Origin of the sequence: Allobosea lupini, from assembly GCF_900109525.1 — a bacterium.
In the GTDB taxonomy this organism is placed as follows: Bacteria; Pseudomonadota; Alphaproteobacteria; order Rhizobiales; family Beijerinckiaceae; genus Allobosea; species Allobosea lupini.
The window spans coordinates 111,632-166,274 of sequence record NZ_FOAN01000006.1 but is presented as its reverse complement, the minus strand read 5'-3'; the positions used below and the strand labels follow the sequence as shown (position 1 = coordinate 166,274).

The 54,643-nt window shown below is 67.1% G+C and carries 52 protein-coding genes (2 of these 52 cut by a window edge); 17 read left to right on the top strand and 35 right to left on the bottom strand.

Translation table 11 applies throughout. From position 1 onward, the window contains the following. The 4 genes from BMZ21_RS18620 to BMZ21_RS18605 form a co-directional block, all read right to left on the bottom strand. Positions 1 to 693, bottom strand: partial view of an ABC transporter ATP-binding protein gene (locus BMZ21_RS18620; RefSeq protein ID WP_091837521.1) — the 5' portion only. Its footprint begins 54 nt before the window's first position; only the first 693 of its 747 coding nucleotides appear in the window; it begins with the start codon at positions 691 to 693; its stop codon lies off the left edge, out of view. Beyond that, a complete protein-coding gene (locus BMZ21_RS18615; protein ID WP_091837519.1) occupies positions 690 to 1,613 on the bottom strand; it encodes a branched-chain amino acid ABC transporter permease in 924 nt (307 codons plus the stop codon). Before BMZ21_RS18615 ends, BMZ21_RS18620 begins: the two co-directional genes overlap by 4 nt. Positions 1,614 to 1,618: 5 nt before the next feature. Next, complete coding sequence (locus tag BMZ21_RS18610) at positions 1,619 to 2,518, bottom strand: branched-chain amino acid ABC transporter permease (protein WP_091837516.1); 900 nt, start codon at positions 2,516 to 2,518, stop codon at positions 1,619 to 1,621. 70 nt (positions 2,519 to 2,588) lie between these two features. Then, a complete protein-coding gene (locus tag BMZ21_RS18605; RefSeq protein ID WP_244543902.1) occupies positions 2,589 to 3,881 on the bottom strand; it encodes an ABC transporter substrate-binding protein in 1,293 nt (430 codons plus the stop codon). A gap of 190 nt (positions 3,882 to 4,071) precedes the next feature. Here BMZ21_RS18605 and BMZ21_RS18600 point away from each other — a divergent pair, with 190 nt between their 5' ends. Both BMZ21_RS18600 and BMZ21_RS18595 read left to right on the top strand, forming a co-directional pair. Then, positions 4,072 to 4,758, top strand: a complete 687-nt coding sequence (locus tag BMZ21_RS18600; protein WP_091837511.1) for a DUF2848 domain-containing protein — start codon at positions 4,072 to 4,074, stop codon at positions 4,756 to 4,758. 58 nt (positions 4,759 to 4,816) lie between these two features. Continuing rightward, positions 4,817 to 5,482, top strand: a complete 666-nt coding sequence (locus tag BMZ21_RS18595; RefSeq protein WP_167561675.1) for a GntR family transcriptional regulator — start codon at positions 4,817 to 4,819, stop codon at positions 5,480 to 5,482. A 199-nt stretch (positions 5,483 to 5,681) separates the two neighbouring features. Here the strand turns inward: BMZ21_RS18595 and BMZ21_RS18590 are convergent, their stop codons facing one another. The 4 genes from BMZ21_RS18590 to BMZ21_RS18575 are packed head-to-tail and all read right to left on the bottom strand — an operon-like array spanning position 5,682 to position 9,447. Then, positions 5,682 to 7,031, bottom strand: a complete 1,350-nt coding sequence (locus tag BMZ21_RS18590; protein ID WP_091837506.1) for an amidase — start codon at positions 7,029 to 7,031, stop codon at positions 5,682 to 5,684. Positions 7,032 to 7,038: 7 nt separating this feature from the next. Beyond that, positions 7,039 to 7,419, bottom strand: coding sequence for a cupin domain-containing protein (locus BMZ21_RS18585; protein WP_091837504.1), 381 nt, complete (start codon positions 7,417 to 7,419; stop codon positions 7,039 to 7,041). A 20-nt stretch (positions 7,420 to 7,439) separates the two neighbouring features. Then, the gene (locus tag BMZ21_RS18580) at positions 7,440 to 8,903 is read right to left on the bottom strand and encodes a 4-hydroxyphenylacetate 3-hydroxylase family protein (protein WP_091837501.1); all 1,464 of its coding nucleotides are present in this window, start codon (positions 8,901 to 8,903) and stop codon (positions 7,440 to 7,442) included. A 25-nt stretch (positions 8,904 to 8,928) separates the two neighbouring features. Beyond that, positions 8,929 to 9,447: a flavin reductase family protein gene (locus tag BMZ21_RS18575; protein WP_091837499.1), complete on the bottom strand. Its 519-nt coding sequence runs from the start codon at positions 9,445 to 9,447 to the stop codon at positions 8,929 to 8,931. A 100-nt stretch (positions 9,448 to 9,547) separates the two neighbouring features. Here BMZ21_RS18575 and BMZ21_RS18570 point away from each other — a divergent pair, with 100 nt between their 5' ends. Both BMZ21_RS18570 and BMZ21_RS18565 read left to right on the top strand, forming a co-directional pair. Beyond that, positions 9,548 to 10,093, top strand: a complete 546-nt coding sequence (locus BMZ21_RS18570) for a MarR family winged helix-turn-helix transcriptional regulator (RefSeq protein ID WP_091837497.1) — start codon at positions 9,548 to 9,550, stop codon at positions 10,091 to 10,093. 359 nt (positions 10,094 to 10,452) lie between these two features. After that, positions 10,453 to 12,303: an ABC transporter ATP-binding protein gene (locus BMZ21_RS18565; protein WP_091837494.1), complete on the top strand. Its 1,851-nt coding sequence runs from the start codon at positions 10,453 to 10,455 to the stop codon at positions 12,301 to 12,303. A 281-nt stretch (positions 12,304 to 12,584) separates the two neighbouring features. On the opposite strand, the gene BMZ21_RS18560 is transcribed toward BMZ21_RS18565, so the two are convergent. The 5 genes from BMZ21_RS18560 to BMZ21_RS18540 form a co-directional block, all read right to left on the bottom strand. Then, positions 12,585 to 13,568 (bottom strand): peptide ABC transporter ATP-binding protein, encoded by a 984-nt coding sequence (locus BMZ21_RS18560; RefSeq protein ID WP_091837491.1) that lies wholly within the window; start codon positions 13,566 to 13,568, stop codon positions 12,585 to 12,587. Next, on the bottom strand, positions 13,565 to 14,587 hold the full coding sequence (locus tag BMZ21_RS18555; RefSeq protein WP_091837488.1) for an ABC transporter ATP-binding protein: 1,023 nt from the start codon (positions 14,585 to 14,587) through the stop codon (positions 13,565 to 13,567). Before BMZ21_RS18555 ends, BMZ21_RS18560 begins: the two co-directional genes overlap by 4 nt. Before the next feature lie 4 nt (positions 14,588 to 14,591). Then, the gene (locus BMZ21_RS18550) at positions 14,592 to 15,497 is read right to left on the bottom strand and encodes an ABC transporter permease subunit (protein WP_091837486.1); all 906 of its coding nucleotides are present in this window, start codon (positions 15,495 to 15,497) and stop codon (positions 14,592 to 14,594) included. 40 nt (positions 15,498 to 15,537) lie between these two features. Next, entirely contained in the window at positions 15,538 to 16,548 is a 1,011-nt protein-coding gene (locus BMZ21_RS18545; protein ID WP_091837484.1) for an ABC transporter permease subunit, read from the bottom strand. Between the two features lie 282 nt (positions 16,549 to 16,830). Further along, positions 16,831 to 18,423 (bottom strand): ABC transporter substrate-binding protein, encoded by a 1,593-nt coding sequence (locus BMZ21_RS18540; protein ID WP_091837482.1) that lies wholly within the window; start codon positions 18,421 to 18,423, stop codon positions 16,831 to 16,833. 269 nt (positions 18,424 to 18,692) lie between these two features. Here BMZ21_RS18540 and BMZ21_RS18535 point away from each other — a divergent pair, with 269 nt between their 5' ends. Further along, positions 18,693 to 20,027 (top strand): 8-oxoguanine deaminase, encoded by a 1,335-nt coding sequence (locus tag BMZ21_RS18535; protein ID WP_091837480.1) that lies wholly within the window; start codon positions 18,693 to 18,695, stop codon positions 20,025 to 20,027. Here the strand turns inward: BMZ21_RS18535 and BMZ21_RS18530 are convergent. From BMZ21_RS18530 to BMZ21_RS18515, 4 genes are all read right to left on the bottom strand, one after another. Further along, positions 20,018 to 20,779, bottom strand: coding sequence for a pyrimidine 5'-nucleotidase (locus tag BMZ21_RS18530; protein ID WP_091837478.1), 762 nt, complete (start codon positions 20,777 to 20,779; stop codon positions 20,018 to 20,020). The genes BMZ21_RS18535 and BMZ21_RS18530 overlap by 10 nt on opposite strands. A gap of 193 nt (positions 20,780 to 20,972) precedes the next feature. Then, positions 20,973 to 21,869, bottom strand: coding sequence for an acetylglutamate kinase (gene argB, locus BMZ21_RS18525; RefSeq protein ID WP_091837476.1), 897 nt, complete (start codon positions 21,867 to 21,869; stop codon positions 20,973 to 20,975). 89 nt (positions 21,870 to 21,958) lie between these two features. Beyond that, the gene (locus BMZ21_RS18520) at positions 21,959 to 22,330 is read right to left on the bottom strand and encodes a DUF423 domain-containing protein (RefSeq protein WP_091837474.1); all 372 of its coding nucleotides are present in this window, start codon (positions 22,328 to 22,330) and stop codon (positions 21,959 to 21,961) included. A 113-nt stretch (positions 22,331 to 22,443) separates the two neighbouring features. After that, positions 22,444 to 23,469 carry a YihY/virulence factor BrkB family protein gene (locus BMZ21_RS18515; protein WP_091837471.1) on the bottom strand — a complete coding sequence of 342 codons (1,026 nt, stop codon included), beginning with the start codon at positions 23,467 to 23,469 and terminating at the stop codon, positions 22,444 to 22,446. 206 nt (positions 23,470 to 23,675) lie between these two features. Between BMZ21_RS18515 and BMZ21_RS18510 the strand changes: the two genes are divergently transcribed. Beyond that, positions 23,676 to 24,386, top strand: coding sequence for an outer membrane protein (locus BMZ21_RS18510; RefSeq protein ID WP_091837469.1), 711 nt, complete (start codon positions 23,676 to 23,678; stop codon positions 24,384 to 24,386). Positions 24,387 to 24,399: 13 nt separating this feature from the next. Here BMZ21_RS18510 and BMZ21_RS18505 read toward each other — a convergent pair whose 3' ends face one another. Continuing rightward, positions 24,400 to 25,224, bottom strand: a complete 825-nt coding sequence (locus tag BMZ21_RS18505; protein WP_091837467.1) for an AraC family ligand binding domain-containing protein — start codon at positions 25,222 to 25,224, stop codon at positions 24,400 to 24,402. Between the two features lie 68 nt (positions 25,225 to 25,292). Here BMZ21_RS18505 and BMZ21_RS18500 point away from each other — a divergent pair, with 68 nt between their 5' ends. Together BMZ21_RS18500 and BMZ21_RS18495 are read left to right on the top strand one after the other, a co-directional pair. After that, complete coding sequence (locus BMZ21_RS18500; protein WP_091837464.1) at positions 25,293 to 26,468, top strand: amidohydrolase; 1,176 nt, start codon at positions 25,293 to 25,295, stop codon at positions 26,466 to 26,468. Continuing rightward, complete coding sequence (locus BMZ21_RS18495; RefSeq protein ID WP_091837462.1) at positions 26,465 to 27,595, top strand: aminotransferase class I/II-fold pyridoxal phosphate-dependent enzyme; 1,131 nt, start codon at positions 26,465 to 26,467, stop codon at positions 27,593 to 27,595. Before BMZ21_RS18500 ends, BMZ21_RS18495 begins: the two co-directional genes overlap by 4 nt. A 2-nt stretch (positions 27,596 to 27,597) precedes the next feature. Here the strand turns inward: BMZ21_RS18495 and BMZ21_RS18490 are convergent, their stop codons facing one another. From BMZ21_RS18490 to BMZ21_RS18475, 4 genes are read right to left on the bottom strand one after another with little or no spacing between them, the layout of a single operon-like run. Then, entirely contained in the window at positions 27,598 to 27,900 is a 303-nt protein-coding gene (locus BMZ21_RS18490) for a DUF6958 family protein (RefSeq protein WP_091837460.1), read from the bottom strand. Further along, positions 27,893 to 28,429, bottom strand: a complete 537-nt coding sequence (locus tag BMZ21_RS18485; protein ID WP_091837458.1) for a GFA family protein — start codon at positions 28,427 to 28,429, stop codon at positions 27,893 to 27,895. Before BMZ21_RS18485 ends, BMZ21_RS18490 begins: the two co-directional genes overlap by 8 nt. Next, a complete protein-coding gene (locus BMZ21_RS18480) occupies positions 28,426 to 29,064 on the bottom strand; it encodes a TetR/AcrR family transcriptional regulator (RefSeq protein ID WP_091837456.1) in 639 nt (212 codons plus the stop codon). Before BMZ21_RS18480 ends, BMZ21_RS18485 begins: the two co-directional genes overlap by 4 nt. Before the next feature lie 47 nt (positions 29,065 to 29,111). Then, positions 29,112 to 29,981, bottom strand: a complete 870-nt coding sequence (locus tag BMZ21_RS18475; protein WP_091837453.1) for a LysR substrate-binding domain-containing protein — start codon at positions 29,979 to 29,981, stop codon at positions 29,112 to 29,114. A 130-nt stretch (positions 29,982 to 30,111) separates the two neighbouring features. Between BMZ21_RS18475 and BMZ21_RS18470 the strand changes: the two genes are divergently transcribed. After that, positions 30,112 to 30,816 (top strand): SDR family oxidoreductase, encoded by a 705-nt coding sequence (locus tag BMZ21_RS18470; RefSeq protein WP_091837451.1) that lies wholly within the window; start codon positions 30,112 to 30,114, stop codon positions 30,814 to 30,816. A 43-nt stretch (positions 30,817 to 30,859) separates the two neighbouring features. Beyond that, complete coding sequence (tam, locus tag BMZ21_RS18465) at positions 30,860 to 31,642, top strand: trans-aconitate 2-methyltransferase (RefSeq protein WP_091837449.1); 783 nt, start codon at positions 30,860 to 30,862, stop codon at positions 31,640 to 31,642. A gap of 9 nt (positions 31,643 to 31,651) precedes the next feature. On the opposite strand, the gene BMZ21_RS18460 is transcribed toward tam, so the two are convergent. From BMZ21_RS18460 to BMZ21_RS18435, 6 genes are all read right to left on the bottom strand, one after another. Further along, a complete protein-coding gene (locus BMZ21_RS18460) occupies positions 31,652 to 33,295 on the bottom strand; it encodes a Na+/H+ antiporter (RefSeq protein ID WP_091837447.1) in 1,644 nt (547 codons plus the stop codon). 98 nt (positions 33,296 to 33,393) lie between these two features. Next, a complete protein-coding gene (gene kce, locus BMZ21_RS18455; protein WP_091837445.1) occupies positions 33,394 to 34,326 on the bottom strand; it encodes a 3,5-dioxohexanoate:acetyl-CoA acetone transferase in 933 nt (310 codons plus the stop codon). 37 nt (positions 34,327 to 34,363) lie between these two features. Next, on the bottom strand, positions 34,364 to 35,305 hold the full coding sequence (locus BMZ21_RS18450) for a 3-hydroxyacyl-CoA dehydrogenase (protein WP_091837442.1): 942 nt from the start codon (positions 35,303 to 35,305) through the stop codon (positions 34,364 to 34,366). A gap of 37 nt (positions 35,306 to 35,342) precedes the next feature. Continuing rightward, positions 35,343 to 37,868, bottom strand: coding sequence for a branched-chain amino acid ABC transporter ATP-binding protein/permease (locus BMZ21_RS18445; RefSeq protein WP_091837440.1), 2,526 nt, complete (start codon positions 37,866 to 37,868; stop codon positions 35,343 to 35,345). A 7-nt stretch (positions 37,869 to 37,875) separates the two neighbouring features. Beyond that, complete coding sequence (locus tag BMZ21_RS18440; protein ID WP_091837438.1) at positions 37,876 to 38,751, bottom strand: branched-chain amino acid ABC transporter permease; 876 nt, start codon at positions 38,749 to 38,751, stop codon at positions 37,876 to 37,878. A 159-nt stretch (positions 38,752 to 38,910) separates the two neighbouring features. Further along, complete coding sequence (locus BMZ21_RS18435) at positions 38,911 to 40,170, bottom strand: ABC transporter substrate-binding protein (protein WP_091837435.1); 1,260 nt, start codon at positions 40,168 to 40,170, stop codon at positions 38,911 to 38,913. A gap of 192 nt (positions 40,171 to 40,362) precedes the next feature. Here BMZ21_RS18435 and BMZ21_RS18430 point away from each other — a divergent pair, with 192 nt between their 5' ends. From BMZ21_RS18430 to BMZ21_RS18420, 3 genes are all read left to right on the top strand, one after another. Further along, a complete protein-coding gene (locus BMZ21_RS18430; RefSeq protein WP_244543901.1) occupies positions 40,363 to 41,052 on the top strand; it encodes a GntR family transcriptional regulator in 690 nt (229 codons plus the stop codon). A 38-nt stretch (positions 41,053 to 41,090) separates the two neighbouring features. Further along, positions 41,091 to 41,867 carry an SDR family oxidoreductase gene (locus BMZ21_RS18425; protein WP_091837431.1) on the top strand — a complete coding sequence of 259 codons (777 nt, stop codon included), beginning with the start codon at positions 41,091 to 41,093 and terminating at the stop codon, positions 41,865 to 41,867. A 139-nt stretch (positions 41,868 to 42,006) separates the two neighbouring features. Further along, positions 42,007 to 43,410, top strand: a complete 1,404-nt coding sequence (locus tag BMZ21_RS18420; protein WP_167561674.1) for a DUF2793 domain-containing protein — start codon at positions 42,007 to 42,009, stop codon at positions 43,408 to 43,410. 24 nt (positions 43,411 to 43,434) lie between these two features. On the opposite strand, the gene BMZ21_RS18415 is transcribed toward BMZ21_RS18420, so the two are convergent. The 5 genes from BMZ21_RS18415 to BMZ21_RS18395 form a co-directional block, all read right to left on the bottom strand. Next, entirely contained in the window at positions 43,435 to 44,775 is a 1,341-nt protein-coding gene (locus BMZ21_RS18415; protein ID WP_208862317.1) for a nucleotide sugar dehydrogenase, read from the bottom strand. Positions 44,776 to 44,932: 157 nt separating this feature from the next. Next, positions 44,933 to 45,676, bottom strand: coding sequence for an FkbM family methyltransferase (locus BMZ21_RS18410; RefSeq protein ID WP_091837426.1), 744 nt, complete (start codon positions 45,674 to 45,676; stop codon positions 44,933 to 44,935). A 74-nt stretch (positions 45,677 to 45,750) separates the two neighbouring features. Then, a complete protein-coding gene (gene araD, locus BMZ21_RS18405; RefSeq protein WP_091837424.1) occupies positions 45,751 to 47,481 on the bottom strand; it encodes an L-arabinonate dehydratase in 1,731 nt (576 codons plus the stop codon). A gap of 170 nt (positions 47,482 to 47,651) precedes the next feature. Then, the gene (locus BMZ21_RS18400) at positions 47,652 to 48,566 is read right to left on the bottom strand and encodes a dihydrodipicolinate synthase family protein (RefSeq protein ID WP_091837421.1); all 915 of its coding nucleotides are present in this window, start codon (positions 48,564 to 48,566) and stop codon (positions 47,652 to 47,654) included. Then, positions 48,559 to 49,263, bottom strand: coding sequence for a GntR family transcriptional regulator (locus BMZ21_RS18395; protein ID WP_091837419.1), 705 nt, complete (start codon positions 49,261 to 49,263; stop codon positions 48,559 to 48,561). Before BMZ21_RS18395 ends, BMZ21_RS18400 begins: the two co-directional genes overlap by 8 nt. Before the next feature lie 204 nt (positions 49,264 to 49,467). On the opposite strand from BMZ21_RS18395, the gene BMZ21_RS18390 reads away from it, so the two are divergent. From BMZ21_RS18390 to BMZ21_RS18380, 3 genes are all read left to right on the top strand, one after another. Next, a complete protein-coding gene (locus BMZ21_RS18390) occupies positions 49,468 to 50,442 on the top strand; it encodes a Bug family tripartite tricarboxylate transporter substrate binding protein (protein ID WP_091838288.1) in 975 nt (324 codons plus the stop codon). A 161-nt stretch (positions 50,443 to 50,603) separates the two neighbouring features. Next, positions 50,604 to 51,320 (top strand): ribonuclease activity regulator RraA, encoded by a 717-nt coding sequence (locus BMZ21_RS18385; RefSeq protein WP_199777417.1) that lies wholly within the window; start codon positions 50,604 to 50,606, stop codon positions 51,318 to 51,320. A 124-nt stretch (positions 51,321 to 51,444) separates the two neighbouring features. Beyond that, positions 51,445 to 52,539, top strand: coding sequence for an SMP-30/gluconolactonase/LRE family protein (locus BMZ21_RS18380; protein WP_425285450.1), 1,095 nt, complete (start codon positions 51,445 to 51,447; stop codon positions 52,537 to 52,539). Positions 52,540 to 52,553: 14 nt separating this feature from the next. On the opposite strand, the gene BMZ21_RS18375 is transcribed toward BMZ21_RS18380, so the two are convergent. Continuing rightward, positions 52,554 to 53,588, bottom strand: a complete 1,035-nt coding sequence (locus BMZ21_RS18375) for an LLM class flavin-dependent oxidoreductase (protein ID WP_091837416.1) — start codon at positions 53,586 to 53,588, stop codon at positions 52,554 to 52,556. Between the two features lie 246 nt (positions 53,589 to 53,834). Here BMZ21_RS18375 and BMZ21_RS18370 point away from each other — a divergent pair, with 246 nt between their 5' ends. Next, on the top strand, positions 53,835 to 54,032 hold the full coding sequence (locus BMZ21_RS18370) for a hypothetical protein (protein WP_091837413.1): 198 nt from the start codon (positions 53,835 to 53,837) through the stop codon (positions 54,030 to 54,032). Positions 54,033 to 54,233: 201 nt separating this feature from the next. On the opposite strand, the gene BMZ21_RS18365 is transcribed toward BMZ21_RS18370, so the two are convergent. Continuing rightward, positions 54,234 to 54,643, bottom strand: partial view of a hypothetical protein gene (locus BMZ21_RS18365; RefSeq protein WP_091837410.1) — the 3' portion only. It continues 55 nt past the right edge of the window; only the last 410 of its 465 coding nucleotides appear in the window; its start codon lies off the right edge, out of view; its stop codon occupies positions 54,234 to 54,236.

The window sequence follows — 54,643 nt, the reverse complement described above, 5'->3', positions numbered from 1 at the left end:
GGGCGGCCCTTCCGCCATCACCGAGCCGGAATCCCAGACGACGACGCGGTCGGCATAGCGCTGCACCACATCCATGTCGTGCTCGACGAACAGCGCCGTGACCTTGGCGCGGCGCAGCGCGGCCATCAGCGTCTCCATCAGGGTGAAGCGCTCGATCGTGCTGACGCCGCTGGTCGGCTCGTCGAGCAGGACGAGGCGCGGCTTCAGCGCCAGAGCGATGACGATGTCGAGGAGCTTGCGCCGCCCCTCCGGCAGCGCGCCGGCCAGCTGCTGCGCCTCGCCGTCGAGCCCGACAAGCGCCAGCAGCTCTTCGGCCTCGCGCCGGCGGCCATCGGCGTCGAGCGCCTTGAACGGCACCCAGATGCCGCGCTTGGCCGCGACCGCGATCATCAGGTTGTCGAGAACCGTCTGGTCGAGGAAGAGCTGCGGGATCTGGAAGGCGCGGGCGATGCCGCGCCGCGCGATGGTGCGCGGCGCCATGGCGGTGATCGGCTTGCCGTCGAGATAGACCTCGCCCGAGCTCGGCCGGAGATAGCCGGTGCAGAGATTGAGGAAGGTCGTCTTGCCGGAGCCGTTCGGGCCGATGATGGCGAGGAATTCGCCCTCGCGGATCTCGAGGTTGACGCCGTCGGCCGCCTGCACGCCGTAGAAGGCAATGCGCAGGTCCTTGGCCTGGAGGAGGGGCGTCGTCATGCCGGTTCTCCGCTGCGGCGCCGGAGCAGGCCGTAGAGCCCGCTCGGCAGGAAGAAGATGACGCCGATCAGCGCGACGCCGATGATCAGGTTCCAGGCATCGGTGACGCCGACCGCCAGGGTGTGCAGCACTTCGAGGAAGAGCGAGCCGATGAAGGGGCCGGCGACGCCGCCGATGCCGCCGAGCACCGCGACCAGGACGAGATGGCCGGACGCCGTCCAGAAGGCGAACTCGGGCAGGATATGGCCGATCGCCATCGCCGCGATCGCCCCGCCGATGCCGGCGAGCGCGGCCGAGACGGTGTAGGCGATCAGGAGCACGATCCGGACGGGAACGCCGAGATATTCGAGCCGGAGCTCGTTAGTGTGCACGGCGGCGAGCGCATGGCCGAGCGGGCTCGCCAGATAGCGCTGCACGCCGTAGCCGACGCCGAGCATCAGCACGAGACCGGCATAGTAGAGCGCGGTGTCGAAGCTCGCCTTGTCGAGCGTCATACCGAAAAAGCGCGGCACCGCCAGGCGCAGGCCGTCCGTGCCGCCGGTGATGCCGTAGAGCTTGGAGAGCAGCGCGTAGAGCACCATCGACATGGCGAGGTTGAGCATGGCGAAGAAGATCGCGCGGTAGCGCACCAGGAAGGCGCCGACGATCAGGCCAGTCACGGCCGAGGCGAGCGTGCCGAGCACGAGCAGCACCACGAACTCGTTGAGGCCGGCCCGCGCCAGGAAGGCGATGGCATAGGCGCTGACGGCGTAGAACATGGCGTGGCCGATCGAGATCAGCCCGCCGCGCAGCAGCACGGCGACGCCGAGCGCGGCGAAACCCTTGGCGACGGCGAGCGTCAGCACGAATTGCAGCCAGGGCGCGGCGATCGGCGCGAGCGCCAGCGCGGCGAGGGCGACGAGGAAGAGGGCGGCGCGCATGGCGGTCAGATCCTCCGGGTCGCCGCCTGGCCGAACAGTCCGTAGGGGCGGACCAGCAGCACGACGAGCATGACGATGTAGGGGGCGACCGCATCGAGCGACGGCGCGAAATAGATGGCGAGCACGCGGGCGAGGCCGACGATGATCGCCGCCAGCGCCGCGCCCTCGATCTGGCCGAGCCCGCCGATAGCGGCGACGGCGAAGGCGAGCACCATGGTCTCGGCGCCGAGGCCGGGTGCTGCGCCCGCGGTCGGTGTCGCCAGCGCCCCGCCCAGTGCCGCCAGGAAGACGCCGAGCGTGAAGGAGAGGATGAAGACGCGGTTGGTGTTGATGCCGATGCTCTGTGCCATCTCGCGATCGGCCACGACGGCGGTGACCAGCCTGCCGATCCGAGTCTTCGTGAGCATGATGCGCAGGCCGACGACCACGATGACGGCGAGGCCGATCAGCAGGAGCTGGTAGTTGAGATAGACGACGTCGCCGATCTGCGTCGAGCCGAGCAACTGCATCGGCGTGTCTTCTGCGAGCGAGCGCACGCCGAAGACGATGCGCTGCAGGTCCTCCAGGATCAGGAACAGGCCGAAGGTGACGAGGATCTGGATCGCTTCCGACTTGCCATAGGTCCAGCGCATCAGGCAGCGCTCGACCAGCGGGCCGAACAGCGCGGCGACGATCGCGGCGCTGAAGACGAGGGCCGGGAAGGAGAGCCAGGGGTTCAGGCCCGCGCTGGCGATCCACAGGCCGATCGAGGCGGCGACATAGGCGCCGATCGCGTAGAAGCTGCCATGCGCGACGTTGAGCACGCGCAGCACGCTGAAGACGAGGGTCAGCCCGACGGCGACGAAGAAGATCAGCGCCGCGCTGGCGAGGCCGTCGACGGCAAGCGGAATCAGGGTGTCGAGCATTGGCGGCACCTGGGATTGATGATGTGGGAATCAGGCGGGAGCGCGTGGAGGCGCCTCCCGCCTGCGGGGATTACTGGTAGCTGCCGGGCTTGGGCTGGGTGGCGAGGAAGGCCGGGGTCAGCGTTCCCACCCATTTGATCGCATCGTCGCCCTGGGGCGGCATCAGCGTGTCGCCCTTGTAGCGGACCATGCCGCCGATCACCGGGAACTTGTAGTCGGGCGACTTGGCGGTGACGCCGACGACCTGGTCGACGAGGCCGTCATTGTCCTTGCGGGTCACGGTGGTGCCGGTCAGCGTCTTGACCGTGCTGCCGCGCATGGCATCGGCGAGTTCGTTGCGGCTCGGCCATTTGCCTCCGGTCTTCTTCAGCGCGGCCTCATAGGCGGCCTTCATGTAGATGATCGCGTTGGCCATCTTGACCGACGGGAAGACCGGGTACTCGCCATAACGCTTTTCATAGGCCTCGACGAAGGCCTTGGTCACAGGATTGGCCCTGGCGTCGGGCGACATCCACCAGCCGTCACCGAGCACGCCGACGATGACGCCTTCGGGCAGGTTGGCGCGCTGGAGTACGGTCTCGCCCAGCGCCAGCACGACCTGGCTCGAGGTGAATAGCCCGCGCGGCTGGGCCTGGCGCACGAAGTTCTCGAGATCGGCGCCCCAGAGATTGGAGAACACCACATCCGGCCGCGAGGCCGAGAGCTTCGAGATCTCGGTCTGGAAATTGGCCGAGCCGAGCTTGGGGAACAGCTCCGCCACGACCTCGACATCCGGCTTCAGCGCCTTCATCGCGGTCTTGAAGATCAGCGCCGCGTCATGGCCGAAGGCGTAGTCGGGATTGACGATGGCGATCCGCTTCACGTCCGGCTTGCGCTGCAGGAGATAGAGCGCATAGGCGACGAATTCCGGGATCGTGTTGCCGTTCGGGCGGAAATAATACTTGCTCTTGCCGTCGAGCAGGAGCTGGTGCGTGTCGCAGTTCCAGCCGATCGTCGGGGCCTGCATCTGCTCGGCGAGCGGGGCCAGCGCCAGGCAGTTGGCGCTCGACAGCGCCGCGATCATCACCTGGTTGGACTTGTCTTCGGCGAGGCGGCGGTATTCGGCGATGACGCCCTGCGTGCCCTGCGCCTCGTCGACATAGGTCGCCTTCAGCGGCACGCCGCCGATCCCGCCGCGGGCGTTGATCATGTCGATCATCAGCTCGGCGGCGTTCTTGCCGGGGACGCCATAGGCGGCTGCCGGGCCCGAGGTGAAGGTCATGACGCCGACACCAAGGGATGCCGGCTTCTCCTGCGCGACGGCCGGAGCCGCAACGGCGCCGAACGAGACCGCCAGAGCGGCCATCCAAGCTGATCTGATCATGGTTTTCCTCTCCGTTTCCGATCGGCGTCCTGTCCGGGCGCCGTCGCCGTCCCCGCGCAGCTGCGGCGCTTGGAAATCTCTATAAAAATCCTTGTGAAATTTCACAAGGATTTTTATAGAGGCATCTCGAAGTTTTTTTGGGCAGGCTGCCCGGCGAAGGGGCAGCGCGATTTCGGGAAGGCGAGAGGCGATGAAGACCCTGGCACTGACGGTGGAGAGCCGGACCGGCTCCAGCCCGCTGACCGCGGCGATCGACGAACTGGTGATCGGCGGCTGGGCCGGGCGCGACAAGGCGGCGATGGAGCACCACATGGTCGAGCTGGAAGCGCTTGGCGTGAAGCGGCCGACCTCGACGCCGGTCTACTATCGCGTCGCCGCCGCCAGGCTGACCACCGACCCGGTCATCGAGGATGTCGGCGCCAACAGCAGCGGCGAGGTCGAGGCCGTGCTGCTCTCCTGCGGCGGCCAGACTTATGTCGGCGTCGGCTCCGACCATACCGACCGCCAGGTCGAGACCTATGGCATCAGCGTCTCCAAGCAGGTCTGCGACAAGCCGGTCGCTGCGACCGTCTGGCCCTATCAGGAGGTCGCCGGCCATTGGGACGAGCTGATCCTGCGCAGCTTCGCGGTGATCGACGGCGAGCGCCGGCTCTACCAGGAGGGGCCGATCTCGGGCCTGCTCGCTCCGGAGGACCTGATCCGCGGCTTCAACGGCACGGGCGCGCTGCCTGACGGCACGGCGATCTTCGGCGGCACCATGCCAGCGATCGGCGGCATCCAGATGGCCAGCCGTTTTGAGGGCGAACTGGAGGACCCGGTCCTGCGCCGCAGCATCCGCTTCGGCTACGACCTCAAGATTCTGCCGATCCGGGGTTGACGCCGCTGTCTCCGGAAGGACGATGGCGGCAACCTCAAACCGCGCGGTGCGACGTAACGTGACGCTTCTGGAAACGCCCAAGGACGCGCAGCGGCATGTCTCGCTGCGCGACCAAGCCTATCATGCGATCAAGCGCCTGATCATCACCACCGGCCTGCGTCCGGGCGAGATCCTGAGCGAGCCGGCGCTGAGCACGCAGCTCGATATCGGCCGCACGCCGATCCGCCAGGCGATCGACCGGCTGCTCAATGACGGGCTGGTCGAGGTGATGCCGCGCAAGGGCACGATCGTGAAGCCGGTCAGCCTGGACGAGATCCTCAACATCATCGATGCGCGCATCGTCAACGAGACCTTCTGCGTGCGCGTCGCCGCCGAGCGGGCCAGTACCGAGGTGCCGGCCCAGCTCCGGCGCAATCTCGAGGCGATGCGCGAGGCGGCGCAGGCGCGCGACATCGAGACGATCGCCGATCTCGACCAGGCGTTTCACGCGATCATCGCCGGCTCGGCCCGCAACCCGGTGATGAGCGACCTGCTGCGGAACCTGCACGAGCGCTCGGCGCGGATGTGGTTCATCTCGCTCAGCACCAACGAGCAGCATTCGCGCATCTGCGACGAGCATGCCGCCATCGTCGAAGGCATCGCCCGGCAGGATCCGGACGCGGCCGAGCGGGCGATGCGAGCCCATATCGAATCCTTCCGCGCCAACATCACCCGCCAGGGCTGAGGGGGCATTAGACGCTGCGCGTCGTCATCCAGAACATGCGCGGGTCGTCCCGGGCGGAGCGCAGCGTGGACCCGGGACCCATTCCTGAACCTCTCTCGGAAAGGCGCCGGAATGGATCCCGGATCGGCGCCGCTGCGCGGCTTGTCCGGGATGACAGCAGGGTGGATGTGGAAGCCCAAACTTGTGAAAAGCTGTGCGGTCAGCGGTCGCCCGCCAGCGCCGCTTCGGCTGCCGCTGCGATCCCGAACAATGCCGAATCCTCGCCGCCGGCCCGCGCCAGCATCAGTCCGGTAGGCGCCTCGCCCGCCCGATGCATCGGCAGCGAGATGGCGCAGCCGTCCATCATGTTGATCAGGGTCGGATTGCGCAGCATCAAGAGGTTGAGGCGGGTGAAGGCCTCGTCGTCGGCATCGCATTCGGCGATGGTCGGCGCCATCGTCGGCACGGTCGGCAGCGCCAGCACGTCGAAAGCGCCGGTCTCCTCGCGCAGTGCGGCGACGAAGGCGGCGCGGGCGCGCAGCAGCTCGATATCGTCGGCGCAGTCCTGGTTGGCGCCGCGCAGGATGCGCAGGCGCACGCGCGGATCGTAGCCCTCGCCCTTCGCAGCGATCAGAGCGCGGTGATGCGCGTAGGACTCGGCCGCCGCAAAGCCGCCCTTGGCGTTGATGCGGGCGACCTCGGCGAAGCGCGCGAAAGGCTGCTCGACGATCTGCGCGCCGGCCTTGGACAGGGTGGTGAGCGCCCGGGCGAAGTCGGCCGCGACGGTCGCATCGAGGCCGTCGAGCGCGACCGTCTGCGGCACGGCGATGCGCAGGCCGGCAAGGCCGATCGCGTGCCTGGGCAGCTCGGTTCCGCTCATGATCTCATGCAAGGCGCGGCAGCAGGCGACGCTGCGGGCGAGAGGGCCGATCGAATCGAGGCTCTGGGAGAGCGGGAAGGCGCCGTCCAGCGGTACGCTCGCCGCAGTCGGCTTGTAGCCGGTGATGCCGCAGAGCGCGGCGGGGATGCGACAGGAGCCGCCGGTGTCGGAGCCGATGCCGGCCGCCGCCATCCCGTCCGCGACCGATACCGCTGCGCCCGAAGACGAGCCGCCGGGGATGCGGCGGCTCGCACGGTCATAGGGCGAGGCCGGCGTGCCGTGATGTGGATTGAGGCCGAGCCCGGAAAAGGCGAACTCGCTCATATTGGTGCGGCCCACGACAATGAGCCCGGCACGGCGCAGGCGCGCGATCGCGGGGGCATCGCGCTCGGCCGGCGCTGTATCGGCGAGCACGACCGAGCCTGCCGGCGTCGGTTCGCCGGCGAGGTCGAACAGGTCCTTCACCGAGATCGGAATGCCGGCGAAGGGCGAGGGCGCGAGCCCGGCAGCCCGCAGGCGGTCCATCGCTTCGGCGGCGGCGAGCGCAGCCTCGCGATGGACCTTGATGAAGGCGAGCCGGCCCTCGCCGTCCGGCGCCTCGATCCGGTCGAGCGCTTCGCTGACGAGGGTGAGCGAGCGCGTCCGTCCCGAGGCGAGATCGTCGGCGAGGCTGGCAAGGGTCGGCATCATGACGGGGTCAGACCGGGTCGAAATAATGGATTTCGAGCAGGATGCAGCCCTTCTCGGACTTGAACGGCCCGTGCGGAGCGTGCGGCGGGCGCACCGCATAGGTGTGCGGCGGAAAACGCTCGCCGCCCTCGCCATTGGCATCATTGCCGACGGTCAGGTCGCCCTCCATCAGATAGACCTCCTCCCAATAGTCATGGGAAAACGGCGCGGTGGTGTAGACGCCCGGCTGGAAGCGCAGCAGACGGGTGCGGGTGCCGCGATTGTTCACCTCGTCGAGGGCGCCCGACAGGATCTTCTGCTGGATGCCGGCGGGATAGCCGGCCGGCACTTCCCAGCCCTTGGACATGTCGAGGGTGTAGAATTCGTCATGGCTCTTGTTGACGGGCATGATGCGATCCTTTCGCCGGCTCAGGCGGCTGATTTCGTATTGAGGTCGTAGGAGTCGAGCATCGACTGGACGATGCCGCCGGCCTTGCCCCAGTCGTAGGTGCGGAAGGAGTGGCCCTTCGTCACGAAGGTCGCCCCGGCATAGAACATCTCGTACTGGTGATGGCGCGAACCGAACTCGGAGCCGACGGCGTCCCAGGCGAGCTTGTAGAACTTGACCCGGTCATGCGAGTTCGCGGCCGGCGACTGCTGGGTCTTCTCGATCATCGCCGCGATCTCGGGATTGGCGAAGTCGGCGATCGAGGAGGGCAGCATGATCATGCCGCCGCCGGCGAGCTCGCGCAGCGAGTTCAGGATCTTCGGATACATCTGCTGGGTCAGCACCTGCGCCGAATAGAGCATGTGCCGGTCGGGCACGAAGTAGGGGCCGGCCCGCGTGCCCTTGGCTTCCATGGCGTTGACGAAGGCGTCGACCATCGCCGCTTCCGCCGCGAGCTGGCCGAGGGTCTCGCGCACCTGCGGGAACTGCGTGATGCCGTTGGTCTGGGTGGTGCGATGGGCGATGCCCATCAGGAACTGCAGCTTCACCTTGAGGCGGATCATCGCCTGGTAGTTCTGGTAGACATGCGCCGGTGTCGCGTGGAACTGCTTCTGGCACATCTCGACGCTGCCATCGATGAAGACGCGGTCCCACGGAACCTTGACGTCGTCGAAGAACAGCACCGCGTCGTTCTCGTCGTAGCGGCTGGCCAGCGGGTTGTCGAAGATCGAGTCCGCCTGCGCCTCGTAGGATTTGCGCGAGAGCATCTTCAGGCCCTTGCTGTTCATCGGGATGGCGAAGGAGACGGCATAGCGCTCCTCGCCCGGCTGCATCGGCTGGATCGTGGTCACGAAGACCTCGTTGGCGACGACGCCGCCGGTCGCCAGCATCTTGGCGCCGCGGATGGTGATGCCCTGCGCATCGCGATCGACCACGCCGGCGGTCAGGAACGGGTCGGCCTGCTCGGCCGCGTTCTTGGAGCGGTCGGCCTGCGGGTTGATGATGACGTAGGTGAGGTAGAGGTCGTTGTCGCGGGCGTAGCGGTAATAGGCTTCGAGCGCCGCGGCGCGGGCGGGATCGTAGCCTTCGAATACCGGCAGGCCCATGCGCATGCCGGAGATGCAGGAGGCGACATGGTCGGGGGCACGGCCGAGGAAGCCGCCATGGATCGCGGTCCAGGCTTCCAGCGCCCGGCGGCGCTCGACCAAGTCGGCATAGGAGGTCGGCAATTGCCAGATCCGGTTGGCGCGGCCCCCGGTCTCGGTCTCGAAGGTCATGAGATCGCGGCGCGAGGCATCGCCGGCGAAGTCGAACAGGCCGGCGACCGACTGCGCCACGTTGCGGAAGGCGCGGTGGCTGGTGACGTCTTCGACCTTGGCACCGTCGATATAGATCGAGCGGTCGTCGCGCAGGCTGGCCAGATGCTGCTGTCCGGTCTTGGTCATGGGTCTGTCCTCGCTGTTTCGGCTGTCAGTAGTGGATGGGCAGCGGCCAGGACGGCTCGCGCTGGGTCTCGTCGACGAGGTCGCGATAGCGGCCGCGGAAGAAGATCAGGGGCGCCGGAGTGCCGGGGCGCACGGTGTGGCGCAGCACCCGCACCAGGAAGATGACGTGGTCGCCGCCGTCGTGATTGGCGTAGGGCTCGCATTCGAAATGGGCGAGCGATCCGGTGATCAGCGGCGCCTGGGCATGGCCGACGCTGCGCCTGGTCTCCGACCATTTATCGCCTAGCGCGCGGGCGAAACGGTTGGATATGTGCTCCTGTTCGCGCGCCAGCACGTTGACCGCGAAGCCCTTGGCCTCAAGCATGGCCGGCAGGCTGTTCGCCCGCCTGTCGACGCTGAACAGGACGAGCGGCGGATCGATCGAAACGGAGTTGAACGAACTCATGGTCATGCCGATGAGCTCCTCGCCGCTGCCCTGCGCGGTGATCACCGCGACGCCGGTGGCGAACTCGCCCAGGGATTGCCTGAAGGCCTTGGCATCCATCGCCGCCTCCTCTCCGGTTGCTCTTCCGATGTCTCTTTGCTAGATAGCTTTGTAACAAAGCTATCTAAGGCAGTCAACGGCCCTTGAGGACGAGCAAACCATGTCGAGCGAGAACCGGCGCATGACCGTGGCAAAGCCGGATTTGCTGGATGACGGCAGCGATACGCGCTTCCGCGACCTGCTCTACGATTTCTTCGCCTTCGGCGGCCGGCTGGAGGAGGCGAGGGCGCGTTTCGCCGCCTATATCGGGCTGACCCCGCCGCAATACCTGATCATGATCGCGATCAGCCGCGCCGCGGCCGCCGGCGAGGTCGGCGTGGCGCAGGTCGCCGAGCGGCTGCATCTCAGCGGCGCCTTCGTCACCATCGAGGTGAACAAGCTGGTGAAGAGTGGGCTCGTCGCCAAGCAGCCGCATGCCAGCGACAAGCGCCGGGTCAATCTCTCGGTAACGCCGCTCGGGTCAACGATGCTGGAGCGTCTGGCGGCGCTGCAGCGGCCGGTGAACGACGCGCTGTTCGCCTCGCTCGATCGCGCGGATTTCGAGATGCTGAGCGGCATCATGCGGCGGCTCGCCCGCGGGGCGAAGCAAGCCCTCCATCTCGCCGATCACATCGTCGCCGACGAGAAGGCGCAGGCGCGCGACTGAGATCGCGCCCGTCGGCACGCTATCGAGACCGCGAAAGCCGCGCCGGGCGAGCTCAGCCTGATCGCGATCGGCCGGCCGAGCAGCTTGTGGCGCTCCATCTCGGCTGGGGCCATGACGGCGCCGCCCGGTTTGGTCATGCAATGCAGGCGCGAGCCGTACTTAAATCAGCGCGCAATCCGTGCAGTCCGGTCTGGCGCCAGCGCAAAAAGCAGGCAGGGTGCTGAATCTTTTGTGACGCCGGCTGCTGACATCCGCCGCGCTCTGGGTATTCTGACACGACTTTCAACCCGGCCACCGGCCGCGGGCTGGGTGTTCACGCCCGCTACGCAGCCCAATCAGATCGCTAAGAAGGACCAGGCATGACCTCTCCGATCCTCTCGGTCTCGAATCTGACGACCTCGTTCCGGGTCGAAGGACTCTGGAAGCCGGTCGTGCGCAACATCTCCTTCGACATCAAGCCGCAGGAAACGCTGGCGGTCGTCGGCGAATCCGGCTCGGGCAAGAGCGTCACGGCGCTGTCGATCATGCGGCTGACGCCGCCGAGCTCCAGCAAGATCGAGGGCTCGATCAAGCTCAACGGCAAGGAGCTGCTGACCCTGCCGGATGCGCAGATGCGTCAGATCCGCGGCAACGACATCGCGATGATCTTCCAGGAGCCGATGACTTCGCTGAACCCGGTGCTGACCATCGGCTTCCAGATCGCCGAGGCGCTGATCCTGCATCGCAACATGTCGCGCTCCGAGGCCGAGGCCGAGACCATCCGCCTCTTGGAGAAGGTGAAGATCCCCTCGGCGAAGTCGCGCTTCCACGAATATCCGCACCGCTTCTCCGGCGGCATGCGCCAGCGCGTGATGATCGCGATGGCGCTGGCCTGCAAGCCCAAGCTCCTGATCGCCGACGAGCCGACCACCGCGCTCGACGTGACCATCCAGGCGCAGATCCTCGAGCTGATCAAGACGCTGCAGGAGGAGGAGGGCATGTCGGTCCTCTTCATCACGCACGACATGGGCGTCGTCGCCGAGATCGCCGACCGCACCGTCGTCATGTACAATGGCGACGAGATCGAGACCGGCGCGACCGAGGACATCTTCGCCAATCCGCAGAAGCCCTACACCAAGTCGCTGCTCTCGGCCGTGCCGCGGCTGGGCTCGATGATCGGCCGCGGGCGTCCGATGCGCTTCCCGGTCGTCGACCGCGCGACCGGCGAATCCGATGTCCCGACCGAAACTCCCGATACGGTCCAGGCAGCCGAGCGCCCGGTGCTGGAAGTCTCGGGGCTGACGACACGCTTCGAGATCCGCTCCGGCCTGCTCTCCTCGGTCAAGGGCCGGGTGCATGCGGTCGAGAACGTCTCCTTCAGCCTGAAAGCGGGCGAGACGCTGGCGCTCGTCGGCGAATCCGGCTGCGGCAAGTCGACGACGGGCCGCTCGGTGCTGCGCCTGGTCGAGCCGCTCTCGGGCTCGGTGCTGCTCGACGGCGTCGACGTGCTCAAGCTCGGCCAGACCGAGCTGCGCGAGCAGCGCAAGCGCATGCAGATGATCTTCCAGGATCCGTTCGCCTCGCTCAACCCGCGCATGAATGTCGGCGCCGCGATCGCCGAGCCCTTGCTGATCAACAACCTCGCCAGCCGCTCGGAGGCACGCGACAAGGTCGCCGACCTGCTGAAGCGGGTCGGCCTGCTGCCCGACATGGCAAGCCGCTTCCCGCACGAATTCTCGGGCGGCCAGCGCCAGCGCATCTGCATCGCCCGCGCGCTCGCGGTCGAGCCGCGCCTGATCGTGGCGGACGAGGCGGTCTCCGCGCTCGACGTCTCCGTCAAGGCGCAGGTGGTCAACCTGATGCTCGACCTGCAGGCGAGGATGGGGCTGGGCTATCTCTTCATCTCGCACGACATGGCGGTGGTCGAGCGCGTCAGCCATCGCGTCGCGGTGATGTATCTCGGCGAGATCGTCGAGATCGGCCCGCGCGAGGCGATCTTCGGCAATCCGCAGCATCCCTACACCAAGCGCCTGCTGGCGGCGGTGCCGATCGCCGATCCGGCCCGGCGCCTCCAGAAGCGCCCGGTCTCGAACGACGAGATCAAGAGCCCGATTCGCCCGGCCGACTACGTTCCGCCGGTGCGCCAGTTCCGCGAGGTCTCGCCCGGCCATGCCGTGATGATCTGGGGCGAGGAATGGGAAAAGAAGGAGCCCGCAGCCGTCGCGGCGTGAGCGGGATTTCCGCGCGATTCGGCTGAGCCGCACGGTCTTTCCGGGGCGGGCTGAAAGCCTGAGCCCGGAACCCGTGTACACGACAGGACGCGATGCAGCGCCAAAGGGTTGGGCACTACCTGCTGAGAAAAGCGCGAGTCGTCCCGGGCGAAGACCCGGGACCCATTCCGGAACCTCTTTCGGATAGGCTCAGGCATGGATCCCGGATCGGCGCCGCTGACACGGCTTGTCCGGGATGACGGCGTGATGGCTGGTGTCGAAGCCTGAGCTTGGTCCGACCCTCAAGCCGCCGCCTTGGCCAAGAACGTCTCGGCGTAGTGGCAGGCGACCTGCCGTCCGTCGATCTCGCGCTTCTGCGGGCGCTCGGTCCGGCAGCGATCGGCGACGAAGGGGCAGCGGGTCGAGAAGACGCAGCCCGCCGGCGGGTTGAGCGGCGAGGGCAGTTCGCCGCGCAGCACGATCTTCTCGCGCTTGTCGCCGCCGACGCGCGGGGTCGAAGCGAGCAGCGCCTGCGTATAGGGATGCAAGGGGCGGGCGTAAATGCGCTCCTTCGGCCCGTGCTCGATGGCATTGCCGAGATACATCACCATCACGTCGTGGGCGATGTGCCGGACAACGCTGAGATCATGCGAGATGAAGAGATAGGCGAGCTTGAGCTCGTCCTGCAGGTCGGCCAGCAGGTTGAGGACCTGCGCCTGGATCGAGATGTCGAGCGCCGAGACCGGCTCGTCCGCGACCACCACCTTCGGCGAGAGGATCAGCGCACGGGCGATCGCGATGCGCTGGCGCTGCCCCCCTGAGAACATGTGCGGGTAGCGGGCATAGTGCTCCGGCCGCAGACCGACCTTGGCCATCATGGCGCGGGCCTTTTCCGTGCGCTCGGCCTTGGAGAGGTCGGTGTTGATCAGCAGCGGCTCCTCCAGGATCGTGCCGATCTTCTTGCGCGGGTTGAGCGAGCCATAGGGGTTCTGGAAGACGAACTGGACGGTGCGGCGCAGACGGCGCTGCTCGCTCGCCGGCGGCGAGACGGCGTCGACCCCGTCGAGCGTCAGCGACCCGGAGGTCGGCTTCTCGATCAGGGTCGCCATGCGCGCCAGCGTCGACTTTCCGCAGCCGGATTCGCCGACCACGGCCAGAGTGCGCCCGGCCTCGACCGCGAAGGAGACCTTGTTCACCGCCTGCAATTGCGCCGTCGGGCGGAACAGCCCCTGCCTGACCTGATAGGTCTGGACGAGGTCGCGGGCTTCAATGACGGGATTGCTCATCGTGCCGCCTCCGTCGTCGCGCCGGCTTCGTCGCGGGCGCGCTCCGCCTCGCGCTGGAGATCGCCGAGGGGGTAATGGCAGCGCACATGCCCGTCCTGCCAGGACCTGAGCTCGGGCTGGACCGTGCGCGAATGCTCGGTGGCATAGGCGCAGCGCGGGCTGAACAGGCAGCCCTTCGGCCGGTCGTTGAGGCCGGGTACCATGCCGGGAATGGTTGCAAGGCGGTTCGCCCCTTCGCTGCGCTCGGGCAAAGCGGCGAGCAGCGCGGCGGAATAGGGGTGCTGCGGGGCAGAGAACAGCGCATCGACCTTGCGCTCTTCCATGATCTGCCCGGCATACATCACCATGATGCGCTGCGCGGTCTCGGCGACGACGCCCATATTGTGGGTGATCAGCACCAGCGCCATGTTGCGCTCGCGCTGCAGCGTCATCAGCAGGTCGAGGATCTGCGCCTGGATGGTGACGTCGAGCGCCGTGGTCGGCTCGTCGGCGATCAGCAGGCGCGGATTGCAGGCGATCGCCATGGCGATCATCACGCGCTGGTTCATGCCGCCGGAGAGCTGATGCGGATAAGCTTTGAGGCGGCTTTCCGGGGCGGGAATGCCGACCTGCTCGAGCAATTCGATCGCCCGATGCCTGGCTGCCTTGCGGTCCATGCCCTCATGCTTGCGCAGCGTCTCGGCGAGCTGGAAGCCGATGGTGAAGCAGGGGTTCAGGCTGGTGCTCGGCTCCTGGAAGATCATCGCCACGTCCTTGCCGGTGAGCTGGCGGCGCTCGCGGGCGGACATGGTCAGAAGGTCGCGGCCGTCGAAGCGCAGCTTGTCGGCGCGGACGCGGCCGGGATAGCCGACGAGGCCCATCAGCGCGAGCATGGTGACCGACTTGCCGGAGCCGGATTCGCCGACGACGCCGAGCACCTCGCCCTCGTCGAGGGTCAAGTCGATGCGGTCGACCGCGCGCAGGGTTCCCTGGGAGGTCGGGAACTCGACGCTGAGGTTTTCGATCTCGAGCAGGGGCATGGGATCAGCGCTTCAATTTGGGATCGAGAGCGTCGCGCAGCCCGTCGCCGAGCAGGTTGAAGGCGAGCACGGTGATCAGGATGGCAAGGCCCGGGAAGGTGACGACCCACCAGGCACGCAGTACGAACTCGCGGGCGTCAGCGAGCATGGTGCCCCATTCCGGTGTCGGCGGCTGGGCGCCCAACCCGAGGAAGCCGAGTGCGGCGGCGTCGAGGATCGCGGTGGAGACGCCGAGCGTCGCCTGCACGATCAGCGGCGCGGCGCAGTTCGGCAGGATCTCCGAGAACATCAGCCTTCCCGTCCGCGCGCCGCTGACCTGGGCGGCGACGACATAGTCCTTCGAGGACTCGGCGATGACGGCGGCGCGGGTGATGCGGACATAATGCGGCAGCACGACGATGGCGACGGCGAGCATCGCGTTCATCAAACCCGGCCCAAGGATGGCGACGATGACGATGGCGAGCAGCAGGCTCGGCATCGTCATCAGGATGTCCATCAGCCGCATGATCGCGATGTCGGCGATGCCCTTGAAAAAGCCGGCGACGAGGCCGAGCACGATGCCGACGACGATAGCCAGCGCAACGACGGCGATACCGATCACCAGCGAGAGCCGCGCGCCATAGAGCAGCCGCGAGAGGATGTCGCGGCCGATCGCGTCGGTGCCGAGCGGATAGGAGAGCGAGCCGCCCTCCTGCCAGAATGGCGGCTTCAGGAAGACCGTGTTGTTGGTCAGGTTCGGATCGTGCGGGGCGATCAGCGGTGCGAACAGCGCGCAGAACAGCACGAGGCCAATGACGACGAGCCCGGCGACGGCGCCGCGATTGGCGCTGAAATAGGTCCAGAACTCGCGGGCGGGATGCGGCGGCGCACCGGCGGGTGCGGCGGTAGCTTGCAAGGTCTCGGTGCTCATGGGCGAAGGCTCCGATGGGAGCTGAGGGACTGGAGCCGCATCATCGTGCGTGCCTGATGCGCGGGTTGATCACGCCGTAGAGCAGGTCGACCAGGAGGTTGACGCTCATCACCACCATTCCAAGGAGCAGGGTTCCGCCTTGCAGGACCGGATAGTCGCGCCGGCTGATCGCCTCGATCAGCCATTTGCCGACGCCCGGCCAGGAGAAGATCGTCTCGGTCAGGATCGCGCCGGTGAAGAGCGTGCCGACCTGCAGGCCGATGACGGTGACGACAGGAATCAGCGCATTGCGTAGCGCATGCAGGGCGACGACCCGAAGGGGGGCCATGCCCTTGGCCCGGGCGGTGCGGATATAATCCTCGCCGAGCACCTCCAGCATGGCCGAGCGGGTCATGCGGGCGATGACCGCGAGCGGTACGGTGCCGAGCACGATCGCGGGCAGCACCAGATGCGACAGCGCCGACCAGAAGGCATCGGTGTCGCCGGCGAGGAGGCTGTCGATGGTGAGGAAGCCGGTGACCGGCTCGATGAAGTACTGCACCGCGATGCGGCCGGAGACCGGGGTGATGCCGAGCTGGACCGAGAACAGCAGGATCAGCAGCAGGCCCCACCAGAAGATCGGCATCGAATAGCCGGTGAGCGAGATGCCCATCACGCCATGGTCGAAGATCGAATTGCGTTTCACCGCGGCGATGATGCCGGCCGGCAAGCCGACGAGCAGCGCGAGCAGGATGGCGCAGAGCGCAAGCTCGATGGTGGCAGGGAAGAGCTGGCCGAACTCGGAGAGGACGCTGTCGCGCGTCACGATCGACTTGCCGAGATCGCCCTGCACGACACGCTCGATATAGCGGCCGTACTGGACGAAGAGCGGCTGGTCGAGCCCGTATTCCTTCAGCAATTGCGCATGGCGGGCGGGGTCGATGCCGCGCTCGCCGGCCATGGTCTCGATCGGATCGCCGGGAACGAGTCGGACCAGGAAGAAGGCCAGCAGCGTGATGCCGATGAAGGTCGGGATGACGAGGCTGACCCTGGTCAGGATGAAGCGAAGCATGGTTGCGCCAGTCTTATTGGCCGGGCGTCTCGTCGCGCGGCGGCCTGTCTTGTGATCTTATTCAAGTTCGAATTCCGGCGCAGCGCAAACACCAGAACGCTGCAAAGATCAAGAACGCGGCCACAAAATCGGTGGATCAACATGATCACGCGTAGCGCGGGAACTATCTCGTGCGAAACACTCGACAAAATTCAGCGATCGAAATCGCAACAATAGAAACGATGAACGCACCGGCGAAGCAATGAATGCTCCGCCGGCGCCGGGGTTATCTGACGCAGACCGTCACTTGCCGATGTCGACGCCGTAGAAGACGTGGCGGCTGAACGGCGAGAGCTTGAAGTCGATCACTTCCTTGCGGACCGGCTTGAGCTGCACCGCATGGGCGATGGTGAACCAAGGCGCCTGCTCCTTGAAGATCACCTGCGCCTGCCGATAGAGCTTCTCGCGCTCGGCCTGGTCGGTGATCGTCTTGGCCTTCGTCACCAGCTCGTCGAAGGGCTGGTAGCAGAACTTGGCGACGTTGCCGCCATTGTTCTTGGAGGCGTCGCAGCCGAGCAGGGTGTGCAGGAAGTTGTCCGGATCGCCATTGTCGCCGGTCCAGCCGAACATGCCGGTCTGGTGCTCGCCCGCCTGCAGGCGCTTGCGGTACTCGCCCCATTCGAAGGTCTTGATCTCGGCCTTGATGCCGACCTTGGCGAGGTCGGCCTGCATCAGCTCGGCGATGCGCTTGGCGTTGGGGTTGTAGGGACGCTGCACCGGCATAGCCCAGAGGTCGATCTCCAGGCCGTTCGGATAGCCGGCATCGGCCAGCTCCTTCTTGGCGGCTTCCGGATCGAAGGGATCGTCCTTGATCGTCTCGTTATAGGACCACATGGTCGGCGGGATCGGGTTGGTCGCCGCGACGCCGCTGGTGAGATAGACCGCGTCGATGATCGCCTTCTTGTTGATCGCCTTGTTGACGGCGCGGCGGACTTTGACGTCGTCGAAGGGCTTCTTGGCGGTGTTGTAGGCGAGATAGCCGATGTTCAGGCCCGGTTGCTCGAGGATCTGGACGTTGGCGTCCTTCTTGATGGCGTCGAGATCGGCCGGGTTCGGATAGGGCATGACATGGCATTCGCCCTTCTGCAGCTTGGCCCAGCGCACCGAGGCGTCAGGCGTGATCGCGAAGATCAGGTCGTCGATCTTGGCCTTGCCGGCCCAGTACTCGGGGAAGGCCTTGTAGCGGATGATCGCGTCCTTCTGGTACTGCACCAGATAGAACGCGCCGGTGCCGACCGGCTCCTGGTCGAGCTTCTCGGGCGTGCCGGCCTTGAGCATGGCGTCGGCGTATTCCTTCGACTGCACGCCGGCATATTGCATGGCGAGGTCGGCGAGGAACGGCGCCTCAGGCTGATTCAGCGTGATCTTGACGGTGTAGTCATCGACCTTCTCGACCGACTTCAGGAGCTTGGGCATGCCCATGTCGTTGAAGTAGGAGTGGTTCGAGCTGGTCACCTTGTAATAGGGGTGCGCCTCCTTCCACTGCCGCTCAAACATGAACATCACGTCGTCGGCGTTGAAGTCGCGCGTCGGCTTGAAGTTCTTGTTCGAATGCCACTTCACGTTCTTGCGCAGGTGGAGGGTGTAGGTCAGGCCATCCGGCGAGACGTCCCACTTCTCCGCGAGGGCCGGCTGGACCTTGACCCCGCCGCGCTCGAACTGGACGATGGTGTCGTAGATCTGGGTGTTGGCGTCGAACGAGGTGCCGGTGGTGTTGACGCTCGGCGCGAAATTCTCCGGGCTGCCTTCCGAGCAATAGACGAGCGTCTTGGCGGCCAGCGGCTGCGCCGCCATCAGCGCCGAGGCCGACAGCGTCGCCAGCAACAATTTCTTCATGGGATCTCTCCTTGAGCCACGCTTCGCCTCGCGAGGCGAACGTTTTCCCCTGTTGGACCGGAAGCCTCGCGGTGAAAATTCCGCCGGCCGCCTTGCCAACAGCTTATTGAAAGATGGTGGGCGCGAACAGCCGTCCGGGTTCACCCTGGGCGTGTGTTTTTGCGCCGGAGCACGCCAACCTCATCCGGAAGACCCAGGACCGGGGGCTGGCCTTCATGACCGTCCAAGCCTATGCCATTGCTGGAGAATCACCGAGCGCCGGACCCGTCATGCGCACCTGGATCAGGAACCCGCTCGCCATCCTCGCCGAGAATGCGGGAGGCGGGATCGTGGTGGAGGACGGGGTGATCGTCGCGCTCGTCGCGAGCGGGGGCTATCCGGCGCTGCCGGTGACCGAGACCTTCGATGCCTCCGGCCATGTCGTGCTGCCCGGGCTGATCAACACCCACCACCATTTCTACCAGACGCTGACCCGCGCCCATCCCGCGGCGATCGACCGCGAGCTCTTCCCCTGGCTGAAGGCGCTCTACCCGCTCTGGGCGCGTTTGCGGCCGGAGGATCTGCGGCTGGCGGTGCGCGCCGCGCTGGTCGAGCTCATGCTGTCGGGCTGCACCACTGCCGCCGACCACCATTATCTCTATCCGGCCGGGCTGGAGAACGCGGTCGACATCGCCTTCGAGGAGGCGCGGGCTCTCGGCATCCGCGTCACCATCTCGCGCGGCTCGATGAACCTGTCGCAGAAGGATGGCGGCCTGCCGCCCGACGAGGTCGTGCAGGACGAGGACACCATTCTCGCCGATTGCGAGCGGGTGCTCGGCCTGTTCCATGATCCCACGCCCGGCAGCATGGTGCAGATCGCGCTCGCGCCCTGCTCGCCCTTCTCGGTGACGACCTCGCTGATGGCGGCTTCGGCCGAGCTGGCAACGCGCTTCGATGCGCCGCTGCATACCCATCTGGCCGAAACAGAGGACGAGGACGCCTACTGCCGGGAAGTCTACGGCAAGCGCCCGCTCGACCTGCTGGAGGAGGCCGGCTGGCTGCGGCCGAAGACCTGGCTGGCGCACGGCATCCATTTCTCCTGCGAGGAATGCGAGCGGCTCGGCAAGGCCGGCGTCGGCGTCTGCCATTGCCCGACCTCGAACGGCGTTCTCGCCTCGGGCTTCTGCAAGACGCGCGAGCTGGAGGCGGCCGGTGCGCCGCTCGGCCTCGGCGTCGACGGCTCGGCCAGCAATGACGGCTCGAACCTGATGGAGGAATTGCGCCACGCCCTGCTGGTCAACCGGCTGCACTACAAGAGCGCCAGCGCGGTGACGGCGCGCGACACGATCCGCTGGGCGACGCAGGGCTCGGCCCGCTGCCTGGGGCGTTCCGATATCGGCCGGATCGCCGTCGGCCTGCAGGCCGATCTTGCCTTCTATCGCCTCGACGAACTGCGCTTCTCGGGCGCGCATGACCCGATCGCGGCGCTGGTGCTTTGCGGGGCGAACCGGGCGGACCGCGTCATGATCGGTGGGCGCTGGCGGGTGATCGACGGCGCGATCCCGGGGCTCGATCTCACGAGTCTGCGCCGGGCGCATGGGCTCGCGGCGGAGCGTTACGCCTGAGGCGTTGCGAGCGGGATGGTCTCGCTCGCCCGCATCAGCGGCTTCAGGAAGCCGGTCAGGTCATTCGTGACGAAATGGACGTGGGCGGCCTCGACCACCGCCTGCTCCGCGGCATCGCGGAAGGGATCGGGCGTGCGCGGTACGATCAGGACCGTCTTCATGCCGAGATCGTTCGGCACGATCAGGTTCTTGTCGATGTCCTCGAACATTGCCGCGCGCGCCGGATCGATCGCATGCTTGGCAAGGAAATTCTCGTAGGTCGCGCGCTCGGGCTTGGGCAGGAAGCCGGCCTCGACGATGTCGAAGATGTCCTCGAAGTGATGGAGGATCCCAAGCTTGCCGGCGACGTTCTCAGCATGGCCACGCGAGCCATTGGTCAGGATCAGCTTGCGGCCGGGCAGGGCGGCGATCGCCGCGCCGAGATCGGGATTGGGATCGAGCATCGTCAGGTCGATGTCGTGGGCGAAGGCGAGGAAGTCGTCGGGGTCGACGCCATGCTCCGACATCAGCCCGTTCAGGGTCGTGCCGTAGCGCTCGTAGTAATAGCGGCGCAGCTCGTACGAGGAGAGGCCGTCGAGCCCGAAGAGCTGGAGCAGATACAGGCTGATCCGCTCATTGACCTGCGGCCAGACCTGCGCCTCGTGCGAATAGAGCGTGTTGTCGAGGTCGAAGATCCAGTGGTCGACATGGCCGAACGCTGCCTGCTCCGGCAGGAGCGGGACGGCGGCGGTGATTGATGCATTCTGGTTCATTGGGCCATGTCATGTGGGACGCGCCATCATGACATGCAAGATGCTTGCAAAGTCCTTGCGATAGCGAAGTACGCCGTCATGCTCGGGCTCGACCCGAGCATCTCATGCCGGAGGAAGCGCCGATCAGCGCCTTCTCGTCATAAGATTCCCGGGTCTGCGCTTCGCTCCGCCCGGGAATGACGGCCGCGACTTCTCACTTCCGGATGATCGTGCCGGAACCTGTATCGGTGAAGAGCTCGATCAGCGCCGCATGCGGGACCTTGCCGTCGAGGATGACGACGGCTTCGACGCCCTTTTCCAGCGCGTAGATGCAGGTCTCGATCTTCGGGATCATGCCGCCGGAGATGGTGCCGTCGGCGATCAGGCGCCGGCACTGCTCGATGGTGAGCTCGGGGATCAGCTTCTTGTCCTTGTCGAGGACGCCCGGCACATCGGTGAGCAGCAGCAGGCGCTTGGCGTTGAGGGCTCCGGCGATCGCGCCGGCGAAGGTGTCGGCGTTGACATTGTAGGTCTGGCCGTCGGCCGCGGCGCAGACCGGCGCCAGCACCGGGATCAGCTCTTCCTTGAGGATCGCCTTGAGCACGGTGGTGTCGACCGTCTCGGGCTCGCCGACGAAGCCGAGGTCGAGCACCTGCTCGATCTTAGAATCGGGATCGACGATGGTGCGCGTCGCCTTCCGGGCGGTCACCATGTTGCCGTCCTTGCCGCAGAGGCCGATCGCCTTGCCGCCCTCGCGTGAGATGTAGCCGACGATCTCCTTGTTGACCGAGCCGGCCAGGACCATCTCGACCACGTCGACGGTGGCGGCGTCGGTGACGCGCAGACCCTGCTTGAACTCGGACTTGATGCCGAGCTTCTCCAGCATGCGGGCGATCTGCGGGCCGCCGCCATGACAGACCACCGGCTTCAGGCCGGATTGCTCGAGCAGCACCACGTCCTCGGCGAAATCCTCGGCGGTGGCGGCGTCGCCCATGGCGTTGCCGCCATACTTGATGACGATCACCTCCTGGTCGTAGCGCTGCATGTGCGGCAGCGCCTGGACGAGCAGTTCGGCGGCTTGCGAGGGCGTGAGATTGTGAGGGGCGTTCATCGGCAGGCTCCGCGAAGGCGCAGGGAGGCAGCCGCGCCGCGCCGCGTTCTAGCGGAAGACGAAAGGCTGCGAAAGCGCGGCGATGCCGGTCAGGCTCGTTTGGCGAACACCGCCGCGATGACGAGCCCGAGCCAGCCGCCGAGCATCATGAAGCCGCCGGCCGGTGCAGCGCCGAGGAAGAGCCGCTCACCATGGAAGCCGCGCATCGCGAGGTCGGCCGAAAACAGCGCGACGCCGAGGATCAGCAGCGAGATCGCGAGCCGTGCCGGCCAATCGGCGAGCAATTCGGCGCGACGCGCGGCGCAGGCTGCGATCACCGCGGGCGCGTGAAAGAGCAGCATCTGCCCGGCGATCTGGACGTTGTCGGACGCGCCGGAATGCGTGCCGGCGGCAAGCAGGGTCACGCCGGACAGCCCCATCAGCATGGCGATGGTAAGGTGGATGCGGGTCGCGGTGATCATGGGCCTATCCGTGCGGCTGGCCGGGCAGGGGCCCTGGCGTGCCGAGGAGGAGATGCCGCGGCTGAGGTGAAGGTCAAGCGGGTGCGGCTGTGGCATCATGCTCCAGCGGAGCTTCAGCGTCCCCCGGGCGCGCTGCGGCTGAGCGGCGTCACCGGGGCCGGGGCGGAGCCATAGCGGGCCTGGTGCTCCAGTTCGGCATTGAGCTCGGCGCCCGAGAGCACGATCGTCGCCGAGAGCCAGAGCCAGGTCATGAACACGACGATGGTAGCGAGCGAGCCATAGGTCGCGGTGTAGCGGCCGAGCGTGCTGACATAGAAGGAGAAGCCGATGGAGGTCGCGACCCAGAGCAGCGCCGCGGCGATGGCGCCGGGCAGCACCCAGGCGAATCGCGGCGGCTTGCGGCTTGGGCCGATCCAATAGAGGCAGCCGATCGCGGTGATGCCGACGAGGAAGAAGGCCGGCCAGCGCAGCCAGCGGATCAGCACCTCCAGCTCGTGGCCGAAGGGGAAGAGCGCAGTGACCACGGGCAGACTCGCGATCAGGGCGAGCGCCAGGATGAGCACGAAGAGGGCGCTCAGCGTCGTGCCGAGCGAGACAAGATTCAGGCGGATGAAGCCGCGGCGCTCGCGCACGCCGTAGATGATGTTGAGGGCATCGAAGATGGCCTTCATCGCGGCATTGGCGCTCCAGACCGCGACGAGGAAGCTGATCAGGAAGGTCACGGAGAGATTGGCGGTGTCCTGGCTCGAGAGCCGGATCGCCTGCTCGCGGATCAGTTCGCGCGCCGCCAGCGGGAAGACGATGGTGACGTCGTCGAGCTGGCCGACGATCGTCGCCGGGTCGGTCAGCATGCCGTAGAGCGTCACCAGCAGCGACAGTGCCGGGACCAGCGAGAGCAGGGTGAAGAAGGCGACGGCGCCGGCGAGCGAGAGCACCCGCGCCTCCTGAACGCGGGCGCCGAAGCGCAACAGCACATCCTTCCAGCCGCGCCAGGGCAGGGTAATTGGGCTCCTGGCACCGCGTCCCTGCCTTGCCTGGCGCAAGGGTTCGCCGACCCGCCGCGAAACCAGCCCGTGGACATAACCTGCGGCCATGGCTGCCAGCCCGGCTGCGCCTGTCAGTCGCTTGAAATAGGCCATGGGCGCTCCGGTCCGAAGGCGGCCGATGTTAAACCGATCCGCCGCGCTGCCAACGCCGCGGCAAAGGTTTTCGTTCCGGGCCGGCGCGGGCGAAAAGCGGCTTAGAGGTTCGTTAACCTTAACGATTTCATAATCGGGCTCCCGTCGCCACCGCGGCGCCGGCCGGATTCTCGCTGGCCGCAGCCGTCGTTCGAGCCGAGATCTTGATGAAGACCCTGCTGAAAGCCGCCGTCGCCGCCATCGGCCTGCTGAGTGCCGGAGCCTCGCTGGCAGCCGATCTGCGCGGCAGGGGCGTCCTGCCGCCGGCGCCGGAACTGCCGACCTTCTACAACTGGAGCGGCGTCTATGTCGGCGGACAGGTCGGCTACTCCTGGGGCTCCGACCGGGCCAGCGAATTCGCGACTGCCGGCCGCGTGCCGCTCGGCCGCTCCTTCGACTACAGCCCGTCCTCCTTCATCGGCGGCGCCCGCCTCGGCTTCAACTATCAGTTCGGCGCGGTCGTCGTCGGTGTCGAGGGCGACATCGAAGGCATGAACGCCGCCGAAGGGAGGGGCGATCTCGGCGGCACAGTCCGGGTCCGGCAGGACTGGCAGGGCTCGGTGCGCGCCCGCCTCGGCTACAGCCTCGACCGCATCCTAGTCTACGCCACCGGCGGCGTCGCCTTCACCAAGCTCGAATACGCCTATGTCAGCCCGCTGGCAGGCCTGACCGAGACGATCAATTCCTCCAGGACCGGCTGGACGGTCGGCGGCGGCGTCGATTACGCCCTGACCGACAATCTCATCCTCGGTCTCGACTATCGCTATACCGATTATGGCCGCTTCGACCATGTCGGGGGGAGCGCCTATCTCGGCCGGACCGTCGAGCACGAACCCTCGGCCCATGCGGTGCGCGCCAGCCTCGCCTACAAGTTCTGAGAGATCAGACGCCTTAGCCCGCCCGGCGGAACATGCCAGGTGTGATGCCGTGGACGGCGCGAAAGCTGCGCGAGAGATGGCTCTGGTCGGCAAAGCCGGCGGCGAAGGCGGCGTCGGCCAGGCTGGTGCCCTCCTGGATCAGGCGGTTTGCACGGCGCAGGCGGCGGTCGCGGATGAAGGTGGCCGGCGTCGAGCCGGTGAGCTTCTTGAAGTCGCGGATGACCTGGAAGCGGGTGACGCCGGCCGCTGCGGCGAGGGCCTGCAGGTCGAGATCCTCGGCGAGGTTGTCCTCGATCACCTTCTCATAGCGCGAGAAGCGGCGCTGCGCGCCTGAGCGATCGAGCGGCTCGGCCGGCCGGTCGGCATCGCCATGCTGCAGGACCAGGCGGCGCAGCGCGGTCAGCAGCGAGGCTTCGGCGCGGGTCGCATCCGAAGAGGTCGATTCCGCATGGGCCGCGGCGAGCAGCCGGGAGAGCTCGGGATCGTCGAGCAGGGCCCCCGGGAAGAGCGGCGCCTGCGCCTGCCCGAGTTCGGTCGCAACCTCCGAAAGCAGCGATACCGAGGGATAGAAGGTGCGGTAGGCCCAGCCCTGCTCGGCGCCGGCTTCGCCATCATGCCATTCCTCGGGATTGACGACGAGCACCGAGCCGGCGGGCGCCAGCACCTCCTGCCTGCCGACGCGCACGCGCTCGCAGCCTTCGGTGATCAATGCGATGACGTAGCCGTCATGGGTGTGGCGGTCATAGCGATGCTCGCGGAAGCGCGCCGCGAGCAGCCCGAGCTCGCGGAAGGCGGCGTGGCGCCAGAACGCCTGACTCTCCTGCTGCGGCTCGTTCATCGGTCAATCTGGTTCAAGACGCTGCCCGGCTCGCTCTCCTAATCCTGCGGCACGGACAGGAGAGAACCATGCTGCACAATGACCCGATCGCCAGGCTGACGCCAGAGGTCGTCGCATGGCGCCATCACATCCACGCCAATCCCGAGCTCGGCTTCCAGGAGGTGGAGACCGCCCGCTTCGTCGCCGAGAAGCTGCGCTCCTTCGGCCTGGAGGTGCAGGAAGGCATCGGCGGCACCGGCGTCGTCGGCACGCTGCGTGCGGGCTCGGGCAAGCGCGCCATCGGGCTGCGCGCCGAGCTCGACGCGCTGCCGGTGATCGAGCGCACCGGCCTGCCTTATGCCTCGAAGACCGAGGGCGTGATGCATGCCTGCGGCCATGACGGCCACAGCGCCATGCTGCTCGGGGCGGCCAAGCTGCTGAGCGAGGCGCCGGATTTCGACGGCACCGTCCACTTCATCTTCCAGCCGGCCGAGGAGAACGAGGGCGGCAGCATGAAGATGATCGAGGCCGGGCTGTTCGAGCGCTTCCCGGTCGAGGCTGTCTATGCCGTGCACAACTGGCCGGGCGTGCCTTTCGGCACGATCGCGGCCCGCGCCGGGGCGCAGATGGCCGCGGTCGACAATTTCGAGCTGCGCTTCTCCGGACTCGGAGCCCATGTCGCCATGCCGCATCTCGGCGACGACCCGATCCTCGCCGCCGGGGCCTTCATCCAGAGCGTGCAGCGCATCGTCTCGCGCGCCGTCGACCCGCAGACGCCGATCGTCGTCAGCCTGACCCAGGTTCATGGCGGCAATGTCGGCAACATCGTGCCGAAGGAGATCTGGCTGCAGGGCACCTGTCGCTTCTTCGATCCGGCGCTGTCGGATCTGTGCGAGCGGCTCATCGGCGAGATCGCGGATGGCGTCGCCGCCTCGCATGGCGTCAGCGCGATACTCGACTACAAGCGCGGCTATCCGCCGGTGATCAACACTGCCGAGGCGGCGGCATTGGCTGCGCGGGCAGCGGCTGCGGCTGTCGGGCCTGACAACGTTTCGACCGAGTTCAAGCCGAGCCTGGGCTGCGAGGATTTCGCCTTCATGATCCGCGCCGCAGGCGGCTGCTATGCCTGGATCGGCGCCGGCGAGGTCGGCCCTGGCGAGGGCCTGCACGGCGGCCGCTACGTCTTCAATGATGCGATCGTTCCGCATGTGCTGCGCTACTGGCAGAGCCTTGTCGCCGGCGCGCTGCCGAAGGTGGCGCCATGAACGCGCATGTCACCACCCGCAGGGTGATCGAGCGTCGATCTGGCGGGCGCATTCTGCTCGATGGCGTCGATACGATCATGCTCGGCGCCAACGACTATCTCGGCCTCTCGACCGATGAGCGCGTGCTGGCGGCGACCAATGAGGCGCTGCGGCTCTATGGCAGCGGCACCGGCATCTACCCGGTCTTCGCGACGACGCCTTTGCACGAGGCGCTGGCGGAGAATCTCGCCTCCTACCTCGGCGTCGAGGCGGTGGCGCTGTTCTCCTCCGGCGGCAACGCCAATGGCGGGGTGCTGACGACCCTGGTCGGCGCCGGCGACGTCATCATCTCCGACCGGCTGAACCACGCCAGCATCATCGATGGCTGCCGGCTCAGCCGGGCCGAGGTCGAGACCTATGAGAACCGTAGCGTCGCCGGCCTGCGGCGGGCGCTGGAGGGAACGAGACGGGCGAAGCGTCGGCTGATCGTCACCGACGGCATCTTCAGCATGGAGGGCGGCGCGGCGCCGCTGCCGGAGATCCAGGCGCTGGCGCGTGAGTTCGACGCGTTGCTGATGATCGACGAGGCGCACGCGACCGGCGTGGTCGGGCCGGGCGGCAGCGGCACCGCGCCGCTCTGCGGGCTCGCCAATGGCGCGCCGGATCTGCTGCTGACCGGCTCGCTGTCGAAGGCGCTGGGCGGCGCCAGCGGCGGCTTCGTTGCCGGGCCGCGCGCGCTGATCGACAAGCTGAAGGCGCAGTCGCGCAGCTGGATCTTCACCATGGGGATGACCACGGCGAACGCCGCGACGGCGCTGACGGCGCTGAAGATCTGTCGCGACGATCCCGGCCCGCGCGAGCGGCTCTGGCGCAATGTCGCGCATCTGCGCGAGGCGCTGCGCTTCTATGCGCTCGCCTGCCATGACAGCGCCAGCGCCATCACGGCTGTGAAGGTCGGCGGCGAGGAGCGGGCGCGGGCGATGACAGCGCGCCTGACGCGGGCCGGCGTCTTCGCCCCGGCGGTCGCCTTTCCGATCGTGGCGCAAGGCGAGGCGCGCCTGCGATTGCAGGTCAGCGCCGCGCATGAGACGGCCGAGCTCGACGAAGCCGCCGCGGCGCTGGCGACGGCGTTTGCCGAGACGGCTTGAGGTCAGCTCGCAGCGAGCCGGTAGAGATGCACCGGCTTGCGTGGGGCGCGTTTGATCACGCCCTTCGCTTCGAGGTCGAGCTGGACGGCTTTCAGCCACCAGCCGGCCGTGGCGCCCTGCGGGAAAAGCTCATCCGACAGGAGCGGCAGCAGCGCCTCCTTCGCGTCGGGGACGGTCAGCCCCGGCGCCTCGTCCGGCAATGTCGCGAGCAGCGCCTTGCGCATCGCCTGATATTTGGCGCGGTCGACCCGCTCGGACCTGCCGGGCTTGTTGACGTTCTCGATCTCGATCTTGTCGTCAGGCATCGATCGTTCCCGCTGTCGTGATCGTCGGGTTGCGGAAGCCCATGGCTATCCAGGCGCCGAGCAGCTTCAGGTAGAACGAGACCGTGTGGGTCTTCAGGTTCGGGATGTCGGCGGGCAAAGCGGAGGCGTCGGGCAGGTCGCCGGCCATGGTCCGCAGCTCAGGCTTGGGCCGGGTGCCTTCAGGCCAGAGATGGAGATAGAGGCTGAGCCAGTGCGCGCCCTTCATTTCCAGGAAGATGGGCGTGTTGCAGCAGGTGGCGACGATGCGGCGCGAGCCCGCTTCGGGCTTCAATCGGAATTCGCGCAGGCTCTGCGCACCTGAGACGATCTCGACGCGGTCCTTGCGATATTCGGCTGACGGCGTCGCGCCATAGGCGGTGAGGATGTCGCTGCCATCAGGCAGCTTGGCGAGCCGCGCCGCCGCGGCCCGGCAGCTGTCGCACAGGCATTCGGAGACAAGGATCGGCGCTCCCTGCACCTTCAGTCGCGTATGGCCGCAGGCGCAGCCGATCGTCATGGATTGGCTCATGCTGCGCGCTCCTCAGCGACGTGGAAGAGATGGCGAATGTAGCGACCCAGATGGTCGAGGCTTTCGCGCGCCAGATCCGGATCGTTGCCGGCCTTGGCGAGGACGAAGCCGCCCTGCAAGACAGCCTGCGTGTGCCTGGCCAGGCTCTCGGCACTCCAGCCGGCCGTGGTGATGCCGTGGTCGCGGCGGGCCTGTTCGATATCGGCCTCCAGCGTCGCGGCATGGCCGAAGATGCTGCGGCCGCAGGCGTCGCGGATATCGGGCGCGCTGGCATGGACTTCCTGCGCCAGCGTCCCGACCAGGCAGGTGAACTCTGCGAGGTCGCCGGTGATGATCGCCTTGCGGAAGGCGACATAGGCGAGAACGCGGTCGAGGGCGTTGGCCGGCTCGTGATAGGGGGCAGCCGCGAAAAAGGGCGTGACTTCCTGCGTCCAGAACTCGGCCGCTGCGACGCCGAGCGCCTCCTTGCTCTCGAAATGGTGGAAGAAGGCGCCCTTAGTCACATCCGCGGCGCGGCAGAGATCATCGACGCTGGTGCCGGCGAAGCCCTTGGCGCGTATGACATCGCGCGCCGCTTCGAGCAGGCGGGTGCGAGCATTGCCGCGCTCGGGAGATTGCTTGGTGGGGCGTGCCATGGGAAATACATACCATACAGTCGGTATGTTACAAGCATTTCCTTTGATCAGCCGCGCTGGGCAAGCAACCACGCCCTGACCAGTGCGGTCTGCTCGGCATGCCGAGGCTTGCGGGCGCTGACCACGTAGAAGTCGAGGCCACCGCGCATGCTCGCCGTCGTCGCCAAAGCGAGGCGCCTGGCGACGAGGTCGGGCTCGACCAGGAAGCGGCTGGCGAGTGCGACGCCCTGGCCGGCGATCGCCGCGTCGATCGCCAGCGCTGTCTGGTTGAAGCGCGTGCTGCGGATCGCCAGCGGCATGGATCGCCCGAGCGCACGCTCGAAGAATTCCGGCCAGAGATCGTGCCCGTCGCGCAGCAGCGGCAGGCGCGCCAACTCCTCCTCGTCAGGGCGCATGGCCGGCTGGCAGATTGCGACGATGTCGTGCTCGAACAGGAGGTCCGCAGTCAGGCCAGGGCCGAAGGGCGGGCGGCCCTGGCGGATCGCGATGTCGACGCCATCCGACTGGAAGTTCGCCAGCGCGTCGCTGGCGAGGATGCTGAGTTCGAGCTGCGGATGGGCGCCGGTGAACTCGGGCAGGCGCGGCACAAGCCATTTCGCCGCGATACTCGGCGTCGCGCTGATCGTCAGTCGCAGCGGTTGAGGGCGTAGATTATCGGTCGCCTCGGCCAGCAGGGCGAAGGCGCGGGCGACATGGGTCGCATAGCTGCGCCCGGCACTGGTCAGCGCGAGCAGGCGCGGCTGACGCTCGAACAATTTCAGCCGCAGCTCGCTTTCGAGGCCGCGGACATGCTGGGCGACGGCGCCCTGGGTGACGCCGAGCTCATCGGCGGCAGCACGGAAATTGAGATGCCGCGCCGCCGCTTCGAAGGCGCGTAGCGCGTTGAGCGAAGGCAGGCGCTGCTGCTGTTCTGTCATGCAGTAGTTTTTCTATCGATATGACGCTGGCCAACTCGCTGGCGAGTTTATGCGGCTAATGCGAGAAAGGCGAGAGTGAGCGGCGCTGCTTGCAGTGCATGCGTACCTTGGCAAGACGATGGAGCGTCCCATGGCAGGAGAAAAAGTCGCGATTGTTACCGCTGGCGGCAGCGGCATGGGCGCGGCCGCGGCGAAGCGGCTGGCGCAGGACGGCTTCAAGGTCGCGATCCTGTCCTCCTCGGGCAAGGGTGAAGCCCTGGCCAAGGAGCTCGGCGGCTTCGGCGTCACCGGCTCGAACCAGTCGAACGACGACCTGAAGCGGCTGGTCGACGAAACCATGGCGCGCTTCGGCCGCATCGACGTGCTGGTCAACAGCGCCGGCCATGGTCCGCGCGCGCCGATCACCGACATCACCGACGAGCAATGGCATACCGGGCTCGACGTCTATCTGATGAACGTGATCCGGCCGACGCGGCTGGTCGCGCCAGTGATGGCGGCGCAGAAGTCGGGCGCGATCATCAACATCTCGACCGCCTGGGCCTTCGAGCCGGCTGCCAATTTCCCGACTTCGGCGGTGTTCCGCGCCGGGCTCGCCGCCTACACCAAGCTCTTCGCCGACCAATATGCGGCGCAGAACGTGCGCATGAACAATGTCCTGCCTGGCTGGATCGACTCGCTGCCGGCGACCGAGGAGCGCCGCGCCGGGGTGCCGATGCAGCGCTACGGCACCAGCGAGGAGATCGCCGCCACGATCGCCTTCCTCGCCTCGGACGGCGCCGGCTACATCACCGGCCAGAACCTGCGCGTCGATGGCGGCTTGATGCGCTCGCTGTAGAGGCGTAGGCCGTCGCTCCGGTTGCATGGACGGAGCGGGTACGATGGCGGGCAAGGTCGACTGGGATGCGAACCAGTATCTGCGCTTCGAGGACGAGCGGACGCGCCCGCCGCTCGACCTGATCCAGCGCGTTCGCCTCGCAGATCCGCAGCGCTGCATCGATCTTGGCTGCGGGCCCGGCAACAGCACCGAGCTGGTCGCCACCCGCTTCCCGAACGCGGTGGTCGAGGGCCTCGATTCCTCGCCGGACATGCTTGAGAAGGCGCGCAAGCGCCTGCCGCAGCTCTCCTTCACTCTGGCCGACCTGGAGAGCTGGTCGGCGGATGGGCGCTACGACCTGATCTTCGCCAATGCGGCGCTGCAATGGATCCCCGATCACCCCGCCCTGTTCGCGCGGCTGGCGCGGTCGCTGGCGCCGGGCGGCGCGCTCGCCGTGCAGATGCCGAACAACCTCAGCGAGCCCTCGCATGTCTCGATGGACGAGGCTGCGGCCGAAGGACCGTGGGCGGGGCGTCTCGCCAATGCGCGGGCGTCGAAGGCGGTGATCGGCTCGTTCTCGGATTACCGGCGCTGGCTGATGGCAGCCGGCTGCGAGGTCGATATCTGGCAGACGACCTATGTCCATGCGCTCGCCGGGCACGACGCCATCGTCGAGTGGTTCAAGAGCACGGGCCTGAAGCCCTATATCGACCCGCTGCCGGCGGGTGAGCGCGAGGCCTTCCTTGCCCTCTATCGCGAGAAGATCGCGGCCGCCTATCCGATCGAGCCGGACGGCAAGGTGCTGCTGCGCTTCCCGCGCCTGTTCATCCTCGCGGTTCGGCGCTAGCGCCGGCTCTCAGTGTGACCCGGCCTTCGACTCGGCCAGCACATCGTGCAGGACGAGTTCGTGCGCGAGCGCGTTGAAGGTCGCATCGTCGATCGCGCCGCTCCTGAGCAGGTCACGCAAGGCCTCGCGCTCTGCCGCCAGGGCGGTGTGGCGCAAGGCGCTCTCAGCCCGCTGCAGCGCCACCGCCTCCTCGCGCGGCGTCCTGCCGTCGTCGAGCAGCGCGAGGCGCCGCCGATAGGTCGCGATCAGCCCTTCCGCCACCGCCTGGTCGACGGTCGCGGCGCCATCGGTGCCGCCACGATGGGCAACGCCTTCCAGCCGTGCGATCGCAGCTTCGGTCGCCGTGATCCGTGCCCGCCGCATCTCGGTGGCGTGAGCGGCCCCCTGGCCGGCGGCGAGCCCGCGCACGATTGGCGGCAGGCCGAGGCTGGCGATCGCCAGCCAGAGCAGGATCACGCCGGCGGCCAGGAAGATCGCGACGTCGCGCCCCGGAAAGGGTGAGCCGTCGAGCGCCAGCACCGGGAATGACAGCACGCCGGCAAGCGTGACCGCGCCACGCACGCCGGCAATCGAGCCGGCCAGCCGCGTGCGCAACGTGGTGTGGAACTGCTCCAGGCGAAGGTGCCGGCTGACGATGCGGCTCAGCGCGATGGCGGCGCTGATCCAGACAAAGCGCAGCAGGATCAGGCAGAGTGTCAGGGCGCCGATGATGCCGAGCGGCTGCCAGAGCCAATGCGTGCCGATGAGGACCGGCGGAACGGTGCGGATGATCGCCGGCAATTGCAGGCCGAGCAGCACGAAGAGCGTGCCGTTGAGCAGAAAGGCGAGCATCGTCCAGAAGGAATGGGCAAGCATATAGGCGGAGACGCTGAGCTGGTTGGCGGTGCGCGTGCGCCCGACGGTGAGGCCTGCGACCACGGCGGCGAGAACGCCCGAGGCGTGGACGGCCTCTGCCGCGAGGAAAGCGGCGAAAGGCAGGAACATCACGACCAGAACCTGTGCCTCCGGCGCGATCCGATCGAATTTCGCCAGCAGCTTCAGCGCCCAGGATACGACCACGACCGCGAGCAAACCCGCGGCGACACCGCCGGCCACGGCGAGGAGGAAGGCGAGCGAAATCTGCCAGAGCGAGAAGCTGCCGGTCAGGGCGGCCGCGGCGGCGAAGCGGAAGATCACCAGGCCCGAGGCGTCGTTGAGCAGGGATTCGCCTTCGAGAATATGCATCAGGTTCTTCGGCACGCTCTCCTTGTCGACGATCGCGGAGACGGCGACCGCATCGGTCGGCGAGAGCACGGCGGCGAGCGCGAAGGCGACTGGCAGCGGCATGGATGGCACCAACCAATGCAGGGCAAGCCCGCCGAACAGGGTGGTGAAGAAGACCAGGCCGAAGGCGAGCGACAGGATCGGCCGGAGCAGCTTGCGATATTCGCGCTTCGGCGCCTCCCAGGCGTCGACGAAGAGCAGCGGGGCGATGAAGAGCAGGAGGAAGAGCTCTGGATCGATATGAGGATGGAAGCCGGCGGTCGGCCACGCGAGGGCGGCGCCGAGCGCGATCTGGACGATCGGCAGCGGAATGATCCTGAACAGCCGGGTCAGCGGCTGCGAGGCCACCACGGCCATGACCAGGATCAGAATGAAGGTGAAGATCTGCATCGGTTCCGCGGCCGGCCCGGTTCGCTCTGGGGTCGGCCGCGAGGTTTATCGTCCGGTTTCCGGCGAGCCAAGCTCACCAGGGCCGGGATAAAGCAATCTCAGAAATTGACCTTGTCGGCGCCCTTGAGCTGGAGCTGCTCGCGGGCATCGTCCGGCGTCGCGATCTCCAGGCCGAGGCCCTCGATGATCTTGCGCGCGGCGCGGACCTGGTCGGCGTTCGACTTGGCGAGCTGGCCGGGGCCGAGCCAGAGCGAGTCTTCCAGGCCGACGCGCAGGTTGCCGCCCATCGCGACCGCCATCGCCGCGATCGGGAGCTGGTGCCGGCCGGCGCCGAGCACCGACCAGTGATAGTCGTCGCCGAAGAGCCGGTCGGCGGTGCGCTTCATATGGGCGACGTCCTCGGGATGCGGGCCGATGCCGCCGAGCAGGCCGAAGACCGACTGGACGAAGAAGGGCGGCTTCACCAGCCCGCGATCGACGAAATGGGCCAGCGTGTAGAGATGGCCGATGTCGTAGCACTCGATCTCGAAGCGCGTGCCGTTCTCGGCGCAGGTCGTCAGGATGTTGGCGATGTCCTTGAAGGTGTTCTTGAAGACGCGGTCGTCAGAGCCTTCGAGATAGGGCCGCTCCCAGTCGTACTTGAACTCCTTGAAGCGGTTCAGCATCGGGTAGAGCCCGAAATTCATCGAGCCCATGTTGAGCGAGGCGACCTCGGGCTTGAAATGGGCGCAGGGCTTGAGGCGCTCCTCGACCAGCATGGTCGGGGCGCCGCCGGTGGTGATGTTGATGACGCAGTTGGAGCGCTGCTTGATCACCTTGAGGAAAGGCTCGAAGGCCTCGGGCGACTGGTCGGGCTGGCCGGTCTTCGGGTTGCGGGCGTGGACATGGACCAGCGCCGCGCCGGCCTCGGCGGCGCCGACGGCGGCATCGATGATCTCGTCGGGCGTCACCGGCAGATAGGGCGACATTGAGGGGGTGTGGATCGCGCCGGTGACGGCGCAGGTGATGATGACTTTGCGGTTCTTGGCCATGCGATTTTAGTCCTTCGCTGATCCCTAAATCATGAACTCACGCCGGCTTGCGCTTCGCCGCGCGCTTGTGCGCCTGCAGGGCGGCGAGGCGGCTGTCGCGCCAGTCGCTCAGGCGCTTGACGCGGGTGGCTTCCTGCGCACCGCGCCATTCGCGCATCACTTCGGCGACCGTCTCCGGCTTGAACGGGTTGCCGCGCCCCTCCGAGGATTTGACCATGCGGTCGAGCGATTCCGAATAGCGTGCGCAGTAGTCGGGGATCCCGCCCGGCGCATTGAGCTCGATGGTCTCGAACGGACCCATGAACGACCAGCGCAGGCCGAGCCCGTCTCGGATGGTCTTGTCGACATCCTCGGCGCTGGCGACGCCTTCGCCGACGAGGCGGAAGGCTTCGGCCAGCAGCACCGCCTGCAGCCGGTTGAGCACGAAGCCTGGCTTCTCCTTGCGCAGCATGATCGCGACCTGGCCGGCCTGCTCGTAAAGGCGCTTGGCCCTGGCGACGACCTTTGGATCGGTCCAGGGCGCCGGCGCGAGCTCGACGATCGGCACCAGATGCGGCGGGTTGACCGGATGGGCGACGAGGCAGCGGGCGCGGCCTTTCAGCTCTTCCGAAAAGGTCGAGGCCATGATGAAGGAGGTCGAGGAGGCCAGGATCGCCGAGGCCGGAGCGATCGCGTCCATCTGGGCAAAGAGCTCGCGCTTGGCCTCGACCGTCTCCGGCCCGTTCTCCTGCACCAGCGCGACGCCCTTCAAGGCGTCGGCGAGGTCCTTGGCGACACGGATGCGGGCGAGCGAGCCCGCGGGATCATCGACGAGGCCGTGGCCGGCGAGCTCCCGGAGGTTCTTGCCGATATGGGTGCGGGCAGCCTTGGCGGCTTCCGGCTTCACATCGTGCAGCGCGACCTCGAAGCCATGGCTGGCGAAGACGGTGGCCCAGGCGCGGCCGATCAGGCCCGAGCCGACGATGGCGATCTTGGTCATGCGATCCTGTCCATGGCAGTCGAAAAAGAAGGTTCGTTCAAAGCCACAGCACCTGCCGCCGCAGCGCAAGGTCCTGGCTGAGAGCGCGGGATGGTCCGATATGGGTGACCTGGCCGCGCTCGAGGACGACGGTGCGGTCGGAGAGCGCCAGCGCCAGGTCGAGATGGTGGTCGACGATGACGATGGCGATCTCCTTGCGCAGCTTGTCGAAGGCCTCGAACAATTCCTCGACCACGGCCGGCGCCAGGCCCTCGAAGGGCTCGTCGAGCAGAAGCACCCTGGTGTCGCCGGAGAGGGCGCGGGCGACCGCGACCATCTGTTGCTCGCCGCCGGAGAGATAGTCGGCGGGCGACTGCCAGCGCTCCTTGATGCGCGGGAAGAAGGCGAAGATCTTCTCGTCCTCCCAATGGGTGCCGTTGCCGGTGCGGCGGCGCAGGCGGCCGAGCTCCATATTGTCCTTGACGCTCATGCCGGCGAAGAGGCCGCGTCCCTGCGGGACGTAAGCCACGCCGGCGCGGGCGATCTGGGCCGGGGGCAGGCGGGCGATATCGCTGCCGGCGAGGCTGATCGAACCGGAAGCCGGCGGGGCGATGCCGGTGATGGTCTTGAGCAGGGTCGACTTGCCGGCGCCGTTGCGGCCGAGCAAAGCGACGATCTCGTTCTCGTGCACGCCGAAGCTGACCTGCCGCAGGATATGGCTCTTGCCGTAGAAGGTGTCGACCTCATTCAGACCAAGCAGGACTTTCTCGCCGGCGGCGCTTTCGCGCGGCTTTTCGGCCAGCGCGTGGGCGCCGGAGCCGATATAGACCTCCTGCACCTTGGGCGAGGAGCGGGCGTCCTCGACCGTGCCGTCGACCAGCACCGAGCCCTCGTTCATCACCGTGACATGGTCGGCGATGGCGAAGACGCGGTCGATGTCGTGCTCGACGAGCAGAACCGGCAGGTCCGTCGAGATCGACTTGATCAGGTTGCCGACGCGCTCGCGCTCGGCCGCGGCGAGGCCGGCCAGCGGTTCGTCGAGCAGGAGCACACGCGGGCTGGTGGCGAGCGCGAGCGACATGTCGAGCAGGCGCTGGCCGCCATAGCTCAGCGAGCCGGCCTCGGCCTGTTCGATGCCGGAGAGCCCCATGGTCGAGACGACCTGGCGGGTCTCGTCGTTGACCTGGCCAAGCGCGCCGGCCGAACGCCAGAACCCGAAGCGCTCCGGCGCCCTTGCCTGCACGGCGAGGCGGACATTCTCGGCGACCGAAAGGGTCGGAAACAGGTTGGTGATCTGGAAGGCGCGGCCGATGCCGGCCCGCGTGATCGCCTCGGGCGAGAGGCCGGCAATATTTCGCTCGCGCAGGCGGACCTCGCCGCGATCGGGCGCGAACATGCCGGAAATCAGGTTGAAGGCGGTGGTCTTGCCGGCGCCGTTCGGGCCGATCAGCGCATGCAGCTTGCGGTCGCGCATGGCGATATCGACGTTCTCGACCGCCTTGATGCCGCCGAAGCTCTTGGCGAGGCCGGTCGCGGTCAGGATGGTGCCGTCGCCGGTATCCTGCGGCTTCATGAAGGCTGGGAGCTCGACCGTGCCGGCCTTGCGGGCCGACATCGCCGCGTCCTCGGCCGCCTGCTTTCGGAAAGGCTTCAGCAGGCGCTGGCCGACGCCGACGAGGCCGTCCGGCGAGAAGACGATGAAGGCGACGAAGAGCAGGCCGAACCAGAACAGCCAGTTCTCGGTGACGCTGGAGAGCAGGTCGCGAAAGACGACGAAGAAAAGCGCGCCAAGCGCCGGCCCGAGGAAGGAACGCATGCCGCCGATCACCACCATGGCCAGCAATTCGCCGGAGAAGGCGACCGAGATCGGCTCGGCCGAGGTCATGCGGTTGTTGAAGAGGAGGAGCGTGCCGGCCAAGCCCGTCAGCGCCGCCGAGACGGTGAAGGCGACGAGCTTGTAGCGGGTAGTGGCATAGCCGAGGAAGCGGGCCCGCTGCTCGTTCTCGCGGATCGCGACGAGCACGGTGCCGACCGGCGAGCGATGGAAGCGCCAGAGGCCGTAGACCACGGCGAAGCCGATCGTCGCCACCAGCACGTAGAAGGGCAAGGCGATCTCGAAATCGATGCCGGCGAAGAGCGGGCGCCTGATGCCACCCAAGCCATCCTCGCCGCCGGTGACCGAGGTCCAGCGGAAGGCGACCGAATAGATCATGGCGGCAAGCGCCAGCGTCAGCAGCGAGAAATAGACGCCGCGGCGACGCAGGATCAGCGCGCCGAAGGCAAACGCGATCAAAGCGACGAGCGCGACCGCGAGCAGGATCGGCAAGGCGAACTGGCCCGGCAGCCAGTTGCGCTGGATCAGGCCGGCGGCGTAGGCGGCGATGCCGAACCAGGCGCCGTGGCCGAAGGAGACGAGGCCGGTCGTGCCGACCAGCACGTTGAGCGCCATGCAGGCGATGGCGAAGACCACCACCTCAGTGGCCGACGTCGTGCCGAGCCCGACCGCATGCATCAGCGAAGGCAGCAGGCTGAGGCCGATGGCGGCGATGGCGAGCGGGAGATAGTCGCGCTGGGAGCTGGTCATGTCGGCCTCACTCGAAGCGCTGGATGCGCTCGCCGAACAGGCCGCGCGGACGGAAGAGCAGGACGAGCAGCATCATCAGGTAGATCACCGCGGTCGACCATTGCGTCAGGCCAAGGCCGATGGTGACGCCCTTGACCAGCCCGACCATCAGGGCGGCGACGACGACGCCCCAGAAGGAGCCGAGACCGCCGATGACGACGACGACGAAGGCCGGGGTGATGATCTCCTGGCCCATGGCCGGATGGATCGAGTAGATCGGCGCGAGCAGCACGCCGGCGAGACCGGCAAGGCCGATGCCGATGCCGGCGACCGTCATCATGTAGGGCTGCAGGGAGATGCCGAGGGCGCCGACCATGTCGGGGTTCTGCACGCCGGCGCGGACGACGCGGCCGAAGGCGGTGCGCTGCAGCAGGAACCAGAGGCCGAGGACGCAGGCGGCGGCGATCAGGATCAGCAGGGCGCGATAGCGCGAATAGATGAAGTCGCCGATGAAGAGCTGGCCGCGCAGCGCCGGCGGGATCGAGAAGGAGAGCGGCGGCGCGCCGAAGATCATGCGCAGCGATTGCTCGGCGACCATGGCGAGGCCGAAGGTCAGCAGCAGCGAGAGGATCGGGTCGGACCGATAGAAGCGCTGGAACAGCCCGCGCTCGATGACGATGCCGATCAGCGCGACCAGCACCGGCGAGGCGATGATGGCGCCGCCGAAGCCGATATGGGGCGCCAGCACAATCGTGAGATAGGCGCCGATCGCATAGAAGGCGCCATGCGCCAGGTTGACGATGCCGCCGAGGGAGAAGATCAGCGACAGGCCGAGCGCGATCAGGAGGTAATAGACCCCGTCGAGCAGCCCGTTCAGCACCTGCTGGATGAAGAGGGTGAGCAAGGGTTGGCCTTTGCAAACGTCTGTTCTGGCGCGTGAGTCGTCATCCCGGGCGACCGCAGGGGAGACCCGGGATCCATTCCTGAAGCGTTCCGGAATGGATCCCGGATCAGCGCCGCTACGCGGCTTGTCCGGGATGACAAGGTCGTTTGAGCGAGCAGCTCAGCTCATCTTGCAGACGGCTTCGTCGCCCTGGGTGGCGATCACCTCCATGTCCTCGTTCGGGCCGGGCACCGGGGCCGAGGAGGTAAAGAGGTCCCACTGGTTCTTGACCTGCGCCGCCGGCAGGGCGGTGATCGTGTACATCTCGCTGATCAGCTGGTGGTCGGAAGCGCGGAAATAGCCCTGGCGCGGCTTCATCACGTCGAACTTCGCGCCCTTCTCGAGATGCTCGAGAATCTTGGCGGTGTCGGTCGACTTCAGCTCGTTCATCGACTGGGCCATCACCTTGACGCCGACATAGTCGCCCCAGGCCTGGTTCTCCGGCGGCTTGCCGTATTTCTTGGTGAAGGCGGCGACGAAGGTCTTGCTCGAGGGCGTGTCGATCAGATGATGCCAGACGCAGGGCCAGATCCCGCCGAAATTGTCCTTGCCGGCGGCCCAGGCGAGGGCTGTGTCGAAGCCGAAGCCGGCGACCGGGAAGGTCAGGCCGAATTCGGAATACTGCTTGAGGAAGTTGGTGATCTGGTTGCCGGCGAGGTTGGAGATGACGAGGTCGGGCTTGGCGGCCCGGATCTCCAGCAGCAGAGCCGAGAAATCGGTCGCGTCGGTCGGCACCAGTTTGTCGGCGGCGAACTGGCCGCCATTGGCCTCCATGAAGCGCTTGGCCACCTTGCTGAGGTCATGGCCGAAGGCGTAGTCGGCAGTGAGCGAGAACCACTTCTTGCCCTTGACCAGCCCCTGCGCCAGCAGCGAGCGGCCGGCGCTCTTCACATACATCGAGTTCTGGTGCTCGACATGGAACATGTAGCGGTTGCAGCTCTCGCCGCGCAGCGCGTCGGAATTACCGCCGGTGTTGAGGAAGAGCGTCTTGTTGCGGGCCGCGACCTGCGAGATCGTCAGGCAGGAGGCCGAGGAGATTTCGCCGATGATGCAGGCGACCTTGTCGCGCTCGATCATGCGCTCGGCCTTGGTCGAGGCGGTCTGCGGATTGACCGAATCCTCCTTGAGCAGTTCGAGCTTGCGGCCGTTGATGCCCCCGGCGGCGTTGATCTCCTCGGCGGCGAGATCGGCGGCCATGACGCCGTATTCGCCGAGCGGGCCGAGGAAGCCGGTGCGCGGCGTCAGATGCCCGAAGCGGATCGCATCCGACGTCTGCGCGAGGATGACCGCCGGGCTGGCGACGAGGCCGGTAGCCGCCGCACCGAGCCCGACCAGCGTCTGACGACGCGAGAGGCCCTTGATCCTTGACTGCTCTGACATTCCGTTCCTCCCAGAACTCTCCCGCGCGCTTCGGCGTCGGATTGCGTGGATCGTCTTCTTCACTCTGCGGTCTCGGACCGCTTGTCGTGATCTGTGATCACAGTTAGGTTGGCAGACATGGTTGCCCGAGTCCAGCCCTCAGTTGCGCCGCTATCGCGGCCAGCCTCCCCAGGAGCGGGGAAGCTCGGCGAGGTGTCGGCGCTCGACGAGGTCGGCTCGCTCCAGCATGAGACGCTGGGAGAACGTGTCACCGGCGAGCTGCGGGCGCTGCTCATCGCCGGGCGATTGGCGCCGGGCGAGAAGCTGTCGCTGCGCCGCGTCGCCGAGGCGCTGGGCGTCTCGATGATGCCGGTGCGCGAGGCGGTCAGCCGGCTCGCTGCGGACAAGGCGCTGGAGGTCCTGCCCGGCCGGGCGGTGCGCGTGCCGGTGCTGACTTTGGCGCAGTTCCGCGAACTCACCCGGATCAGGCTGGTGGTCGAGGGCTTCGCGGCCGAGGAGGCGACGAAGGTGATCACCGACGCGCACATCGCCGTAGTCGCCCGGCATGAGGCGGCATTCCTGGCTGCCGCCAGGGCGGACCCCCCGGACCCCGCCGCTGCGGTCGGCGCCAATCGCGACCTGCATTTTTCGCTCTACGAAGCCGCCGGCATGCCCTCGCTGATCGAGATGATTTCCCGGCTCTGGCTCAAGGCCGGGCCGATTCTCAATCTCGACATGCGGCACGAGCCGAAGCGGCTCGATGGCGGCAGTGCGGTCGTGGCGCATGCGCAATTGCTGGCCGCGCTGCGGCGACGCGATCCGGCCGCGGCGCGGCAGGCGCTGGTCGAGGACATCAGCGCGGCGGCCGAGCATATCGAACGGACGGCGCGGCTGGCGGAGTAGCCGGTCGGCCGAAGAACGAAGGAAAAGGGACGGAAACGATGGATCTGACGATCAAGGGTTTGCGCGTGCTGGTGACGGCGGGCGCCAATGGCATCGGCCGGGCGACGGCGCGCGCCTTTGCGGCGGAGGGCGCCAAGGTCCATATCTGCGATGTCGACGAGAAGGCGCTCGCGGCCATGGCAGAATCCGATCCGGCGATCACGCGCTCGGTCTGCGACGTCTCCGACCGCAAGGCGGTGGCGCGCCTGTTCGAGGAAGCCCTGGCGGCGCTCGGCGGCCTCGATTGCCTGGTCAACAATGCCGGCATCGCCGGGCCGACGGGCCGCGTCGACGAGATCGCGCCGGAGGACTGGGATTCCTGCGTCGCCATCGACCTCACCGGCCAGTTCAACTGCACCCGGCTCGCCGTGGAGCATCTGAAGCAGTCGACGAACGCCTCGATCGTCAATCTCTCGAGCCAGGCTGGCAAGCACGGCTTCCCGCTGCGCTCGCCCTATGCCGCGGCGAAATGGGGCGTGATCGGCTTCACCAAGGCGCTCTCGGCCGAGCTAGGCGAGTTCGGTATCCGGGCGAACGCAATCTGCCCCGGCCTGGTCGACGGGCCGCGCATCCAGAGCGTGATCGCCAACAAGGCGCGCTCGCTCAACGTCTCGCATGACGAGATGACCAACCGGCTCTTCGCCGGTGTCTCGATCAAGCAGTTCGTCGACCCCAATGACATCGCCAAGCAGATCGTCTTCCTGGCTTCGCCCTTTGCCAAGACGATCTCCGGCCAGGAGATCTCGGTCTGCGGCGATACGCGGATGCTGAGCTGAGGGGCTGCAAACGCGTTTTTCCGGCTCGATCGACCCGGTGCGGGGATAGATTCGCAATCGATCCCCGCGGCTTGCGGAGCCCGCATAATCGGCTGGCATGGCGCGCCTCCCGCGTGCCGCTCCGATCCAGCGAGGTCCCATGAGCGAAACGCCACGTCTTGGCCTGCCCCTGCTCGCCGCCGGGCAGGCGCAAAAACACGTCACACACAATGATGCGCTGATGCGGCTCGATGCGCTGGTGCATCTCGTCGTCGCCAGCCGGACGCAGACCGTCCCGCCGGCTTCGCCTGGCGAGACCGCCGCCTATATCGTGCCCGCTGGCGGCACCGGCGTCTTCGCCGGTCACCAGGACGATCTTGCGATCTTCGAGGACGGCGCCTGGAGTTTTCTCGACCCGCGCTCCGGCTGGCAGGCCTGGGTGAGCGACGAGGCCGAGCACCATGTCTGGACCGGCACGCAATGGCGCCGCTCACAGCCGGTGAGCAGTCTCGGTGCCGCGCTCTGGGGCGTGAATGCGACCGCCGATACGACGAACCGGCTCTCGGTCTCCGCCGACGCAACCCTGTTCAATCACGCGGGCACCGACCATCGCCTCAAGCTCAACAAGGCGAATGCGGCGCGCACGGCGAGCCTGCTCTTCCAGGACAACTGGTCGGGCCGGGCCGAGATCGGGCTCGCCGGTGACGACCAGCTGCGGATCAAGGTCAGCCCGGACGGGAGCAGCTGGACCGAGGCGCTCGTCGTCGACCGGACGAGCGGGCTGGTCACGCTCCCGGCCAGCAACTGGGCCCACGAGACGCCGCGGCCGAACCTGCTCGTCAATGGCGACTGGCAGATCAATCAGCGCGGCTTTGCCGGCGGCGCATTGGCGGCCGGAGCGTTCGGCTATGACCGCTGGAAGGCGCATACCGGCGGCGCCAGCCTCAGCAGCAGCGGCTTCGACCTGACGCTGACCTCCGGCGCAATCCGCCAGATCGTCGAGCCGGCGCTCTGGGGCGTGACGTCCTTCGCATCGACGCCGCTATGCCTTTCGGTCGAGGCTCTCAGCGGCGGCAGCCTCGATGTGACGGTCGGCAGCGTCTCCGGAACGATCACCGCCGGGAGCGGCCGCCGCTTCGTCGCATTGACGCCGGCTGCCGGCGACACCGGAAACCTGACTGTCCAGCTTGCGCCGACGACGGGGGCAGTGACCTTCCGCGGCATCAAGCTCGAAACCGGCGCGGTGTCCAGCGCCTGGCTGGCACGCAGCCAGACGCAGGAACGGCAGCTCTGCGAGCGCTACTATTGGCGGCCCGGTACGTCGTTGGTCATCGATTGCTATCAGGTCGCCAGCGGATACTCGCAGCAGCTTCTCGCTTTCCCGACTGCAATGCGGGCTGTGCCGACGACAAGCTATACTGTCGCCGGGGAAGCCAACATACAGGGCGGCGAGCGCTCGATCTCCGCGAGCTCCAATGCCTGCGCATTGGCGACGATCCGCGCTTCGGCTCTCGGCCGCGCCTATGCCAGCTTCACCGATATCGCCTTCAGCGCCGAGCTTTGAGTCGTCCTCGCCGGCAGCGCTTCCTCAGGCTTTGAAGACGTTGTCCGCCTCGATGCCGGCCCGTGTGCAGACATTGCGCGTATCGATCACCAGCTTCGAGCCGGCGACGATCGCCGCATAGTCGACGTCGTCATGGTCGGTGGCGATGAGCACGGCGTCGAAAGCGGCGAGCGAGGCGGCATCCACCGGCACGCTCCTGCGGCCTGCGAGCGTCGGATGCTCGCGGGTCGGCGGAAGCACCGGGACATGGGGGTCGTGGAAGGCGGTGCGGGCGCCGCGCTTCTCGATCAGCTCGATCAGCTTGAGCGAGGGGCTCTCGCGGGTATCCTCGACATTCTTCTTGTAGGCCAGGCCGAGGATCAGGATCGAGGCGTCGCTCAGATTCTTGCGGCCATGGACGTCGAGCAGGGTCGCGAGGCGATCGACGACCAGATAGGGCATGCGGGTGTTGATCTCGCCGGCGAGCTCGATGAAGCGGGTGGCGACGTCGTATTCGCGCGCCTTCCAGGTCAGGTAGAACGGGTCGATCGGGACGCAATGGCCGCCGAGCCCGGGGCCTGGATAGAACGGCATGAAGCCGAACGGCTTGGTCTTGGCCGCCTCGATCACCTCCCAGATGTCGATCCCCATGGCCGAGTAGACCGTCTTGAGCTCGTTGACGAGAGCGATGTTGACGGCGCGGAAGATGTTCTCGGTCAGCTTGACCGCCTCCGCGGTGGCCGTCGAGGAGACCGGCACGGTCCTGACGACGAGCGCTCCGTAGAGCGCCAGCGCCATCGCCTGTGCGTCGAGGCCGTCGCCGCCGACGACCTTCGGGATGTTGGACGTGCCGAAATCGGGGTTGCCGGGGTCCTCGCGCTCGGGCGAAAATGCGAGGAAGAAGTCCGCGCCGCTCTTCAGCCCGCTCGCCTTCTCCAGGATCGGGCGCATGACCTCGTCGGTCGTGCCGGGATAGGTGGTCGATTCCAGCACGACGAGCTGGCCGCGGCGCAGGCGCCGGCCGATCGCCTCCGTCGTCTTGACGACATAGGACAGATCCGGCTCGCGATGCCTGGTCAGCGGCGTCGGCACGGCGATCAAGAGCGCATCCGGCTCGCCCAGACGGTCGAAATCCGCGGTCGCAACAAACCGGTCGGCGGCCACAGCCTGCGCGATCGGCTCCATCGGGATGTGCTTGATCGCACTGCGGCCGGCATTGATGTCGTCGACGCGCCTGGCGTCGATGTCGAAGCCGACGACGCGAAAACCCTGCCGCAAGGTCGCGAGCGCGAGCGGAATGCCGACATAGCCGAGGCCGATGATTCCGACGACGAGCGAGCGGTTGTCGACGCGTTCAATGAATTGCTGGGCTGCTGGCGACGTCACGGTGCATCCTGAAATTGCGGCAGCATCGGCCAGCGGCCTATTTCTCGGCCGAGCTTCTTCCAGAGTTGCCAAACTGCGTCAACATCCGCCGAGGTCTTCGGGATGCGGTCCGGCCCGGTGTCCATCCGCTGTGGCAGGCATTTACCTGCCTTCGGCTTTAGTCTTTGAAAATGCTTTTGAAATGTCGGTTGATCGCGCAATGGTCGACGACGACGCCGCGATTCCGCTCGATCAGGAAAGCGGGGTGCCAGTACCAGTCGTCAAAGCCGACATTGAGGCGGTCGTAGCCGGCCTCGGCCAGCAGGATTCGCATCTCCTCGCGCCGAGGCTCGACGAAATTGTGCTCGATGGTGAAGAGCGCGATGCGGTGTCGGGCAAGATCGATGGTGCGCAGGATATCGAGCTCTGACCCTTCCGTGTCGAGCGAGACATAGTCGAAGCCGAACTCGGCGAAGTCGCCCATCGTTGCGATTGCGGCGAAACTGATCGTCTCGACCTGGATCAGCCCATGCGTCGCGGCGGCGCGTGCACGGTCGTCGGCATAGCGGTCATTGCCCGCGAATTCAGCCAGTGTCCCGATCTCCTGGGAGGGGATGAAGGACAGGATCTGGCCGGACTCGCGATAGACCGCCCGCTCCAGGCAGATCGCGCTGCGGCTTTCGCGCAAGCGGGCGAAGAGGGCGGGGTTCGGCTCGACGCAGACGCCCTTCCAGCCATGCTCGCTTTCGAGGACATAGCTGTTGCTGTGCAGGACGCCGTCGAAGGCGCCGATCTCGGCGAAACGGCCGTCGCGGCGGCCATTGCACATGGCGAAGACCCAGCGCTCCTGCTCGATCTGCGAGTTGGTCGGCATTTCATAGGCGATCGCGGGATCGAAACGCCCCGGTTCTGAACCCGCCATCGTCCGCCCCGTCGCCAGCCCGGCGAGACAGTAGAGCGCGGCGTCGCCGGCGTGAAGCCGCAGCAGCCTGCCGGTCAGTGGATTTCGGGTTCAGCCACCTTCGCGGTGCCGGCGAGATAGTCGAAATCGCAGCCCTTGTCGGCCTGCTGGATATGGGCCGCCGACATCTTGCCCCAGCCGCGCGGATAGTCGCGGTCGGGCGGCGACCAGCTCTTCAGGCGCTCGGCGATCTCGGCGTCGCTCAGGTTCACCGAGATGCTGCGCGCCTCGACATCGACGCTGATGATGTCGCCGGTCCTGACCGCCGCGAGCGGGCCCTTGATGTAGGCCTCGGGCGCGATGTGGAGGACGCAGGCGCCATAGCTGGTGCCGGACATGCGGGCGTCGGAGAGCCGGAGCATGTCGCGCACGCCCTGCTTCAACAGCTTCTTCGGGATCGGCAGCATGCCCCATTCCGGCATGCCGGGGCCGCCCACGGGCCCGCAGTTCTTCAGCACCATGACATGGTCGGCGGTGACGTCGAGGGTCTCGTCGTTCACCGCTTTCATCATCGCATCATAATCCTCGAAGACGAGGGCCGGGCCGGAGTGCCTGAGCAGGCGCTCCTCGGCCGCCGAGGGCTTGATGACGCACCCACCGGGGGCGAGATTGCCCTTGAGCACGGCGAGACCGTTGGCGGTCGAGACCGGTCGGTCGAGCGGGCGGATGACGTTGTCGTCATAGACCTTGGCGAGCGCGATCGTCTCGGAGATCGGCTTGCCGGTCACGGTCATGGCGCCGGTGTGGAGCTTGCTTTCGAGCTGCTTCAGCAGGGCAGGCAGCCCGCCGGCATAGAAAAAGTCCTCCATCAGGAAGTCGCCTGAGGGACGCAGGTTGGCGATCACCGGGACCTTGCGCGAGAAGGCGTCGAAATCATCGGGGGTCAGCGGCACGCCGGCACGGCCGGCCATGGCAACGAGATGGATGATGGCGTTGGTCGAGCCGGCGACCGCCATGTGGACGGTGAGCGCGTTCTCGAAGCTCTCGCGGGTCAGGATGCGGTCCGGCGTCAGGTCCTCCCAGACCATCTCGACGATGCGCTTGCCGGCGGCGGCGGCCATGCGCGGGTGGGCGGCGTCGGCGGCGGGGATGGCGGAGGCGCCGGGCAGGGTCAGGCCGAGCACCTCGGCATGGCTCATCATGGTCGCGGCGGTGCCCATCACCATGCAGGTGCCGTGCGAGCGGGCGATGCCGCTCTCCATGTCGCGCCAGTCGGCGTCGGAGATGTTGCCGGCTTCCTTCTCGGCCCAGTACTTCCAGACATCGGCGCCGGAGCCGAGCGTCTTGCCGGCCCAGTTGCCGCGCAGCATCGGCCCGGCCGGCACGAAGATGAAGGGCAGGCCGGCGCTGCAGGCTCCCATGATCAGCGCTGGCGTGGACTTGTCGCAGCCTCCGAGCAGCACCGCACCATCCAGAGGATGGGACCTTATCGATTCCTCCGCCTCCATCGCCAGGAAGTTGCGATAGAGCATGGTCGTCGGCTTCTGGTACTGCTCGGAGGCCGACATCACGGGGATCTCGACCGGGAAGCCGCCGGCCGCCCAGACCGCGCGCTTCACCGCCTCGGCGCGGTCGCGCAGATGGGTGTGGCAGGGATTGATCTCGGACCAGGTGTTGAGGATGCCGATCACCGGCTTGCCCATGAACTCGTCATGGTTGAGGCCCATCTGCAGCGCCCGCGAGCGATGCCCGAAGGAGCGCAGGTCGCTGGCGCCGAACCAGCGCTTCGAGCGCAGCGTGTCGGGCGTCTTGCGGGGATGGGACATCGGCGTTTCCTCGGTATGTTCTTTGTCAATTCAACGTCTTGTCATTCCGGGGCGGCCCGCAGGGGCGAACCCGGAACCACGGCTGGGTGAAACGGTTTCCGCTCGATGAGGGGCTCACCCGGTTGTGGGTTCCGGGCTCATCGCTGCGCGATGCCCCGGAATGACAGAGGTCATTCCGCCGCTGCGCGCTGGCTGCCCCAGCTTCCGACGATCTTGCGCAGTTCGGCGCGCTCGCTGTCGTTCAGCTCCGGCAGGCCGGGCAGGCGCACCGGCCCGACATTGGTGCCGAGCAGGCCGAGCGCCTCCTTGACCACGGTGACGTTGGCGCCGTTGCCGTATTTGGTCCGCAGCGTCTCGAAACCGGCGATCTCGTCGACGAGATGGCGGGCGCGGTCGTAATCGTTGTTCTCCAGCGCCTGCCAGATCGCCAGCGAGCGCTCCGGCGCGACATTGACCAGGCCGGAGGTGAAGCCGCGGGCGCCGAGCGCGTGGAAGGCCGCGGCCCAGCCTTCGGCGAGGCCGCAAATCCAGTTGGCGCTCGAGCCTTGCGTGGCGCGGACGCATTCGGCGAGCAGCATCATGTTCGACGAGGCGAACTTGACCCCGGCGACATTGGGATGCGTCGCGACGCGGGCGAGGTCCTTCACGCCGATCGCGTCCGAACGGATATAGGCGACCAGCGGGATATCAAGCGCCTCGGCGATGGCGAGGATGTAGTCGGCCTGGCTCTGCGGCGCGGCGAAGGGATCGAGCGGGTGATGCACCATCACCGCGTCGCAGCCGGCCCTGGCGGCGAGCTTGCCGGTGGCGATCGCCTCGCGCAGCGACCGGCCGATGCCGGCGGTGACCAGCGCCTTGCCGGCAGCGGCTTCGGCGGCGACGGCATGGCTGCGCACCACCTCGTCCGTGGTCATGGGGTAGAACTCGCCGGTATTGCCGGCCGAGACGATGTTGTGGATGCCGGCCTGTGCGATGCGCGCGACGATCTTGCCGGTCAGCGTCCAGTCGGCCTCGCCATCGCCCTTCCAGGCGGTGACGTGCACGCCGGAAATGCCGCGCAGCGCGCTGCGAACCCTGTCACTCATCGTAATCCAATCCTTCCGCATCGGCGCCGAAGACCTGGCGCACATGGCTCTTGGCGGAGCGCACGATATGGCTGCGCATGCGCTGCTCGGCCCTTGCCGGCTCGTGCGCGCGCAGTGCCTCGAAGATGCCGCGATGCTCCTCGAAGCCGCGGGCGCGCTCGCTGGGCTCGCCGAGCAGGGCGATGCGCTGGGCGTGGTCGTACATGCGCTGGCCGTCGAGCCGGCGCTCGAGATAGCCGCAACCCGAGATGCGATGGATCATGCCGTGATAGGCCTCGTTCAGATTGACGAGGTCTTCCAGGTCGCCGTGCTCGGTGGCATGGGCCATCTCGTCGATCAGGCGAGCCATCGCGGCGATCTCGCCGGCGTCGATCCGGTTGGCTGCGATATGGGTCATGACGCTTTCGAGCGCGGCGCGGCCGAGCGCCATCTCCAGCGCCTGGCGGGCGGAGAACTCGACGAAGACGCCGCGGCGGGCTTCCGTGCGAACGAGGCCCTCGCTCTCCAGCATGCGGATCGCGTCCTTCACCGGCGTGGTGGAGACCCCCAGCATGTCGGCGAGACTGCGCTCGTTCAGGCGCTCGCCATTGCGGAAGCGCCCGGCGACGATCGCCCGGCGCAGGCGCTCGTGCACATGCTCGCGCAGCGAGCGCAGCAGATGCGGCGAGACGGGTTCGATGGCGAGCGCGTTCGACATTCCAATTCCTCTGGCGTGGCCGAGCGCGATTCTGCTCGCGCTCGGCCCGTCGCCATTGCCTCACCAGACATCACAAAGCGCAAGCGACATCAAGTCTGAAATTTCAGATTTCAAATCTGGAATTGCGTGCTATGGAGTCGAGCAAGACGGCCGCAAGACGCCGGAACGGCACGGTCGGATGAGACAATGACCAGGGAGGATTGGATGACATCGATCACACGCCGCGGCCTGCTCGCCGGAGCCGGTGCCATGCTGGCCGCGCCGGCTTTGGCACAGAGCGGCTATCCGGGAAGCAGGGTCGTCACCATCGTGGTGCCGTTCGCCGCCGGTGGCACGACCGACCTGCTCGGCCGCATCCTGGCCGATCGGCTGAGCGCGCGCCTCGGCGGCAAGTTCATCGTCGAGAACCGGGCCGGGGCCGGCGGCAACACCGGCGCGGCCGCAGTCGCGAAGGCCGATCCGGACGGCTACATGCTGACCATGGGCACGGTCTCCAGCCATGCCATCAACCCGGCCGTCTACTCGAAGATGCCCTATGACCACATCAAGGATTTCGCGCCGATCTCGCAGGTGGCGAGCGTGCCGAACATCCTGATGGTCAATCTCGATCTTCCGGCCAAGACGGTGCCGGAGCTGATCGAGCTCCTGAAGAAGAATCCGGGCAAATATTCCTTCGGCTCCTCGGGTGCCGGCACCTCGACCCATATGGCGGCCGAATTGTTCAAGGTCGCGACCGGGACCGACATGGCTCATGTGCCCTACCGATCGAGCGGGCAGGTGACGCAGGACCTGCTCTCCGGCCAGATCCAGTTGACCTTCGACAACATCACCATCGCCTGGCCGCATGTCGAGGCCGGCAAGATCCGGGCTCTGGCGACGGCGACGCCGAAGCGCCTCGCGGTCGCGCCGGACCTGCCGGCCCTATCCGAGTTCATTCCGGGCTACGATGCCAGCTCCTGGCACGGCTTCTTCGCGCCGTCGAAGGTGCCGCCGGAGATCGTCGCCAGGCTCTCGGCCGAGACGCAGGCGATCATGCGCGAGCCGGCGGTGATCGAGCAGCTCAAGAAGCTCGGCGTCGATCCGGTCGGATCGACCCAGGCCGAGTTCACCGCCCACATCGCCAGCGAAACCAAGCGCTGGGCGGAGGTGGCGCAGAAGGCCAATGTGAAGATCGAATAACGTTGCCCCCGTTCGTTCCATCGTCATCCCGGGCGACCGAAGGGCGACCCGGGATCCATGCCGGAACGGTTCAGGAATGGATCCCGGATCGGCGCGGCTTCGCCGCCTGTCCGGGATGACCCGCTCTGGAATGGTCCGCGTAAACTGAAAGCAGCCGACAAATGACTGAAGCCCTGACCCCCGAAAGCCGCGAAAAGCTGAAGCGCGTCTCGACCGCGACCCTGACCACGGCGCTGTTCAAGCGCGGTCTGCGCAACCAGTTCATCCAGGATGTGCGCCCGCTTTCAGCCAACGCGCCACGCATGGTCGGTGAGGCCTTTACGCTGCGCTACATCCCGGCGCGGGAGGACCTCGACCATCTCAGCGTGTTCGAGGGGACCCAGCATCCGCAGCGCGTCGCGGTCGAGACCTGCCCGCCCGGCCATGTCATGGTGATCGACAGCCGCAAGGATGCGCGCGCGGCGTCTGCCGGCTGCATCCTGGTGACGCGGCTGATGCAGCGGGGCGCCGCCGGCATCGTCACGGATGGCGGCTTCCGCGACAGCCCCGATATCGCGGCGCTGGGCTTTGCCGCCTATCACAGCCGGCCGAGCGCGCCGACGAACCTGATCCACCACCACGCGCTCGACATCAACGCGCCGATCGGCTGCGGCGATGTACCCGTCTACCCCGGCGACATCGTCGTCGGCGACGGCGAGGGCGTTTGCGTGATCCCGGCCCATCTCGCCAACGAGGTCGCGACCGAGGCCTATGAGCAGACGGCCTATGAGGATTTCGTCGAGATGAAGGTGCGGGAAGGGCGCGGCATCTTCGGGCTCTATCCGGCCAATGCCGAGACCAAGGCCGAGTTCGCCAGATGGCGGCCGGACTGGAAGTGATCCGAGAGCGCTCCCGTCGCTGAGGCGGCGGCGCAAGATTCGTCGAACGGCGGTTGAGAACGGACGCAGCCAATGCGGCGTCCGAAGGAACAGCCATGACAACAAGAGCACAGGGGGAAATGCGATGATCGACATGTTTCGCCGTCACCTGCTCAAGGGCGGGCTCGCCGCTGCGGCCGGCTCGGTGCTGGCAGCGCCTGCTTTGGCGCAGGCCTTCCCGTTCAAGCCGAACCAGCGCTATCCCGACCCGGCCGTCGAGATTCTCGACCCGAGCTTCGCCAAGTACCGGATCTATTCGAGCACCATCGAGCAGCTCGGCAGCGGCATGCGCTGGGCCGAGGGGCCGGTCTATTTCCCGGAAGGGCGCTATCTCCTTGTCAGCGACATCCCGAACAACCGGATCATGAAGTACGACGAGGTGAAGAACAGCTTCTCCGTCTTCCGCGAGAACGCCAACTACGCCAATGGCAATGCCCGCGACCGGCAGGGACGACTGGTGACCTGCGAGCATTCGGTGACGCGGCGCATCACCCGCACCGAGAAGAACGGCCGCATCACGGTTCTCGCCGACAAGTTCGAGGGCAAGCGGCTGAACGCGCCGAATGATGTCGTCGTCAGGTCGGACGACACGATCTGGTTCACCGACCCGCTCTTCGGCATCAACGGCGAATGGGAGGGATCGCGCGCCAAGCCGGAACAGGCGACGACGAATGTCTATCGGCTCGCGCCGGACGGCAAGCTGACGGCGGTGATCACCGATCTGGTCAATCCGAACGGGCTCGCCTTCTCGCCCGACGAGAAGAAGCTCTATGTCGTCGAGTGGCGCGGCACGCCGAACCGCAGCATCTGGAGCTACGATGTCGACGCCGACGGCAGGGTCTCGAACAAGGTCAAACTGGTCGACGCTGCCGATTTCGGCGCCCTCGACGGCTTCCGCGTCGATCGCGACGGCAATCTCTGGTGCGGCTATGGCAGCAATGGCGCGCTCAACGCCGAGCCGAGCGATGTCGGAGGACGAAAGGTCTTCACGCTGAGAGGCAAGCCGGAGGATCTCGACGGCGTGATGGTGTTCAGCCCGGCCGGCAAGCCGCTCGCCTTCATCCGCCTGCCGGAGCGCTGTGCCAATCTCTGCTTTGGCGGGCCGAAGGGCAACCGGCTCTATATGGCGAGCTCGCACTCGCTCTACGCGCTCTATGTCGAGGCGCATGGCGCCGCGTGATGCCTCGATGCGCTTCAGGCCGCGAGCAACTCCCGCACCATCGGGATGACCTCGCGGCCGTAGAGCTCGATGCAGCGCAGCAGCTTGTCCTGCGACAGGGGGCCGGCGCTGATCTTCAGCTGGAAGCGCTGCAGGCCGAGCGCCTTCACCGTCGCGGCGATCTTGCGGGCGACGGTTCGGGCTGAGCCGAGATAGAGCGCTCCGCCCGAAACCTCGCGCTCGAACTCCGCGCGCGACAGCGGACCCCATCCGCGCTCGGCGCCGATGCGGTCGCGCATCGCCTTGAAGGCGGGGAAGAACTCTTCGGCCGCCTGCTCATCGGTCTCGGCGACATAGCCGGGCGAGTGCACGCCGATCGGTCGTTCGGCCTGGCCGAGCCGTCCCATCGCGTCGCGGTAGAGCTGGGCGTAAGGCGCGAAGCGCTGGGCCGGGCCGCCGATGATGGCGAGCATCAATGGCAGGTCGTAGCGTGCCGCCCGGACCACCGATTCCGGACTGCCGCCGACGCCTATCCAGGTCGTCAGCTCGCCGGCCTCGATCGGCGGGAAGACCTGCTGGTCGCGGAGCGGCGGGCGCAAGGATCCTTCCCAGGTGATCTTCTTCTTGCGGATCAGCTCTACGAAGAGGTCGAGCTTCTCCTCGAACAGCACCTCGTATTGCTTGAGGTCGAAGCCGAAGAGCGGGAAGGATTCGGTGAAGGAGCCGCGGCCGAGGATGACCTCGGCGCGCCCGTTCGACAGCGCGTCGACCGTCGAGAAGCGCTGGAAGACGCGGATCGGATCGTCCGAGCTCAGCACTGTGACGGCCGAGCCGAGACGGATGCGGCTGGTGCGGGTCGCAATGCCGGCAAGCACGGTCTCCGGGGAGGAGACCGCGAAATCGGAGCGGTGATGCTCGCCGATGCCGAAGAAGTCGATGCCGATCTCGTCGGCGAGCACGGCCTGCTCGACGAGGTCGCGGATCACCTGCGCATGCGGGAGCAGGGCCCCGTCCGGGCCGGCGGTGACGTCGCCGAAGGTGTCGAGACCGAGCTGGAGAGAGGCGGGCATGGGCTGTGAGTCCAGGGCTGGGCATGCCGGATTGCCGGCGTCCGCGCCATCTGGCGCCGGCAATGTCGCGGTTCAAGATGCGCCGGTGCCGAGGGGTCTATGCGAATTCGCCAAAATCGGTACCATCAGGAACAATAATATCGACCTGACCCCCCATTTGGGTGTGGCGGGTTGCGGGTGATTGTGTTGCTTCGGCAGACGCCGACGACACGGTTCTCGCGCGAATGCAAAGGGAGGATGAGGTTCATGGACGGCGAGGCTGTGGCCGAGAGCGATCGCTCGATCGTCGGCAATCCGATGCTGCTGCCGTTCTATGATCTGTCCTTCGAGGAAATCGAGCTGCTATGCCGGGTGACGGCGGTGCAGCGAGAGGGCAGCACGGACGTCGTCGACGGCGCCTGGTTCGCGAACTTCATGGGCGCACGGAAGGAGCCAACCCGATAAGCGAGGCGATTCTAGTAGCGCTCGCCATGGTCGCCATTGCGGTGGGCGCATGGTGGGCGACGACCCGGTGGCGGCTTTAGACGCGGCCACCGCTCGATCATATCCGGCGAAGCCACTTCGCCGGCTGTGCCTCAGCTTTCTGTTTTGCGCAGTTCCGGACGCGAAACCGCTGCACACTTTCGCTGCAACGGCTTTGGACGATCACGCCGCCGGCTCGAGCCTGGCGCGGCCGAGGACCATGACGCGGTCGATCTGGAACCCGCAGCGCTGCAGGGCGTCGTGATCCTGCGGCCAGGCCGCCGAGCGCTCCAGCGAGATCGCGATGCGCGGCAGGTCGAGCTGCGCGGCGAGTTGATTGGCGAAGCGCAGCAATGCATCGACGAGGCAGGTTCCGGGTAGCCGCATCATCGCGATCTCGGAAATCTCCAGCGTCGTGCCGCCCGTGATCCTCCGCGCGATGCGAAAGCCGAACAAGGCATGCGGCATGCCGCGCGCGTCGCGCAGGGCGAAGACGCCGGAAGGCTGCGCGCCGTCCTGCGAATGGTCACGCACAAAGGCGGCCCAGCCATCCGGCGTGAGCTCGGGATGCAGCAGGGTGACGAGCCCGTAGA

Excerpts from the sequence above, each read along its gene's own strand:
- BMZ21_RS18615 (WP_091837519.1), bottom strand. The coding sequence starts at position 1,613 with ATGCGCGCCGCCCTCTTCCTCGTCGCCCTCGCCGCGCTGGCGCTCGCG.
- BMZ21_RS18610 (WP_091837516.1), bottom strand. The coding sequence starts at position 2,518 with ATGCTCGACACCCTGATTCCGCTTGCCGTCGACGGCCTCGCCAGCGCG.
- BMZ21_RS18605 (WP_244543902.1), bottom strand. The coding sequence starts at position 3,881 with ATGATCAGATCAGCTTGGATGGCCGCTCTGGCGGTCTCGTTCGGCGCC.
- BMZ21_RS18600 (WP_091837511.1), top strand. The coding sequence starts at position 4,072 with ATGAAGACCCTGGCACTGACGGTGGAGAGCCGGACCGGCTCCAGCCCG.
- BMZ21_RS18590 (WP_091837506.1), bottom strand. The coding sequence starts at position 7,031 with ATGATGCCGACCCTTGCCAGCCTCGCCGACGATCTCGCCTCGGGACGG.
- BMZ21_RS18585 (WP_091837504.1), bottom strand. The coding sequence starts at position 7,419 with ATGCCCGTCAACAAGAGCCATGACGAATTCTACACCCTCGACATGTCC.
- BMZ21_RS18580 (WP_091837501.1), bottom strand. The coding sequence starts at position 8,903 with ATGACCAAGACCGGACAGCAGCATCTGGCCAGCCTGCGCGACGACCGC.
- BMZ21_RS18575 (WP_091837499.1), bottom strand. The coding sequence starts at position 9,447 with ATGGATGCCAAGGCCTTCAGGCAATCCCTGGGCGAGTTCGCCACCGGC.
- BMZ21_RS18570 (WP_091837497.1), top strand. The coding sequence starts at position 9,548 with ATGTCGAGCGAGAACCGGCGCATGACCGTGGCAAAGCCGGATTTGCTG.
- BMZ21_RS18565 (WP_091837494.1), top strand. The coding sequence starts at position 10,453 with ATGACCTCTCCGATCCTCTCGGTCTCGAATCTGACGACCTCGTTCCGG.
- BMZ21_RS18560 (WP_091837491.1), bottom strand. The coding sequence starts at position 13,568 with ATGAGCAATCCCGTCATTGAAGCCCGCGACCTCGTCCAGACCTATCAG.
- BMZ21_RS18555 (WP_091837488.1), bottom strand. The coding sequence starts at position 14,587 with ATGCCCCTGCTCGAGATCGAAAACCTCAGCGTCGAGTTCCCGACCTCC.
- BMZ21_RS18550 (WP_091837486.1), bottom strand. The coding sequence starts at position 15,497 with ATGAGCACCGAGACCTTGCAAGCTACCGCCGCACCCGCCGGTGCGCCG.
- BMZ21_RS18545 (WP_091837484.1), bottom strand. The coding sequence starts at position 16,548 with ATGCTTCGCTTCATCCTGACCAGGGTCAGCCTCGTCATCCCGACCTTC.
- BMZ21_RS18540 (WP_091837482.1), bottom strand. The coding sequence starts at position 18,423 with ATGAAGAAATTGTTGCTGGCGACGCTGTCGGCCTCGGCGCTGATGGCG.
- BMZ21_RS18535 (WP_091837480.1), top strand. The coding sequence starts at position 18,693 with ATGCGCACCTGGATCAGGAACCCGCTCGCCATCCTCGCCGAGAATGCG.
- BMZ21_RS18530 (WP_091837478.1), bottom strand. The coding sequence starts at position 20,779 with ATGAACCAGAATGCATCAATCACCGCCGCCGTCCCGCTCCTGCCGGAG.
- argB (WP_091837476.1), bottom strand. The coding sequence starts at position 21,869 with ATGAACGCCCCTCACAATCTCACGCCCTCGCAAGCCGCCGAACTGCTC.
- BMZ21_RS18520 (WP_091837474.1), bottom strand. The coding sequence starts at position 22,330 with ATGATCACCGCGACCCGCATCCACCTTACCATCGCCATGCTGATGGGG.
- BMZ21_RS18515 (WP_091837471.1), bottom strand. The coding sequence starts at position 23,469 with ATGGCCTATTTCAAGCGACTGACAGGCGCAGCCGGGCTGGCAGCCATG.
- BMZ21_RS18510 (WP_091837469.1), top strand. The coding sequence starts at position 23,676 with ATGAAGACCCTGCTGAAAGCCGCCGTCGCCGCCATCGGCCTGCTGAGT.
- BMZ21_RS18505 (WP_091837467.1), bottom strand. The coding sequence starts at position 25,224 with ATGAACGAGCCGCAGCAGGAGAGTCAGGCGTTCTGGCGCCACGCCGCC.
- BMZ21_RS18500 (WP_091837464.1), top strand. The coding sequence starts at position 25,293 with ATGCTGCACAATGACCCGATCGCCAGGCTGACGCCAGAGGTCGTCGCA.
- BMZ21_RS18495 (WP_091837462.1), top strand. The coding sequence starts at position 26,465 with ATGAACGCGCATGTCACCACCCGCAGGGTGATCGAGCGTCGATCTGGC.
- BMZ21_RS18490 (WP_091837460.1), bottom strand. The coding sequence starts at position 27,900 with ATGCCTGACGACAAGATCGAGATCGAGAACGTCAACAAGCCCGGCAGG.
- BMZ21_RS18485 (WP_091837458.1), bottom strand. The coding sequence starts at position 28,429 with ATGAGCCAATCCATGACGATCGGCTGCGCCTGCGGCCATACGCGACTG.
- BMZ21_RS18480 (WP_091837456.1), bottom strand. The coding sequence starts at position 29,064 with ATGGCACGCCCCACCAAGCAATCTCCCGAGCGCGGCAATGCTCGCACC.
- BMZ21_RS18475 (WP_091837453.1), bottom strand. The coding sequence starts at position 29,981 with ATGACAGAACAGCAGCAGCGCCTGCCTTCGCTCAACGCGCTACGCGCC.
- BMZ21_RS18470 (WP_091837451.1), top strand. The coding sequence starts at position 30,112 with ATGGCAGGAGAAAAAGTCGCGATTGTTACCGCTGGCGGCAGCGGCATG.
- tam (WP_091837449.1), top strand. The coding sequence starts at position 30,860 with ATGGCGGGCAAGGTCGACTGGGATGCGAACCAGTATCTGCGCTTCGAG.
- BMZ21_RS18460 (WP_091837447.1), bottom strand. The coding sequence starts at position 33,295 with ATGCAGATCTTCACCTTCATTCTGATCCTGGTCATGGCCGTGGTGGCC.
- kce (WP_091837445.1), bottom strand. The coding sequence starts at position 34,326 with ATGGCCAAGAACCGCAAAGTCATCATCACCTGCGCCGTCACCGGCGCG.
- BMZ21_RS18450 (WP_091837442.1), bottom strand. The coding sequence starts at position 35,305 with ATGACCAAGATCGCCATCGTCGGCTCGGGCCTGATCGGCCGCGCCTGG.
- BMZ21_RS18445 (WP_091837440.1), bottom strand. The coding sequence starts at position 37,868 with ATGACCAGCTCCCAGCGCGACTATCTCCCGCTCGCCATCGCCGCCATC.
- BMZ21_RS18435 (WP_091837435.1), bottom strand. The coding sequence starts at position 40,170 with ATGTCAGAGCAGTCAAGGATCAAGGGCCTCTCGCGTCGTCAGACGCTG.
- BMZ21_RS18425 (WP_091837431.1), top strand. The coding sequence starts at position 41,091 with ATGGATCTGACGATCAAGGGTTTGCGCGTGCTGGTGACGGCGGGCGCC.
- BMZ21_RS18420 (WP_167561674.1), top strand. The coding sequence starts at position 42,007 with ATGAGCGAAACGCCACGTCTTGGCCTGCCCCTGCTCGCCGCCGGGCAG.
- BMZ21_RS18410 (WP_091837426.1), bottom strand. The coding sequence starts at position 45,676 with ATGGCGGGTTCAGAACCGGGGCGTTTCGATCCCGCGATCGCCTATGAA.
- araD (WP_091837424.1), bottom strand. The coding sequence starts at position 47,481 with ATGTCCCATCCCCGCAAGACGCCCGACACGCTGCGCTCGAAGCGCTGG.
- BMZ21_RS18400 (WP_091837421.1), bottom strand. The coding sequence starts at position 48,566 with ATGAGTGACAGGGTTCGCAGCGCGCTGCGCGGCATTTCCGGCGTGCAC.
- BMZ21_RS18395 (WP_091837419.1), bottom strand. The coding sequence starts at position 49,263 with ATGTCGAACGCGCTCGCCATCGAACCCGTCTCGCCGCATCTGCTGCGC.
- BMZ21_RS18390 (WP_091838288.1), top strand. The coding sequence starts at position 49,468 with ATGACATCGATCACACGCCGCGGCCTGCTCGCCGGAGCCGGTGCCATG.
- BMZ21_RS18385 (WP_199777417.1), top strand. The coding sequence starts at position 50,604 with ATGACTGAAGCCCTGACCCCCGAAAGCCGCGAAAAGCTGAAGCGCGTC.
- BMZ21_RS18380 (WP_425285450.1), top strand. The coding sequence starts at position 51,445 with ATGATCGACATGTTTCGCCGTCACCTGCTCAAGGGCGGGCTCGCCGCT.
- BMZ21_RS18375 (WP_091837416.1), bottom strand. The coding sequence starts at position 53,588 with ATGCCCGCCTCTCTCCAGCTCGGTCTCGACACCTTCGGCGACGTCACC.
- BMZ21_RS18370 (WP_091837413.1), top strand. The coding sequence starts at position 53,835 with ATGGACGGCGAGGCTGTGGCCGAGAGCGATCGCTCGATCGTCGGCAAT.